The organism is Escherichia sp. WS3227_2 (genome assembly GCF_046486495.1).
GTDB classification, from domain to species: domain Bacteria; phylum Pseudomonadota; class Gammaproteobacteria; order Enterobacterales; family Enterobacteriaceae; genus Escherichia; species Escherichia coli.
This window is the reverse complement of sequence record NZ_JBJQLG010000001.1, coordinates 460,668-517,151: the sequence shown is the minus strand read 5'-3', so window position 1 is coordinate 517,151 and position 56,484 is coordinate 460,668. Positions and strand designations below refer to the sequence as shown.

The window sequence follows — 56,484 nt, the reverse complement described above, 5'->3', positions numbered from 1 at the left end:
ATATTCGCAAGCTGATTGATGCCAGTGCTGATAAGGTGCAATCCGGTTCGCAGCAGGTACACGCAGCCGGACGGACGATGGAAGATATTGTGGCACAGGTGAAAAACGTCACCCAGTTGATCGCCCAGATTAGCCATTCAACGCTGGAACAGGCCGATGGGCTTTCCAGCCTGACCCGTGCAGTGGATGAGCTTAACCTCATCACCCAGAAAAATGCCGAGCTGGTGGAAGAGAGTGCGCAGGTGTCGGCGATGGTGAAACACCGCGCCAGCCGACTGGAAGACGCGGTGACGGTGCTGCATTAATCGGTATGTCGCATCCGGCAATCGGTGATTAATCCAGTTGCGTAATATCAAAAGCGGCGCGGTCGATCACCGCAATGATCTTTTTTATTTGTGCATCAGTGATATCGCTTTGGTTGACGCGTAAATCCAGCACCGCTTTAAAATTATCCAGTGCCCGCTTCATTTGCGGGTTCTGGCGGAGTGCAGCACCAACGCAACGCGCTTTGATGCGTTCTTCGATCATCTCCACCTGTTCGCGGTTTTCTTCCAGCCACTGCGCGCCCTGTTCGGTCAGCGCAATCTGCTTCTTACCACCTTCCTCTTCGCGGATGGTAATCAGCGACTGCTCCTGCAGAAAATCCAGCGTCGGGTAGATGACACCCGGGCTTGGGGTGTAATTCCCCTGGGTTAGATTCTCAATCGCTTTAATCAATTCGTAACCGTGGCTGTCATCGCGCGAGAGAATATCCAGAATCACCAGACGCAATTCACCGTGACCAAAGAAACGTTGCCGACGACCGCCGCCGCGACCGTGGCGACCACCGCAGCATTGACCGTGTTCATGCTGGTGACCGTGTCCGCAGTGCTCGTGTTCTGACTTCTCACCTTTGCAGCAGCCCTCATGGCGTGGCTGGCCTTCATGTTTACAACACCCTTCGTGATGATGGCTCATATCAGCCTCCTTTTGTTTAATTAGATATATCTAATTTATATCTGATATGAGCATTACTGCAAGTACAAAAATGATTTTTAAACGTGGATTCATCTCACACGTAGGCCGGATAAGGCGTTCACGCCGCATCCACCAGCCTTTCTACGACGTTGAATGTCTTCTCATACCTCAGATATATCAGTTCTACAAATCGCTTGCATTTATCATGATTAACAATCATTATCATTTACGAAATTTATTTAGATATATCTGATTACTATCACGAAGGCGATAACAATGAATAACTCCCCCCGCTACCCGCAGCGCGTTCGCAATGATCTGCGCTTCCGTGAACTGACTGTGCTACGCGTTGAGCGTATTAGCGCCGGTTTTCAGCGCATTGTCCTTGGCGGCGAGGCGCTGGACGGTTTTACATCGCGCGGCTTTGACGATCACAGCAAACTCTTCTTTCCTCAATCTGATGCTCACTTTGTGCCGCCAACGGTAACGGAAGAGGGTATCGTCTGGCCGGAAGGACCACGCCCACCGTCGCGTGACTATACGCCGCTGTATGACGAACTACGCCATGAACTGGCGATTGATTTCTTTATTCACGAAGGTGGCGTCGCCAGCAGCTGGGCAATGCAGGCGCAACCGGGCGATAAACTTACGGTGGCAGGTCCGCGCGGTTCGCTGGTGGTGCCAGAGGATTACGCGTATCAGCTGTATGTCTGCGATGAATCCGGAATGCCCGCACTGCGCCGCCGCCTGGAAACGTTGAGCAAACTTGCCGTTAAACCGCAAGTTAGCGCACTGGTTAGCGTGCGGGATCACGCCTGCCAGGATTATCTCGCGCACCTTGATGGTTTTAATATCGAATGGCTGGCGCATGATGAGCAGGCGGTAGATGCGCGTCTGGCGCAGATGCAAATCCCTGCCGATGATTACTTCATCTGGATAACCGGCGAAGGCAAAGTCGTTAAGAATTTAAGCCGCCGCTTTGAAGCGGAACAGTATGACCCACAGCGGGTACGTGCAGCGGCTTACTGGCACGCAAAGTAACTGATATATAAAAAGAAAAAGGCTGACGATTTCTCGTCAGCCTTTGCTATATCTGGTGGCCCCTGCTGGACTTGAACCAGCGACCAAGCGATTATGAGTCGCCTGCTCTAACCACTGAGCTAAGGGGCCATGGTAGCGGATTATAAAGTAACTCCGTGTCGCAATCCAGCCATTACCGCGCGCCTGCTGTTTTTATAAACAATGTATTTTCAATCCGTTATACTTTTCCTGGTGATGTTAGAAAGGAGTAAATATGGTTGAGGATATTTTGGCTCCAGGGTTACGGGTCGTGTTTTGCGGTATCAACCCTGGGCTTTCATCCGCCGGGACTGGTTTTCCCTTTGCTCATCCGGCAAATCGCTTCTGGAAGGTGATATATCAGGCCGGGTTTACCGACCGTCAGTTGAAGCCGCAGGAGGCACAGCATCTGCTGGATTATCGTTGTGGCGTCACCAAACTGGTAGACCGTCCAACGGTGCAAGCCAATGAAGTTTCAAAGCAGGAGCTACACGCAGGCGGGCGTAAGCTGATTGAAAAAATTGAAGATTATCAGCCGCAGGCGTTGGCGATTCTGGGCAAACAAGCATATGAACAGGCATTCAGCCAGCGCGGTGCACAGTGGGGGCAACAAACGCTCACCATTGGTTCGACGCAGATTTGGGTGCTGCCAAATCCCAGTGGTTTAAGTCGCGTTTCACTGGAGAAACTGGTTGAAGCGTATCGCGAGCTGGACCAGGCACTGGTGGTGCGTGGGCGATAAAAACGCCACCGAAAAGGTGGCGTTTGTGCGGAGGGACTAGTGCCGGGTGCGGCGTAACACCTGATCCGGCCTACCGATTAATCGTCCAGGAAGCTACGCAGCACTTCAGAACGGCTCGGGTGACGCAGTTTGCGCAGCGCCTTCGCTTCGATCTGACGGATACGTTCGCGGGTAACGTCGAATTGTTTACCCACTTCTTCCAGCGTGTGGTCGGTGTTCATGTCGATACCGAAACGCATACGCAGAACTTTCGCTTCACGCGCGGTCAGGCCAGCCAGCACGTCGTGCGTTGCCGCACGCAGGCTTTCGGTGGTCGCAGAATCCAGCGGCAGCTCGAGGGTGGTATCCTCGATGAAATCCCCCAGATGCGAATCTTCATCATCACCGATCGGCGTTTCCATGGAGATTGGCTCTTTGGCGATCTTCAGCACTTTGCGGATCTTGTCTTCCGGCATCAGCATACGTTCAGCCAGTTCTTCCGGCGTTGGTTCACGGCCCATCTCTTGCAGCATCTGGCGAGAAATACGGTTGAGTTTGTTGATAGTCTCAATCATATGCACCGGAATACGGATGGTGCGCGCCTGATCCGCGATAGAACGGGTGATCGCCTGACGGATCCACCAGGTTGCGTAGGTGGAGAACTTGTAACCACGGCGATATTCGAACTTATCTACCGCTTTCATCAGGCCGATGTTACCTTCCTGAATCAGGTCAAGGAACTGCAAGCCACGGTTGGTGTATTTCTTGGCGATAGAAATAACCAGACGTAAGTTCGCTTCAACCATCTCTTTCTTCGCACGGCGGGCTTTTGCTTCACCGATGGACATACGACGGTTGATATCTTTAACCTGCTCGATGGTCAGGCCTGTTTCTTCTTCAATCTGCTGCAGTTTCTGCAGGGCGCGATGCACTTCTTCAGAGACATCGTGCAGTTTTTCCGACCACGGCTTGTTCATTGCAATTGCCGCGTTGAACCAGGTATCGCTGGTTTCGTTGCCGGTAAACAGGGTAATGAAGTTTTTCTTCGGCATTTTGCACTGCTCAACGCAGAGCTTCATGATCAGACGTTCTTGCGTACGAACGCGGTCCATCATGACGCGCATGCTGTTGACCAGGTAGTCAAACTGCTTCGGCACCAGGCGGAACTGTTTGAATACTTCAGACAGTTTCAGGATCTCTTCCTGAGCGGCAGCGTGACTGCGACCTTTCGCTTTGATGGTGTCACGCGTTACAACGTACTGAGCGCGCAGTTCCGCAAATTTTTCACGAGCCAGTTCCGGGTCGATGCTGTTGTCATCATCGGCGCTGTCGTCATCGCCATCTTCTTCGTCTTCATCTTCGTCATCGTCCAGATCTTCCTGGGAAAGCTCAGAACCGACGTGAGTGGCGGTAGGTGCCAGATCTTCTTCTGCGTTCGGGTCAACAAAGCCGGTGATCAGATCGGACAGACGCGCTTCTTCTGCTTCAACACGATCGTACTGTTCCAGCAGATAGGTGATCGCTTCCGGATATTCAGCAACGGAGCATTGAACCTGGTTGATCCCGTCTTCAATACGCTTAGCGATGTCAATTTCGCCTTCGCGGGTCAACAGTTCAACGGTGCCCATTTCACGCATGTACATGCGTACCGGGTCAGTCGTGCGCCCGATTTCAGATTCCACGCTGGAAAGCACCTGCGCGGCGGCTTCGGCAGCATCTTCGTCCGCGGTGTTTTCAGCCAGCATCAGATCATCGGCATCCGGTGCTTCTTCCATCACCTGAATGCCCATGTCGTTGATCATTTGGATGATGTCTTCGATCTGATCTGAATCGACGATATCTTCCGGCAGATGGTCATTGACCTCGGCATAGGTCAGATAGCCTTGCTCCTTACCACGGGTGACAAGAAGTTTCAGCTGTGACTGCGGGTTTTGCTCCATAAGACGGTATCCACACTTATTTCATGAGGTTGGTGTTGGGCGATTGACCCGATGTCCTTCAGCCGTTAACGCTGAAATCCAACGGTTGTTTACCGCCAACGATAATTACGAGGGCGTACTTATATATTTGCCGCTGCCTCTCAGTGCGGCTGTCGGGGGCTTCCCGATCGCTCTTCGGCACTTAAGCCGTTAAATCACTTTTTCGCCAGCTCCTGGTTTAATGTCCAGAGCTCCAGGCGTTCTTCGTTGCTTAAACCATGCGTGCGCTCACGAGCGATTAACTCTTCCTGGCGCAGTTCAAGCAGCGAATCAAACATATGGTTGAGTGAGTCGGTGAAGGTTTGCTCAGCAATATTCTTATCTGCTATATCGTCCCACATCGACAGTTTTTCAAGGGTGGCAGCATTATTTGTACCACGATAGTGCTCTAAAAGTTGCCCGGTGGTCAGACCTGGCTGAGAGAGACAAGTGTTGACCAGTTCTCTGAATAAGCCAAGTCCAGGGAGCTTATTTTCATCCAGATTCTCAAGCGGCGGGACCAACGTCGCTAATTCTGGATTTTGCACCAGCAACCCTATAAGTATACGCATGGTCGTGCGTTTTAGCTGCGGAACAGGGCGAGAAACGCCGCTCTCTGCCGCTTTTGGCATTAATCGTTCAAGCTGGCTGTCATCAAGTATGCCTAATTTGTTGCCTAATTCCTGACGAAGATATATTCGCAGCGTTTCGCCCGGCACTTGCGATATCAGTGGCAGTGCCAGCGTACTCAAACGTGCGCGCCCGTCAGGGGTACTCAGATCAACTTGCGGCATCAGACTGTTAAACAGAAATGCGGAGAGTGGCATCGCCTGCTCCATCCGCGCTTCAAACGCTTCTTTACCTTCTTTTCGTACCAGCGTGTCAGGGTCTTCGCCATCCGGCAAAAACATAAAGCGTAGCTGACGGCCGTCTGTCATGTAAGGCAACGCCGTTTCCAGCGCTCGCCAGGCGGCATCGCGGCCTGCACGGTCGCCGTCATAACAGCAAATGACATTGTTGGTCGCGCGGAACAACAGTTGTATGTGATCGGCGGTGGTTGACGTACCTAACGACGCAACGGCGTAATTAATGCCGTATTGCGCCAGCGCCACCACGTCCATATAGCCTTCGACCACAAGCAGACGATTGGGTTCAGCGTTATCCTGCTGCGCTTCATAAAGACCGTAAAGCTGGCGGCCTTTATGGAAAATGTCCGTTTCCGGCGAGTTCAGGTATTTGGGGGTATCGTTGCCCAGCACGCGTCCGCCAAAACCAACCACCCGACCGCGTTTATCACGAATGGGGAACATCACCCGCTCGCGGAAACGGTCGTAACTGCGCCCCTGATCGTTAGTGACCAACATGCCCGCATCAATCAATGACTGGCGATTTTCTGGATTGCCGCCAAACCGCTTCAGGACGTTGTCCCAGCCAGGGGGGGCAAAACCAATCGCAAAGCGGGCGATAACCTCGTGGCTTAATCCGCGTTTTTCCAGATACTGGCGCGCAGACGTGGCAACAGGTTGCTGTAAAGATTGTTGGTAAAACGTATTCAGACCGTCCATCAACTGATAAAGCGTTTGTCGTTGATGGCGCTCGATCTGGCTGGGGCCGCTACCTGCTTCAAATGGCACTTCAAGATTGTGCATTGCCGCCAGCTCTTCGACCGTTTCGACGAACTCAAGCTTGTCGTAGTTCATCAGGAAGTCGATCGCGTTGCCGTGCGCGCCACATCCAAAGCAGTGGTAAAACTGTTTCTCACCGTTAACGGTGAATGATGGGGTTTTCTCGTTGTGGAATGGACAACACGCGTGGAAATTCTTGCCCTGCTTTTTCAGCTTTACACGGGCATCGATCAGATCGACGATGTCAGTGCGTGCCAGCAGATCATTAATGAATACGCGTGGGATTCGTCCAGCCATAGGCCCCGATTTTTAGCAATTCATAAACGAAAATAAGCCGCGCATTCCTTTCGGAAGCACGGCCTTACAACTACAACTCGGTCTGATCGGAGAGCAACGCTCTCGGGGAATTAGTACAGACGAGTGCGGCGTGCGTTTTCGCGAGCCAGTTTCTTCGCGTGACGTTTCACTGCAGAAGCTTTAGCGCGCTTACGTTCGGTAGTCGGTTTTTCATAGAACTCACGACGACGAACTTCCGCCAGAACACCTGCTTTTTCGCAGGAACGCTTGAAGCGACGCAGAGCTACGTCGAACGGCTCGTTTTCACGTACTTTAATTACCGGCATGTGCCTCTCACCTTTGATTAATTCGGTTTGCCGCTGGCATCAACGCCAGCTTATTTCAAAATGGTGCGGAATTTTACTGCAATTGCTGCTGCTTTGTAAAGCACCGCGGCCTTTTTTGAAAGGGACTTTTATAAGGGTGAGGAGTATACACGAGGCTTTCTCCAGGGGCGAACAAAGTTTTACATCAACCCGCATTGGTCCTACACTGCGCGGTAATAAAGCGAGGTAAAACAAGTCATGCGTGTACTGGGTATTGAAACTTCCTGCGATGAAACCGGCATCGCCATTTACGACGATGAAAAAGGTTTGTTAGCCAACCAATTGTATAGTCAGGTGAAATTGCACGCTGACTACGGCGGCGTCGTGCCTGAACTGGCCTCCCGCGATCACGTGCGTAAAACCGTACCGTTGATCCAGGCGGCGCTAAAGGAGTCTGGTTTAACGGCAAAAAACATTGATGCTGTGGCCTATACCGCAGGCCCTGGATTAGTCGGCGCACTGCTGGTTGGCGCGACCGTGGGGCGTTCTCTGGCGTTTGCCTGGGACGTTCCGGCGATCCCGGTACACCATATGGAAGGGCATCTGTTAGCGCCGATGCTGGAAGATAACCCACCGGAATTTCCGTTTGTGGCGCTGCTGGTTTCCGGCGGTCATACGCAGTTAATCAGCGTGACTGGCATTGGTCAGTACGAGCTGCTCGGCGAGTCTATCGATGATGCGGCTGGTGAAGCGTTTGATAAAACCGCGAAGCTGCTGGGGCTGGATTATCCTGGCGGACCATTACTGTCGAAAATGGCGGCTCAGGGTACAGCCGGGCGCTTTGTCTTCCCGCGCCCGATGACCGACCGTCCAGGGCTGGATTTCAGCTTTTCTGGTCTGAAAACCTTCGCGGCAAATACCATTCGTGATAACGGCACCGACGACCAGACGCGTGCTGATATCGCCCGCGCCTTTGAAGATGCGGTGGTCGATACGTTGATGATTAAGTGTAAGCGAGCGCTGGATCAGACGGGCTTTAAGCGACTGGTCATGGCGGGCGGCGTGAGTGCTAACCGCACGTTACGGGCGAAGCTGGCTGAAATGATGAAAAAACGCCGTGGCGAAGTGTTCTACGCGCGTCCGGAATTTTGTACTGATAACGGCGCGATGATCGCCTATGCCGGAATGGTGCGGTTTAAAGCAGGCGCGACGGCGGATCTCGGCGTTAGCGTGCGTCCGCGCTGGCCGCTGGCGGAGTTACCGGCTGCGTAAAACTATTGGGTGCCGGAGAGTCACTTCCGGCACCGTCCTCACTTAAAGCAACACCATGGGCATCCACAGTAAGCCGGTAATCACCAGCAACACGAGGAATATCAGCCCAAAAATTGCCCCCAGTCGCCAGTAATCCACCGTTGGCAGATAACCACTGCCGTAGTAAATCGGACTGGGTCCGGTGGCGTATGGCGTAAGAATGCTCCCCAGACCAATTGCCGCACCAACCATCAGGCAGAACACCGGCAGCGGGATTTCCGGCATCGCCAGCGCGGCGGCAATCATCATCGGTGCGAGAGCGGAGGTATACGCTGTGGCGCTGGCAAAAAAGTAGCGCAGCAGATAAAAGACCACAATCAACGCCACCATCACTATCGTTGGCGAATAACCGCTTAAGCTGCCTGCTAACAGTTTGCCAAACCAGCTAATAAAACCGGTGTTGTTGAGTCCGGTAGCGAGGGTGATAAGCGAGGCCAGCCAGAAGAAAACGTTCCACGCCGCTTTATTACTGACAATATCGTCCCAGCAGATAATGCGCAGAAGCAGCATCAGCGCCACCACGCTGTAACCGACCATCGCGGCATCGATATAATCACCGCCAAAAATCCACAGCACCAGTGCGCCTACCATCAGCCCCAGCATCCGTTTTTCACGCGAACAGAGCGGGCCCATTGCCTGCAGTTCCGTCTCTGCCCAGCGCGGCACCTGATCGCCAGACTTCAGTACCGGCGGGTACAGCACGTAAGCCAGCCAGGGAACCAGCAGAACCAGTAAAATGCTGAGCGGCAACATCCCGAGGAACCAGTCGCCCCAGCTCAGCGTGGCGTGAGATGCGCTTTTCATCAGTCCAATTAACAGCAAATTTGGAGCCATCGCCGTCAGGAAAATGGCGCTGGTCACGCAGTCGGCAATAATCCCCATCCACATGATGTACGAGCCAATGCTGCGCGAACTGCTGTCGTTTGGTTGTGATTGATAGAGCGGTGGCAGGTTACGGATGATGGGATAGATAATCCCCGCACCGCGCGCCGAGTTGGACGGTGTTACAGGTGCCAGGATCAGCTCGGAGAACATCACCGCATAGCCGAGAAACAGCGTACGATGCCCCATCTTTTTCACCAGAATCAGCGCGATACGTCGCCCCAGCCCGGTTTTTCATAGCCTGTGCCAAACATAAAGGCGGCGAAAATCAGCCAGATAACCGAATTAGAAAAACCAGAAACCGCCCAGGAGAGGGATTTGGCGGTGAACTTAAAACCTGGCTGGGCAAGCTGCTCCGGGCTAAACAGTAGCCACGGTGAGAGAATGGCGATAATGGAGATACCCACCATCGCCACCACGGCACCCGGCACGGGTTCGAGGATCAGTCCAACGATCACGCCAGTAAAAACGGCAAAGTAGAGCCAGGTATGACTCTCCAGCCCTGCGGGAACCGGAATTAGAGCAATAATGGCGATGACCGCCAGCGGCGCAAGGTATCGCCACCATTCAGTGGAAGGTTTCATCGTGTTATGCCTGCGAAAAAGGAGAGGGGGTGAGCCTCTCCGGGAGGGTTATTTGATGTAGTGGACGTGCTCGCAAATCTCTTCCACGATGGGATCGCGGCGTTCGGCGAACAGCTTTTTGTTTTCGGCTATCAGGTTGTTGCCGTGGGTATCAATAGAGACAATCAGCGGACCGAACTCTTTGACCCGGCAGACCCACAGCGACTCCGGCATCCCGAGTTCTGTCCAATGCACTTCTTCAATCTCTTCCACCTGGGTTGCCGCCAGTACTGCGCAGCCTGCCGGGAAAATCACATGCAGCGCCTTGAATTTCTGGCAGCCTTCTTCGGTCAGCGGCCCCATTCCGCCTTTGCCGACCACCAGTTTCACGCCGGTCTGTTCGATAAATTCACGTTCAAAACTTTCCATACGCATACTGGTTGTCGGGCCGACGGATACCATCTCCCATTTGTCGCCGTTTTTGCGCACGATGGGGCCAGCGTGGAAAATCGCTTTGCCGTTGAGATCGTAAGGGATCGGACGTTTCAGTTCGATCAAGCGGCGGTGACAAACGTCACGGCAGGTCACCAGCGTACCGGTCAGGTAGATCACATCGCCGACGCGAATATCTTGCAGATCTTCAGCTTTGATCGGGGTTGTCAGGATCTTTTTCATAACGCGCTCCGGGTGTGAGACAGATTTTCAAAGGAGAGATCGGCATGAACCAGCAGTGTGCCGCGACGATGCGCCCAGCAGCCTGTAGAAACAGCAACGCCGATGGTTGACGGATGGCGGGCGGCAGATTCGATATGCACGCCCATCACTGAACTGTTGCCAGTCAGCCCTTGTGGACCAATCCCCAGACGGTTGAGTCCTTCTTCCAGGCGTACTTCCAGCTCTGCCGCTTTTGGATTTGGATGGCGGCTGCCAATCGGGCGCAAAATGGCTTTTCGCGAGAGCACGGCGGCGGTTTCCACCGAGGTGGCGATGCCCACGCCCACCAGTACCGGTGGACAGGCGTTTACGGCGAGGGTGGAGATATTTTCGAAGACGAATTTCACTACGCCTTCGTAGCCTTCTGACGGCATTAACACTTTCGAGCGGCCTGGTAGCGTGCAGCCGCCGCCTGCCATGTAAACTTCGATTTCCGCATCGTCATTGTCGGGGATGATGTCCCAGGTGACCCACGGTACGCCGCTACCGGTATTTTTGCCGGTATTTACTTCGTCAAAAATTTCTACCGCATTGTGACGCAGTGGCGCTTTGACGGTTGCCTCTTCCACGGCTTGTTTGAGTATGCTTTGCAGCTCGCCAAGCAGTGGGAAGCGGGAACCGACTTTAACGAAGAACATAATCTCCCCGGTGTCCTGACAGGCAGGACGATTCAGGTCAATCGCTTTTTGCATGTTGTCGAACATCGTATGGTAGATAATTTTCCCCATCGACGACGTTTCGGCATCCTTTAGCTGTTTTAGTTTATCCACCACGTCATCAGGCATTCGGGTAGAAATCATGGCGGTAAAGTTAGCGACAATCTCCGTCAACTTATTCACTGCCTGTTGCTTATTACTTTCGCTCATCATGGCAACTCCAGTTTCTTTATTTGTCTGGAAAAATTCACTGCAACAAACTACCACTAAAAATGTGGTTTTATATTTTTTGCCACCGTGAATATGTAATTAACAGTTCGTGAATCAACGCGAAAATAAGAATGAATATTGCGCCAGAGCAGGGAATGGCAATGTTTTGCGAAATACACTGCGCTTATCACAACTGCGGATAATTAACGATGCTGAATAGCTGGCCTTTAGCCAAAGATTTGCAGGTACTGGTAGAAATCGTCCACAGCGGGAGTTTTAGCGCTGCAGCGGCGACGCTTGGGCAGACGCCTGCATTTGTCACCAAGCGGATCCAAATCCTTGAAAATACGCTGGCAACAACGCTGCTGAACCGCTCCGCTCGCGGCGTGGCGCTGACTGAAAGTGGCCAACGTTGTTACGAGCATGCGCTGGAAATCCTCACCCAATATCAGCGACTGGTCGATGACGTTACGCAAATCAAAACGCGCCCGGAGGGGATGATTCGTATTGGCTGTAGTTTTGGTTTTGGGCGCAGCCATATTGCGCCAGCTATTACCGAACTGATGCGCAATTATCCTGAGTTACAGGTGCATTTTGAATTGTTCGATCGGCAAATTGATTTAGTGCAGGATAATATTGATCTGGATATTCGTATTAATGACGAAATTCCTGATTATTATATTGCGCATCTTTTGACAAAAAATAAACGAATATTATGTGCTGCACCTGAGTATCTGCAAAAATATCCGCAGCCACAATCCTTGCAGGAATTAAGTCGTCATGACTGTCTGGTGACCAAAGAGCGTGATATGACCCACGGAATATGGGAGTTGGGGAACGGTCAGGAGAAAAAATCGGTGAAGGTAAGCGGGCACCTTTCCTCCAATAGTGGTGAGATTGTGCTGCAATGGGCGCTGGAAGGAAAAGGAATTATGCTGCGTTCTGAGTGGGATGTTTTGCCGTTTCTGGAGAGTGGCAAACTGGTGCGAGTATTGCCGGAGTATGCACAAAGCGCCAATATCTGGGCGGTTTACCGGGAGCCGCTCTATCGCAGCATGAAATTACGTGTCTGCGTGGAATTTCTGGCGGCATGGTGCCAGCAACGGCTGGGCAAGCCCGACGAAGGCTATCAGGTTATGTAGACTCGCGAAAAATCACTCAGGATCCTTTTCGCGCTTTCTTTTGAATTTCGTCCAGATTTTTGTCTCTTGACGACGCCACAGACGCTGGATGTTGTCATGATGACGCAGCAGGATCAGGCAAGAGAGCATCGAAACCGGGAAGGTGAATTGTGGCTTAAACCACCAGACGTAAAACGGAGCAATCAGTGCGCTGACAATCGCTCCCAGCGACGAGTATCCGCTCAATAGCACGGTCAGTAACCAGGTTCCCGCCATTACTCCGGTGAGATCCCAGCCAATTGGTGCGATGGCACCAAAAGCGGTAGCAACGCCTTTTCCTCCTTTAAAACCGAAGAAAACGGGCCAGATGTGTCCAAGACAGGCGGCGATGGCAATTAAGCCTAGCCAGAAGGGGCTGACACCTAATTCATACGCGCCCCAGACGGGCAACATTCCTTTCAGAACGTCGAAAATCAGTACTGCTACGGCTGCTCCCTTGCCACCGATACGTAACACATTGGTTGCGCCTGGATTGCCGGAGCCGCTGGTTCGCGGATCGGGCAGCCCACACAAGCGGCAAACCAGAATGGCACTGGAAATGGAGCCGCAGAGGTACGCGATGAGGATCATTCCAGGCGCGATTGCACTCATAAGCTGTTCCGTTTTGAAAATTCGTGTTCAACGATGAATCTGTGGATAATACGCACATTTCGCCGGAAGTGGTATCCGGTTAGCCAAAAAGCAGGCAGGACGTGATGGATATTGTATTTATAGAGCAACTTTCGGTAATCACCACTATTGGTGTTTACGACTGGGAACAGACCATCGAACAGAAGTTAGTGTTCGATATCGAAATGGCATGGGATAACCGTAAAGCGGCGAAAAGTGATGATGTGGCGGATTGCCTCAGTTACGCTGACATTGCAGAAACGGTGGTCAACCACGTCGAGGGGGCGCGTTTTGCGCTGGTGGAACGCGTGGCTGAAGAGGTGGCAGAGCTGCTGTTAGCACGCTTCAACTCGCCGTGGGTGCGTATCAAACTCAGCAAGCCAGGCGCAGTTGCGCGGGCGGCGAATGTTGGCGTCATCATTGAGCGTGGCAATAATCTGAAAGAAAATAATTAATTTTACAGCTGTTAAACCAAACGGTTATAACCTGGTCATACTGCAGTAGTTCGGACAAGCGGTACATTTTAATAATTTAGGGGTTTATTGATGAGCGATATGCACTCGCTGCTGATAGCGGCAATATTGGGTGTGGTCGAAGGATTGACAGAATTTCTGCCGGTATCCAGCACGGGCCATATGATTATTGTCGGTCACTTGTTGGGGTTTGAGGGCGACACGGCGAAAACCTTTGAGGTTGTGATCCAGTTAGGATCAATTCTGGCAGTGGTTGTCATGTTCTGGCAACGTCTGTTTGGCCTTATTGGTATTCACTTTGGCCGCCCGTTGCAGCACGAAGGAGAAAGCAAAGGTCGTTTAACGCTGATCCACATTTTGCTGGGGATGATTCCGGCGGTGGTACTGGGGCTGTTGTTCCACGACACGATTAAGTCATTGTTTAACCCGATAAATGTGATGTATGCGCTGGTCGTTGGCGGTCTGTTGCTGATTGCCGCCGAATGCCTGAAACCAAAAGAACCGCGTGCGCCGGGTCTCGATGATATGACCTATCGTCAGGCGTTTATGATTGGTTGCTTCCAGTGTCTGGCGCTGTGGCCGGGTTTCTCCCGTTCCGGGGCGACCATTTCAGGTGGGATGCTGATGGGGGTGAGCCGTTACGCTGCTTCCGAGTTTTCGTTCCTGCTGGCGGTGCCGATGATGATGGGCGCAACGGCGCTCGATCTCTACAAAAGCTGGGGCTTCCTGACAACCGGCGATATCCCGATGTTTGCCGTTGGGTTTATCACCGCTTTTGTGGTGGCGCTGATAGCGATTAAAACCTTCCTGCAATTGATTAAGCGCATTTCGTTTATCCCTTTCGCCATTTATCGCTTTATTGTGGCGGCTGCGGTGTATGTCGTGTTCTTTTGATTGAGGGATAGTGTCGGATATGACGCATGTGCGTCTTATCCGACCTGGACGGTGTTTGCAATATATTGAAATTCAAGTGCTTAATCAGGCTTTGGGCAACGTTGTTCCTTCCAGCTGGCTACTGCCGCAATCCGCCGTCGGGTCAGCTCCTCGCGAATCTCCACACCTTTAAATCCCGCTTCAACGACGGCTTTTGTCGGCACTGACTGTGCCACTTCCCAGGCTTCGCGCAACCAGCGGCCTTGCGGGTAGTCCGCTGATTCAAAACCGGTTCTGCCGCGCACATCAGCCTCGCTGGTCAGCGCCAGTTGCTCGACACGCTGCGGTTTACGCCAGGCGTCGATGGAATCAAATAATTTGACGATGGTTTTTGGGTTCAGCATTGGGAAGGTGTGGATGAGATCGTGAAACTCAGCCACCAGTCTGGCTAAATCGCGAATTTCATTTGGCACGCGCAGACGCTGGCATAGTTGTTCCACTAACTTAACACCCGCCGGGCCATGACCATGATGACGCGGCCAAAGTTCTGGCGGCGTCAGTCCTTTACCGAGATCGTGGCATAGCGTTGCGAAACGGACATCGACCTGCGGACTCAGCATCGCCGCCATTGAGAGCGTCATTAAGGTGTGAATACCGGTGTCGATTTCCGGATGCCACCTAGCAGGGGCCGGAACGCCAAACAGGGCGTCAATTTCCGGGAATAAAACGCGCAGTGCGCCGCAATCGCGTAGTACCTGGAAGAAGACTTGGGGATTGCGGGTGGTGAGGGCGCTTTCCGTCTCTTTCCATACCCGTTCAGGCGTCAGGTGTTCCAGTTCACCCGCATGGGTCATCTCGCGCATCAGTGCCAGAGTTTCATCGGCAATACGAAAACCGAGGTGGGCATAACGCGCAGCAAAACGCGCCACGCGCAATACGCGTAACGGATCTTCGCCAAAAGCGGGGGAAACATGGCGCAACAGACGATTTTGCAGATCGCCCAGACCGTTGTACGGGTCGATAATCTCGCCGTTATCGTCCTGGGCCAGCGCATTAATGGTCAGATCGCGACGCTTAAGATCATCTTCCAGCGTGACATCCGGTGCGGCATAGCAGGTAAAACCGGTGTAACCGGAACCGGATTTCCGTTCAGTACGTGCCAGCGCATACTCTTCATGCGTTTGCGGATGCAGAAAAACAGGAAAATCGCGGCCTACCTGCTGGTAGCCCGCGTCGAGCATCTCCTGTGGCGTACTGCCGACCACCACCCAATCTCTGTCTTTGACCGGTAGCCCTAACAATGCATCCCGAACAGCACCACCGACCAGATAAATCTTCACGCCATCATCCCTTCGTCAAATACACAATTCCTAATAATAAGACAGTGCAACGAAGAAGGCGATTTAGTTCATCCAGCGATCTTTGCGTTTGCGCGTTGGGATCAGGTGCGGCAGTACCAGACCAAGCAGCAAGCCAAGCCCCAGCACGCCGCCGCCATACATAAACCATTGCATGATGATGGTGCGCTGTTTGTCATCCAGCTGTACGCTGGCGGCATCGACCTTTTTCTGCGCGACAATCAGCTCGTTTTTCAGTTTCTGATTTTCTTCTTTTAACCCGTTGATCACGCTGTCGCTCTGCGCCACTTTTTGCTGCATTTCTGCGGTGCGCTGATTCCAGGTGTTATCGATATTGGTGAGTTTATCAGTCAGGGTTTTGACCTGATTTTCCAGATCTGGCACACGGGAGCGCAGACTTGGCTCAGTGCTAAGTTGTTTCAACGGGATCCAGGCGGTACGGCCAGAGCTGTCTTTCACCTGGGCATAATTGGTGTTGGCGTCAGTTTGTAATAAGGTCACTTCCTCGCCGGCGTTAACCGTGCCCACGAGGCGATAATGATCTCCCGGACCGCTACGGACCCAGGTATTCAGTTCATCAGAAACATAGCGCGTTTCTTCAGCGTGTGAGACGGCAGTGGCGCTAAGTGCGAGTAAAGTTAATCCGATCAGGCGTAATTTTGGCATCAGGCTGTCGTTATTGTCATGGAAAGTGGAACGATAGTAGTGGCATCAGTGTCGCTACGCAAAGCATTCGACATCAATCGGAATCCTCTGTGTCAGGTCTTGCCACTGCTTCAAACTTTTACGCCCGTCAAATTGCCCGTTGCATGGCAATTTGGCGCAAAATACTATCTACTGACAAAAAAGATCGCATTAAGTTCGCCGTTCATCGTCACTTATGTGACATAACCGATAAGTAAAGGCCATGGCTCAGGAAATCGAATTAAAGTTTATTGTTAATCACAGTGTCGTTGAGGCGTTGCGTGACCATCTCAATACGCTGGGCGGCGAGCACCATGACCCCGTGCAGTTGTTGAATATTTACTACGAAACGCCGGATAACTGGCTGCGTGGGCACGACATGGGCTTGCGTATTCGTGGCGAAAACGGTCGCTATGAGATGACCATGAAAGTTGCAGGAAGAGTGACAGGCGGCTTACACCAGCGCCCGGAATATAACGTGGCGTTGAGCGAACCGACGCTCGACCTGGCGCAGTTACCGACGGAAGTCTGGCCGAACGGCGAATTGCCTGCCGATCTCGCTTCCCGCGTACAACCGCTGTTCAGCACCGATTTTTATCGCGAAAAATGGCTGGTGGAGGTCGATGGTAGCCAAATTGAAATCGCCCTCGACCAGGGGGAAGTGAAAGCGGGGGAATTTGCTGAGTCTATCTGCGAGCTGGAACTGGAACTGCTTAGCGGCGACATGCGTGCGGTGCTGAAACTGGCGAACCAACTGGTATCGCAAACCGGATTACGCCAGGGCAGCCTGAGCAAAGCGGCGCGTGGCTATCATCTGGCGCAGGGCAATCCCGCGCGTGAAATCAAACCGACCACCATTTTACATGTTGCGGCAAAAGCTGATGTCGAGCAGGGGCTGGAAGCTGCGCTCGAGCTGGCGTTAGCGCAATGGCAGTATCATGAAGAACTATGGGTACGCGGCAATGATGCGGCGAAAGAGCAGGTGCTGGCAGCCATTGGCCTGGTCCGTCATACGCTGATGCTGTTCGGTGGCATTGTGCCGCGTAAAGCGAGCACTCACTTACGTGATTTATTGACTCAATGCGAAGCGACCATCGCTTCAGCGGTTTCTGCCGTGACGGCGGTCTACTCTACCGAAACGGCAATGGCGAAGCTGGCATTGACCGAATGGCTGGTAAGCAAAGCCTGGCAGCCGTTTTTAGATGCCAAAGCGCAGAGTAAAATGAGCGATTCCTTCAAACGTTTTGCCGATATCCATCTTTCCCGCCATGCCGCTGAACTGAAAAGCGTTTTCTGCCAGCCGTTAGGCGATCGCTACCATGACCAGTTGCCACGCCTGACGCGTGATATTGATTCGATATTGTTGCTGGCGGGTTACTACGATCCTGTCGTCGCGCAAGCCTGGCTGGAGAACTGGCAGGGGCTGCGTCACGCTATTGCGACCGGGCAACGCATCGAAATTGAACATTTCCGTAATGAGGCAAACAATCAGGAACCGTTCTGGTTGCACAGCGGAAAACGTTAATCAGGCAAGGATAAAATCGCTTATGAAGCCGCTCTCTTCACCGTTACAGCAGTACTGGCAGACCGTTGTTGAGCGGCTGCCAGAGCCTTTAGCCGAGGAATCACTTAGCGCACAGGCGAAGTCAGTACTTACTTTCAGTGATTTTGTGCAGGACAGCGTGATTGCGCATCCAGAGTGGCTGACGGAACTGGAAAGCCAACCGCCGCAGGCCGACGAATGGCAGCATTACGCGGCATGGTTGCAGGAGGCGCTCAGTAATGTGAGTGATGAAGCCGGGTTAATGCGCGAACTGCGGCTATTCCGGCGGCGCATTATGGTGCGCATCGCCTGGGCGCAAACGCTGGCACTGGTTACTGAAGAGAGCATTTTGCAGCAGCTGAGTCATCTGGCGGAGACGCTGATTGTTGCGGCGCGTGACTGGCTGTATGACGCCTGCTGCCGCGAGTGGGGAACGCCGTGCAATGCGCAGGGCGAAGCGCAACCGCTGCTGATTTTAGGCATGGGTAAGCTGGGCGGCGGGGAACTGAATTTCTCATCAGATATCGATCTGATTTTTGCCTGGCCGGAACATGGTTGTACGCAGGGCGGACGCCGGGAACTGGATAATGCGCAGTTTTTTACCCGCATGGGCCAGCGGCTGATTAAAGTGCTGGATCAACCAACGCAGGATGGCTTCGTCTATCGCGTGGATATGCGACTGCGTCCGTTTGGCGAAAGTGGCCCGCTGGTGCTGAGCTTTGCGGCGCTGGAAGATTATTACCAGGAGCAGGGGCGCGACTGGGAGCGTTACGCGATGGTCAAGGCGCGGATTATGGGGGATAGCGAAGGCGTCTATGCTAACGAGTTGCGTGCGATGCTGCGCCCGTTTGTTTTCCGCCGTTACATCGATTTCAGCGTCATCCAGTCGCTGCGCAACATGAAAGGGATGATTGCCCGTGAAGTGCGCCGACGCGGTTTGACCGACAACATCAAACTTGGCGCGGGTGGCATTCGTGAAATTGAATTTATCGTCCAGGTATTCCAGCTCATTCGCGGCGGGCGCGAACCGTCGCTGCAATCGCGCTCTTTACTGCCAACGCTCAGCGCCATTGCCGAGCTGCATCTGCTTTCTGAAAACGATGCTGAACAATTGCGAGTGGCGTATCTGTTCCTGCGGCGTCTGGAAAACCTGCTGCAAAGTATTAACGACGAACAAACCCAGACGCTTCCTTCTGATGAGCTTAACCGTGCGCGGCTGGCGTGGGCGATGGACTTTGCTGACTGGCAGCAACTGACTGGGATGCTGACCGGACATATGACCAATGTGCGCCGGGTGTTTAATGAATTGATTGGCGACGACGAAAGTGAAACTCAGGAAGAGTCGCTGTCGGAACAGTGGCGTGAGCTGTGGCAGGACGCGTTGCAGGAAGATGACACTACACCAGTGCTGGCGCATCTTAGCGAGGACGATCGCAAACAGGTGCTGACGCTGATTGCCGATTTCCGCAAAGAGCTGGATAAGCGCACAATCGGGCCACGCGGACGTCAGGTGCTCGACCATCTGATGCCACATCTGCTAAGAGATGTCTGTACACGTGAAGACGCTACTGTAACGCTGTCGCGCATTACGGCCTTGCTGGTGGGGATTGTTACCCGCACCACCTATTTAGAATTGCTCAGTGAATTTCCTGCGGCGCTTAAGCATTTGATTTCTCTGTGTGCCGCATCGCCGATGATTGCCAGCCAGCTGGCGCGCTATCCGTTATTGCTGGATGAACTGCTCGATCCAAACACTCTCTACCAGCCGACGGCGACCGATGCCTACCGTGATGAACTGCGCCAGTATTTGCTGCGCGTGCCGGAAGATGACGAAGAACAACAGCTTGAGGCGCTGCGTCAGTTCAAACAGGCGCAACTGTTACGTATTGCGGCAGCGGATATCGCCGGTACGCTACCGGTAATGAAAGTGAGCGATCACTTAACCTGGCTGGCGGAGGCTATGATAGATGCCGTCGTTCAGCAGGCGTGGGTTCAAATGGTTGCCCGCTACGGTAAGCCAAATCACCTGAACGAACGCGAAGGGCGTGGTTTTGCGGTGGTCGGCTACGGCAAGTTGGGCGGCTGGGAGTTAGGCTACAGTTCCGATCTTGACCTGATCTTCCTCCATGATTGCCCAATGGATGCGATGACTGACGGCGAGCGGGAAATCGACGGGCGACAGTTTTATCTGCGTCTGGCGCAACGCATTATGCATCTGTTCAGTACGCGAACCTCTTCCGGCATTTTGTATGAAGTGGATGCACGACTGCGTCCGTCCGGGGCGGCGGGAATGCTGGTGACATCCGCAGAAGCGTTTGCCGATTATCAGAAAAACGAGGCCTGGACGTGGGAACATCAGGCGCTGGTGCGTGCGCGTGTAGTGTACGGCGATCCGCAGCTCACCGCGCACTTTGACGCAGTACGCCGGGAGATTATGACGCTGCCGCGCGAAGACAAAACCCTGCAAACAGAAGTGCGGGAAATGCGCGAGAAAATGCGTGCCCATCTCGGCAATAAACATCGCGATCGCTTTGATATCAAAGCCGATGAAGGCGGAATTACCGATATCGAATTTATTACTCAATATCTGGTATTGCGCTACGCTCATGAAAAACCGAAGTTAACGCGCTGGTCAGACAACGTGCGCATTCTGGAACTACTGGCGCAAAACGACATTATGGAAGAGCAGGAAGCGATGGCGCTGACCCGTGCTTACACGACGCTGCGCGATGAACTTCATCATCTGGCATTACAGGAATTGCCGGGCCATGTGTCGGAGGATTGCTTCACCGCAGAGCGTGAACTGGTGCGGGCAAGCTGGCAGAAGTGGCTGGTGGAAGAATGAAGTATGGTATTATCGCGCGCAAATTTTGAATCTCTCAGGAGACAGGAATGAAAGTAACGCTGCCAGAGTTTGAACGTGCAGGAGTGATGGTGGTTGGTGATGTGATGCTGGATCGTTACTGGTACGGTCCCACCAGCCGTATCTCGCCGGAAGCGCCGGTGCCCGTGGTTAAAGTGAATACCATCGAAGAACGTCCGGGCGGCGCGGCTAACGTGGCGATGAATATCGCTTCTCTCGGTGCTAATGCACGCCTGGTCGGGTTGACGGGCATTGACGATGCGGCGCGCGCGCTCAGTAAATCTCTGGCCGACGTCAACGTCAAATGCGACTTTGTTTCTGTACCGACGCATCCGACTATCACCAAATTACGGGTACTTTCCCGCAACCAACAGCTGATTCGTCTGGATTTCGAAGAAGGTTTCGAAGGGGTTGATCCGCAGCCGCTGCACGAGCGGATTAATCAGGCACTGAGTTCGATTGGCGCGCTGGTGCTTTCTGACTACGCCAAAGGTGCGCTGGCAAGCGTACAGCAGATGATCCAACTGGCGCGTAAAGCGGGTGTTCCGGTGCTGATTGATCCAAAAGGTACCGATTTTGAGCGCTACCGCGGCGCTACGCTGTTAACGCCGAATCTCTCGGAATTTGAAGCTGTTGTCGGTAAATGTAAGACCGAAGAAGAGATTGTTGAACGCGGCATGAAACTGATTGCCGATTACGAACTCTCGGCTCTGTTGGTGACCCGTTCCGAACAGGGTATGTCGCTGCTGCAACCGGGTAAAGCACCGCTGCATATGCCAACTCAGGCGCAGGAAGTGTATGACGTTACCGGTGCGGGCGACACGGTGATTGGCGTCCTGGCGGCAACGCTGGCAGCGGGTAATTCGCTGGAAGAAGCCTGCTTCTTTGCCAATGCGGCGGCAGGCGTGGTGGTCGGCAAACTGGGGACATCCACGGTTTCGCCGATCGAGCTGGAAAATGCAGTACGTGGACGTGCAGATACCGGCTTTGGTGTGATGACCGAAGAGGAACTGAAGCTTGCTGTAGCGGCGGCGCGTAAACGCGGTGAAAAAGTGGTGATGACCAACGGCGTCTTCGACATCCTGCACGCCGGGCACGTCTCCTATCTGGCAAATGCCCGCAAACTGGGTGACCGCCTGATTGTCGCTGTGAACAGCGATGCCTCCACCAAACGGCTGAAAGGGGATTCCCGCCCCGTTAACCCGCTCGAACAGCGTATGATTGTGCTGGGCGCACTGGAAGCGGTCGACTGGGTGGTGTCGTTTGAAGAAGACACGCCGCAGCGCTTAATTGCCGGGATCCTGCCAGACCTGCTGGTGAAAGGTGGCGACTATAAACCAGAAGAGATTGCCGGGAGTAAAGAAGTCTGGGCCAACGGCGGCGAAGTGCTGGTGCTCAACTTTGAAGACGGTTGCTCGACTACCAACATCATCAAGAAGATCCAACAGGATAAAAAAGGCTAACCGGAAAGCGTTTCACAGATCTCGCTTCGTACCTGGCAGGCCTATTGACGCTGTTGTTTTTTCAACCTAGAGTAAAGGAACAAGGGTAAGGGAGGATTTCTTCCCCCTCTGATGAGTTGTTAGTAAGTCGGGAAACTTAACAGTAACAACACAACCAGTATGATGACGAACTTCATCATAACCCTTTCCTTCTGTAAGGCCCCTTCTTCGGGAGGGGCTTTCCCGTTTCAGCCCCTTGCTGACTCCCCGATTGTTGATGAGCGCCGGACCCCGCGCAACGCTTTCCCTGAGGCAGTTTTGCCTTCCCCGAGTGGTCACGCAAAAGGCTGCAACGACCTGAGCATTTGCAGTTTTTTGCGGAACGCAGATATAAAAAATCCCCGGCCTTTTGGGCCAGGGATGTTCATAGTTGAAAATTTATTCTACGTTTTCTGCGACGGGAGTTGTTGAGGTTAAGGGGGAAGTCAATGCCGCCAGCGAGCCGCCTGAAACGCCAATTTCATTGAGTAAGGAGTCAATCAGCGGTGCCTGTGTGCGGTAAGAGAGTGCGGCTGATAACGCTTGTTCCGCCAGGTTTCCGCCCCCTACATTACCCGTGTTTGCATCACCCGCAGCGCTGCCACGATTCAGACCATCGACCTGAATAATCTTGATACCGTCAATAGATTTCATCGGCTCAACGGATTTTTCTATTACCGCAGGTAGCGCCTGCAACAAGGCCAGTTTGAATTTAAGGCTAGTTTGCTCGTCAGAAAGTACGTTGATAGCGTCGTTCAGCGCACGTTGCGCTTCTGCTTCCGCCAGACCCTTTTTACGCGTAGCTTCGGCTAACTCAACGATTGCCGCCGCCTGCATCTCTGCGGCTTCTTTCTCTGCTTTCGCCCGCACGGTCAGTTCAACCGCTTTGGTTTCTGCATCCTGCGCGGCAGCGATTAGGGCAACTTGTTTAGCACGATCGGCTTCTGCGGTCTGGCGAGTTGTTTCTACGTTTTGCTGGGCGCTTACCGCTTCTGCAAGTGCAAGGTTGGCACGCGCTTCCGCTTGTGACTGTTGTTCCGATTTGGCGGCAATCGCGATCGATTTCGTCTGGTTAGCGATTTCGGTGACCTGCTGCTGTTCGATCTCTTTAATGCGAACTTCACGTTCAGCTTCAACTTTTCTTGAGCGGACGGCCTGTTCGCGGTCGATTTCTGTTTCCTGAATCTGTCGTTCAGCCAGAATTCGCGTCTGCTCTGCTTCCCGACGACGCTCGGCCTCAAAAGCCGCAATTTTCGCATTCTGCTCAGCGGTACGGGTTTTAACCTGCTGCTCCTGCTCAAGCGTCATAAACGCTTCTTGTTGTTCAATCTCCAGCTTCCGCGAAAGTGCATCACGGTTTTTCTCACGCACCGCAACTTCTACATCCTGTTCAACTTCGTTACGTTCGCGACGACGGCGCTCCGTCTCCTGCGTCAGCTTGGTTAAACCTTCGGCGTCAAAGGCGTTGTTAGGATTGAAATGTTCTTTCGACGTCTGGTTAAAGTTGGTAAGTGAAACGCTTTCCAGTTCCAGGCCATTTTTCGACAGATCTTCAGCTACGGTATTTTGTACGCCCTGCACGAAGTTCTCGCGGGTATCCTGTAACTCATGCATGGTCATTTGTGCAGCTGTTGCACGGAGGGCATCGACAAATTTATCTTCAACCAACATACGTAAGTCTTCAGGCGACAGGGTGCGTTGCCCCAGCGTCTGGGCGGCGGTGGCAATACCTTCCACTGACGGTTTTACCCGCACAAAGAAAGCGACAACGACATCGACGCGCATACGATCTTTCGTAATCAGGCTATCAATGGTTGAGCGGCTGACTTCCAGCTTCAGAGTATTCATATTGATGGGGATTATTTCATGAAAGATCGGCATCACGATTGCGCCACCGCTCATTACCACTTTTTGCCCACCTAAACCAGTACGAACAAAAGCTTGCTCTGCCGAAGCGCGACGATAGAGCCTGGCGAAAATAATTCCAATAATAAACAGAATGCATACGGCAATAATTGCGGTAAACATCCAGGAGGGCACAGAATTAACAATATCATCCATTATTAAATTTCCTTTTGATTAATAAATTACAATATTTGGGGCCAGGGATTGTTTTCCGCCAAATATCGCGTTGCAGAAAGTCGGCAAATAATTAACACTTTGTCTCCTTTAGTGAAAATTTTTCCTTCTTCAGGCTCTAGTAGTAAATAATGTATTTGGCCAAATTGATCGGTGAGTTTTCCTTCGCAGGGATTACCTGAAGTGGCTTGATGACCGGTAATTAATGCCATGCTACCAATATATTCTTCTTCTGTAATAGCTGAACTATGGTCGCGTGGAATCCAGGTCGCAACTATTTTACCGGTATAATGCACCGCAATAATCGTAAACAGTAAACTGACAGGAACCACGAACAGGTTCGACAGTGGTGATTGCCAGACCATGATGCAGGCATGCTGCAACAGGATGCCAATAAGACCAAAAAAACCAGCCAGCAAGCAGAGAACGACGAGAGCTGGCAATCTTCCGATATTGAGATAATGAAGTGCCTGGCTAATATGACCTGTGGTTATGGAATCATAATGGTCAAGATGTGCATCAAGAGCACCGGAGAGCATGTGACCGCAGATAAGCGCAAAAATTTCTAAAAGGCCGATCAACAGTACAAAGGAAATAGCGAAAAGATAAGGGGTATTATAGTCGGCGAATAAAATCATATGTCACTCCAATGTCCATTTAGTGACGCAATATTTACTTTGGGATAGTTTCCTTGCTTACATTTGTCTTTGTTAATAATAACACATGTTAGAGAAGTTCTGGAAGAGAAAGTCTTTTAATATGGTTTTTTATTTTTCACTAAAAAGTGTGATCGGGGACAATATATTTACGCACGTTATGTTTAAAGGCACTACACTGATTGGGGAATACTGAAATCAGAAAAAGCATATGGCCTTAAAAGGTATGCGATAACCGGAGGATGTGCTTATGGATCATAGTCTTAATTCTTTAAATAATTTCGATTTCCTGGCGCGTAGTTTTGCCAGAATGCACGCAGAAGGTCGCCCGGTCGATATTCTGGCCGTTACTGGTAACATGGATGAAGAACATAGAACCTGGTTTTGCGCACGTTATGCCTGGTATTGCCAACAGATGATGCAAACCAGAGAACTTGAATTAGAACACTGATATTACGGGCCGTCTGGCCCGTTTTTGTGTTGCTTTATTCTGCTTTATCAATAGGCGGGATAGCCGGAGGAGATTGAAGATCTGCTACCGAATTATTGCGCGCTTCCAGTTCACTGATGCGCTGCTCCAGTAATGCCAGTTTCTCACGAGTCCGTAACAGGACTTGTGTCTGTACGTCGAATTCTTCGCGGCTCACCAGATCGAGACGCGTCAGCTGCGCTTGTAGGGTTTGGCGGATTTTTTTCTCCACATCTTCCCCGAACTCCCTGATTCCTTTAGGCATTGATTCGTGAACCTGGCGAGCGATTTGCTCAATTTTTTTCGGGTCAATCATTGTAGTTTCCCTGTACTGATAGGTGTTGAGTGCCATTGTAGTGCGATAAGGGTAAGTCATAAACCAGAATTATGTGAAGCTATGCGTTGCTGCCGCTAATCATTAGCGTTATAGTGAATCCGCTTATTCTCAGGGCGGGGCGAAATTCCCCACCGGCGGTAAATCAACTCAGTTGAAAGCCCGCGAGCGCTTTGGGTGCGAACTCAAAGGACAGCAGATCCGGTGTAATTCCGGGGCCGACGGTTAGAGTCCGGATGGGAGAGAGTAACGATTCTGTCGGGCATGGACCCGCTCACGTTATTTTGGCTATATGCCGCCACTCCTAAGACTGCCCTGATTCTGGTAACCATAATTTTAGTGAGGTTTTTTTACCATGAATCAGACGCTACTTTCCTCTTTTGGTACGCCTTTCGAACGTGTTGAAAATGCACTGGCTGCGCTGCGTGAAGGACGCGGTGTAATGGTGCTTGATGATGAAGACCGTGAAAACGAAGGCGATATGATCTTCCCGGCAGAAACCATGACCGTTGAGCAGATGGCGCTGACCATTCGCCACGGTAGCGGTATTGTTTGCCTGTGCATTACTGAAGATCGCCGTAAACAACTCGATCTGCCAATGATGGTAGAAAATAACACCAGCGCCTATGGCACCGGTTTTACCGTGACCATTGAAGCGGCTGAAGGTGTGACTACCGGTGTTTCTGCCGCTGACCGTATTACGACCGTTCGCGCAGCGATTGCCGATGGCGCAAAACCTTCTGATCTGAATCGCCCGGGCCACGTTTTCCCACTTCGCGCTCAGGCTGGTGGTGTACTGACGCGTGGCGGCCATACTGAAGCTACTATTGATCTAATGACGCTGGCAGGCTTTAAACCGGCTGGTGTGCTGTGTGAGCTGACTAATGACGATGGCACGATGGCGCGTGCACCAGAGTGCATTGAGTTTGCCAATAAACACAATATGGCGCTCGTGACTATTGAAGACCTGGTGGCATACCGTCAGGCACATGAGCGTAAAGCCAGCTAATGAGGTGAAATACTAAATATGAAAATGCCGGGATGTTCCCGGCATTTTGCTGTTTAGTGGTAGTTGATTTTAACTATCAGGTCTTTCTGAAATGGGCCATAGACGAGTGGTTCACCAGGTTTTTGGGTTAATTCGGCCTGGTAATCGCGGGTTGCCATTGCCGCACTCTGACCGGGAATATAAGTACTAAATAATTTGAACTGGTTAAATTCAATATCTTCTTGCGTTTTTTGATCAGTAATTCGCATGAGCAAGCCGTTACCTATTTCCAGATGCGTATTGTCATATAATGTATCTGAAGTAAAGAAACTGGTTGCAACATCAAACTGTTCGGTACAATCAGACGCAATGTCTTTTATGGTAGAAACGCTGAATGCTGCCTTCGGTGGGAAAGTTGCAATGGAATTCGCAGCGATCTGCCCAAAATTGACTATCTGACTTTCCGGGGAAATGCGGACGTCGACACTACAGTCAAGGAATGAAATATTATCTAACCCCGTAATCGCATAGCGTAAATTTTTCGCGTTGGGGGCCATGTTCGCCCCGCCTTCACCGTCGAATTGCAGCACGTTGACTGTGCCAAAGTTTACCGTCTGATCTCCTGCCGGGCGGCTTTTGAATTTTACATAGACGCGAAAATGGGCGTTAAATGTTACATTTTTTTGAAGAGTGCTGCCATTGCATACAGGGTCATGATAATACCCATTATAGTATTGTTCATATTTATCCAGGCACGCATGAGTATCAATTTTTTCATTTGTCCCTTCATAATCCACACCATTATAAGTCACGCCAAATGTTAAATACTGATTATTCAACATATCGGCACTATTTATTTGGGGCAATTTGATCCAGGCATAGACATTTTCTGATGGGTTATTACTTGACCATCCTGGTGCATTGTCACAATAAACTGTGATATTAATATCTCCGCTCTCCCAAATTTTTTGCCCAGGTTGCGCATTCTCTGGAATTTTGAACGTTGGTAAATCTCCATTTATGAGGGTTGTTCCGCTGTACCCATCCTGATAGCAATCAACAGCAAAAGCTGAAACGTTAAAAAAAAGGCAAAGAATCGCCAGTAGTCGAAAAAGCGTAATCATATTTTCCCCTTCTTCGCAGGAGTACTTTGGCAGAGGGACTGGACGGAATTGCATACCACTTTAAACATCTCCAGCCCGCCGTAGTCCGCCACAAAGCCTAACTGGAAGGTAGAGGGCAGGTTGTTTAAGTGTTGAGTCGCAGAAGCAAATGGTGCCACCATAATACTGTCCGCACCAGGCATCAGTGTCTTGCCATTAGTGCCGATATAGCCGACGGTAATATGATAAGGCGTCGGGTTATTCAGGGTCAGATCGACGGCGGTGCGGGTAATCGTCACTTTTTGCAGAGGAACCATCTCCCCCTCTTTTAACTCAATCGCTTTTGGCCGCCAGAATAGCTTCAGACGGCTTTGCATGGCGATTTGCATGACATTCTGTTCTTTGGCGCGCGGCGGAATTTCCCGCACGTTATAGTAGAACAGCGTTTCTCTGTCCTGTGGCAAGTTATTTAACGAGGCCAGCGCCATCAGGCGAATTTGTACCTGTTCATCAGGCTCAATACGTTCCATCGGCGGCAGTGTTGAAATGTAATCGCGCGTTTTTTTACCGCTGGCATCTTCAATCCACGACTGAGCCAGATAAGGATCGATTTTACTTTGATTGGTCAGGCGAACCGTTGCGCTTTTATTCGAAGCATTAAAAATGATGCGTGTCCTGTCGGGGGAGACAGTAGCCTGGGCAAAGTTGCAGATCCCCAGAAAACAAATCATTCCTGTTGTGATTAATGGTAATTTCATTATATTCATCCTGAATTATTTGACTGTTTTACAAGGTAAAATTATTGCGCTTTCACTAATGTTACTTTGGTTTGGCGGCGTGACTTCACAGGTATTATCACCCCAGGTTAAATGCAGAATACTGTTTTCCTGAATACCGCTGAGATAAACGAAGCCATCTTCCGCTACCAGGCCCACATCTTTACCTGTCGCTTTATCCGTGACATTCACACCTAGTGGAGGGAAGCGGCCATTTTCCTGACGAATAACGCCGACGATTTGGTATCCGGTGGTGGCATTCAGTTTTGCGTAGCCGATGGCACCCTGGGTGAGCGTAGTACGAATAACCGAGTTTTCGACATCGACACCTTCAGGCAGATCGTTATTGTTCACCCGCAACATGGAGGTGGTGTAGTTCGATAACGAAGGTATCACGGCGATGCCCAGCCCGTTGGTAACAGTTCGGTTAGAGTTGATTTCAACGCCGGAGATGCCATCGGTATCGACCATCATGCGGGCGTTATCGCCATAGCTATAATCGTGAAGAGCGACACCATGACGTGTAGCGGTAAGTGAACCGTACCAGCCTGCGGTAACAGAATTGTACTGATTCGGCTGTACACTGCCATTAATGTTCAGACGTCCCCACGGCGAATAGTGCTGGTAGCTGCCGCGCAGTGTGGGTTCGCCATCACGTATATTGTCGTCAGTTGCCGACGCAGAAATATTCCAGATATTGTTGCGATCTGATGAATCGTACCAGGAAATCATCTGCGAAGTATTACTGCTTCCCGTACGCTGCATACTGTAGGAGATGTTGCGGTTTTGTTGTAAAGGTAGAGAGAAAGAGAAGTAATATTGATTCTCTTCGTCGTCATCCCAGCGGATTCGACTTACTGCCAGCGATGCAGAGATACCTTTGAAATCGCCAATATCAAAGTTTTTGCTTACAGATACGGAGTAGTTGGTATTGCTGGCGCTGTCCCAATAAGTATTGCGTGTAACGTTGAGATAAGAGTTTAATTCCAGCGTTTCAAAGTACTGGTTCAAGGAAATGACATAACTCTCTTTTTCATTATCAATTGACTCATCGCCATTACGCGAGCTTAGGTACTCACTCATCGACACGTAATCTTTATCTGAGAAGCGATAACCCGCGAAGGTAATCTGACTACCTGTCGATTCGAAATGCTTTGCATAGTTGAAGCGATAGCTGTAACCACGCAGATTGTCGCTATTTTGTTGCTGCAGAGAGGCGTCTGCTCCGGTGACATCAAAAGAAAGCGAACCGAATTGGTTAAGGTTAAAGCCAATACCGGTAGTGATAGCCTGATAATCATCAGCGGTGAACATGCCGCCACCATACAGCGACACATTGTTCAGCCAGCCCCAGGAGGCTTCCGCCGTCCAGAAAAAGGGATTATTGATATCGTTATGCCCGACGGATGTTGGTTTTCCCAGCGACGTCTTATAGCGCACTTGCCCTTTACGGGTTAAATAGGGAATGGATGCGGAGCCAACCTGGAAGGTGCTGGTGCGGCCATCTTCTTCTTCCACTGTGACATCCAACTGCCCCTGAAACGATTGCCCCAAATCAGAAATAGTAAAAGGGCCTGGCGCGACAGTGGTTTGATAAAGTACGCGACCATTTTGTGCCACAGTCACTTTAGCGTTGGTCTGCGCGATACCGGTAATTTGTGGCGCATAACCCTGTAAATCTGGCGGCAGCATGCTTTCATCACTTTCCAGCGATGCGCCAGTAAAGTGGAAGGTATCGTAAAGATTGGAGCTCAGGTCGTACTGGCCCATAGTGAATTTTGACGACCAGGAGGGGATAGGGCGAAACAGATAAGTTCGCGCAAATTCGCTGTCGTGGTTTACCGAGCGTCCATCAGCAAAATTCTGATTATATTGGTAATCGCTACGTAAGCGCCATGCGCCGAGGTTAAAGCCTAACGTACCATAGGAGCTGACGTTTTGGGTGCTGTCTCCGTGATGTGGGGCATACTGGCTGGCGTACACGTTGTAATCAAGGATAAACCCGGCGATACCGGCATCCCAAAACTCTGGTGGCGTCCAGTTTGTTGCCTGGTATTTTAACCATGCCTGGGGAACACTTAGCGATAATATCATCGTAGCTTTATCAAGTCGTGTCGTTAATTCCTGACGTTGGCTTAAATCGAGACATTCGCTGCCAGCTATGTTTTGCAATGATTCAATAAATTCCGTATTAAGACCGAAATTAGTCAAATTTTCTTTGGTTAAGCAGAGTAACGAACCACTTTCATTATCGGCTTTTACCCATTCCAGTATTAACGTTTGTGGCAACATATTTTTATTTATTTGCACACGAACGAGGTATCTACCAGGGGGGATATAGCCTTTTTTCTCAAAACGCGAGATATCAATATTCTCACGGTCTTCTGCGTCAACCATATCGACGTTGAATTCTACGGCGTGGACTGGCAAAACGAAGAGTAGGGAACACACAACGCCAGACAGGGCAATTTTAATTGCATGGGATAACTTATCCCCGGTAAACGTGTTTTTATTGTTCATAAAAATCCATTTCTAAAAAGGCCCAAAGTTGCCGATGAAATTTCATCGGCTTTACCGCCTGACGTTGTGTAGTTACTAATTGCCGCTTACTTGTAGTCGAGTACGTAATTAGCTTGTGCCTGCACGTTACCTGGAGTCGCGGTGCGTCCCAGAGATTCCATACGGGCTTTAAAGTTCAACTCCTGGTAGGAGTTAGTCGTCGGGAAGTTGATAGTGATTGGAGTGCCAAGAGTCACGTTGGTGTTGTCTGATTTCACCAGACGTACGCCTACATCAGTTGCGCCGCCGATGTTACCTTCCAGAGTGTTTTTAAGCAGGTTGGAATCGGTAGCGTCAACACTGGCAGAACTAAAGGTGATTTTGACTTTATCAACAGTGTTCGTGCCGTCAGATAAAATACAATCCTGCAAGTGAATGGTGACATCTACAGGCAGAGATTTCTGACCGCTTTTTAATACGGTATCAGCAACTTCACCGAGGTTTATTGTCTGATCTTCATCACCAGGAGCAATAGAACAAGGTGCATCGATAACTTCACCTTTAAAAGTAATTTTACCGGAACCCTGATTAGCATCGTCAGCAAGAGCGTTAAAAGCAACGCCTGATAACAATGCGGTTGCGAACATAGATAACAATGTTTTTTTTAACATGACTATAATCCTTTATAAATTAGAAAGGCTATGAATGAGGAAAATATAGGTTTGAATCTGATATTAATTCCGCTATGGAGATTACCATAGTTAGAGATGACTTAGCTTGTTATTAATATTAAATACTGATTAAGTAAAACTTAAATCATACACTTTCATTATATATTAAGATGCGTATACCTGGATATTTGTTGTATATCGTTGTGAATAATAATTTTTTTGTATGAGTTGTGATGAAAAAATGAACATCCATTGACAAAAATTTACGTATGATATTGTAAGGTGGTAAAGTATATTTATTAAAACGAGTAGGGACGCAAGAATCGTGAAGATATAATATATATCTAGTGGTGCTTATTAAGTTTTATTATTAATTAGTAATGTTTTATCGGGGGATAATATATATTAATAGTCTTGGTTGTTCTTTTTTTAACCAGATATGGTATATAATACAACACTTACTATGATCGAAATCATATACTTGATCCAGAATTATGCGAGTATATGAATGTATTCAACGATGGATATGTGAAATTTTAACGCTAAATGTTTAGTAATGTTAAATTTTGAAGGTGAAAAGGATGTTTATTGCCTGGTACTGGATTGTATTAATTGTTCTACTGGCTGGTGGCTATTTTCTTCATCTTAAACGTTACTGTAAAGCTTTTCGCCATGACAGAGATGCGCTGTTAGCTGCCCGAAGTAAATTAGATAAACGCTCCGATAAAGAAGTGTTTGAAAAGCATCAATAATACCTTTAATAACGATACAGATGTTGCCTTTAGCAATGGGCAACATCTGTTATTATCGTCTTTAACCAATTCCCGCCGTTTGTAGCAGCACTAAACTAAATCCCATTACTGACATCCCACACAGCACGCCATAGCTGGGGTTATTATTAGGGTCAATCTCTTTGGCTAACGGCATTAATTCGTCCACGGAGAGCGCCACCATGATTCCTGCAACCGCCGCCATGATTGCCGCCATGACCACCGGGGAAATCATGCTACCGAGGATTAACCACGCCAGCACACCACCAAGAATTTCTGCTAGTCCAGAAATCCCCGCCCACAGAATCGCGGTGCGTTTAGACCCCGTTGCCGCATAAACCGGGCCTGCCACTGCCAGACCTTCAGGGATATTGTGCAACGCTACGGCCAGGGCGATACCAAATCCCAGCTCCAGGTTGCTGCTCGCCGTGACAAAGGTGGCAATCCCTTCCGGGAAGTTATGCAGACTGATGCCGAGAGTGAGCAGAATGGCTGTGCGCTTGATCGATTTTGGCAACGGCTGCACCGATTTTTGCATTAAATCCTGCGGATGTGCATGTGGCAACATGCGGTCCAGGCCAAAATAGCCAAGCAGACCGAAGATAAACATTCCATAACCCAACACAGGCGACATTCCTTCGGCGGCCAGTGCGGCAGGAAGCATTTCCATTAATGAGATGAGCAACATGATCCCCGCCGCAAATCCTAGCGAAAACGCCAGTAAGCGGTTCGAGGGTTTTTGCCCGAGAACGCCGAGAAACGCGCCAATAAACGTGGCTGCCCCCGCCAGTATGGTCAGAATGAGAGGTACTGACATCGACAACTCCTTATAAATCTTCACCTTCAGGCAGATCGTCAAAATAACTGATGATCATCATCATTGTTATCCGGGTTCTTACTCCGCCGAACAAGCGTATTGTGAGGATATCAAAATGACACCTTTAGTTAAGGATATCATCATGTCTTCAACACGTATGCCAGCATTGTTTTTAGGTCACGGTAGTCCGATGAACGTGCTGGAAGATAATTTGTATACCCGCAGCTGGCAGAAGTTGGGGATGACATTGCCACGCCCGCAAGCGATTGTGGTGGTTTCGGCTCACTGGTTTACCCGTGGAACAGGAGTGACCGCGATGGAGACGCCGCCCACGATTCATGACTTTGGTGGCTTCCCGCAGGCGCTGTACGACACGCATTATCCTGCTCCGGGTTCGCCTGCGCTGGCACAGCATCTGGTTGAGCTGTTAGCGCCGGTCCCGGTGACGCTGGATAAAGAAGCCTGGGGCTTTGACCACGGCTCGTGGGGCGTGCTGATTAAGATGTATCCTGACGCCGATATCCCGATGGTGCAGTTGAGTATCGACAGTAGCAAACCTGCCGCCTGGCATTTCGAAATGGGGCGCAAACTCGCAGCGCTGCGAGATGAAGGAATAATGTTGGTCGCCAGCGGTAACGTGGTGCATAACCTGCGCACAGTGAAGTGGCACGGTGATAGTTCACCGTATCCGTGGGCGACGTCGTTTAATGAGTATGTGAAAGCGAATCTGACGTGGCAAGGGCCGGTGGAACAACATCCTCTGGTGAATTATCTCGACCATGAAGGTGGCGCGTTATCGAACCCAACGCCAGAGCACTATCTGCCGTTGTTGTATGTCTTAGGTGCGTGGGATGGGCAGGAGCCAATTACCATTCCGGTCGATGGTATAGAAATGGGCAGTTTAAGTATGTTGTCGGTGCAGATAGGCTAATAATTACCGGATGGCGAGTGCCATCCGGTATCATGGCTATTCAACAAAAATATGTGGATAAAACCGAGACATATCCTGGGTGATCAACGCACGGTCTTCACGAATGCCAATTCCGGCAGGTTGATCGTTCACCAGCCAGCTACCAATCAGCATATAGCTGTCGCCGAATTTCGGTAACGGGTGGAATTGCTGAACAATCATCCCTTCTTCGCCATACGGACCTTCCGCTGCTTCAATGGTTTTGCCGTTCTCAATGATCGACACGTTTGCGCCTTCACGGGAGAAGATCGGTTTAACCACATATTTTTCCATTTGCGGATGATCATCTTCCGCAAAATAAGCGGGCAGCAGGTTCGGGTGATTCGGGAACATCTCCCACAGTAGCGGTAGAAGCGCTTTGTTGGAGATAATGCTCTTCCACGCCGGTTCCAGCCAGCGTACGCCTGCATCCTCCAGCTTGGTGGAGAACATCTCACGCAGCATAAATTCCCACGGATACAGCTTGAACAGGTTAGAAATCACCTGATCTTGTAAATCCGTGAACTGACCTTTTTCGCCTAAACCGATATCGTCGATGTAGAGGAATTCAGTAGCGATTTCAGCTTCTGTCGCGCAGTCCTGCAAATACTGAATGGTTCCGCGATCTTCCACCGTGTCGCGACAGCAGGTGAGATGCAGCAACTGGAAGCCATACTGTTCACGCAACTCGACAAAGCGATCGATTAGCTTTTCTTGCAGACTGTTAAACTGGTCGCTGCCTTCCGGCAGGTTACCGGCGTTAAGCTGATCTTCCAGCCAGATCCACTGAAAGAATGCGGCTTCATACAGTGACGTTGGCGTATCGGCGTTATTTTCCAGAAGTTTAGGTTCGCCAGTACCATCCCACGCCAGATCAAGACGCGAATAAAGCGATGGCTGGTGAGTCAGCCATGACTGGCGCACAAAACTCCAGGTGTGTTTTGGAATGCGGAATTTGGTCATCAGCTCATCGCTGGCGATCACTTTTTCAACCACTTTCAGGCACATCTGGTGCAGTTCGGCGGTGACTTCTTCCAGCTTTTCAACCTGGGCGAGGGTCAACTTGTAGTAAGCATCTTCACACCAGTACGGTTCGCCGTACATGGTGTGAAAATTGAAACCGTATTCGTGGGCTTTTTCGCGCCAGTCTGGGCGCTCGGTAATACTGACTCTTTCCATCGGTATCAGCCACCCATTGAACGAGAAGAGGTGCCGGTTGCGCTACGCTGCATAGTGCTTTGTTTGGCAACAGATTCACCAAAACCGCCACGGGTAACAGTAGTAGTGGTCGCCGGTTTTGGTGCCATTGCCGTCTTCGGTACGGTCATGGTGCGGCCTGGCTGGGCTGCGCCATAGTTTTTACCCGTCGCGTCGGTATATTTACCGTAAGCCGGGCTGGCCGGGTTTTTCGAGGAGAACAGCGGCTGCTGTGCAAATCCCGCGCCGCCGCCCATCAGACGCCCCATCATGTAACCGGCCATCAGCGGCATCCAGAAACTCCCGCTCGATTGCTGGGCCTGCGCCTGGTTTTCTGGTGCCATACCAGCCTGGGCTGGTGCCTGCTGGCACTGACCTTCGCCAAATTCAGCAATACAGTCTTCACGAGTGGCGTATTTCGGCGCAGTACGTTCGGCTTCTTTCAGCGCATTGTTGTACGCAGTGGTACATTCGGCGCTTTTGCCTGGGTTTGCAGCTGAACAGTCGTCAGCATTTTGATAGAGAGACACTGTTTCATCACTCTTTTCACAGCCAGCCAGCATAAAAACAGTGGCAACCGCGAGAGCGACTGGTGTCAGATGGCGTGCGCTCCAGTTTTTGCGGAACGATGCGTGGCGTATGGATTTTGTCCGTTTCATTTTTGTCTTCCGGGACCAGTGGTAAATACCCATCAGAATAGAGGATGGCTGGTCGAAATTGAAGCGAGAAGGGGGAAGAATGCGGCAGATAACCCGTATCTTTACGTTGCCTTACGTTCAGACGGGGCCGAAGCCCCGTCGTCGTCATCAGTTACGGAAAGGGTTATGACCGTTACTGGTGGTAGTGCGTGCGGATGTTTGCTGAACGACGGGTGCCGGGCTATCAGGTGCATAACCATCAGCAATAGCATTCTGTTCCGGCGTTTGCGGGGCAACGTTTTCCGGGTTAGTGGAAACCGGTTTGCTCAGCGTATTGTTCAGTGCCAGCAGATCCTGCTCGTTCAACGTACCCAGGGCTGACTTAATATTCAGCTGATTAATCAGGTAGTTATAACGCGCATTCGCCAGCTCTTGCTTGGCGTTGTACAGCGTGGTGGTCGCATCCAACACATCAACAATGGTACGCGTACCGACCGAGTAGCCCGCTTCCATCGCGTCTAATGAGCTTTGAGCGGAAACTACGGCTTGTTTGTAGGCGTTAATGCTACTGATAGAAGCATTAATGTTGTTGAAGGAGGAACGTACGGTTTGCACGACGCTACGATGGGCGCTTTCCAGTTGCTCACTGGCACCAACAAAGTTGTACTGGGCCTGTTTCACCTGCGAGTTAACCATTCCGCCCTGATAAATCGGCAGCGAGAAGCTCAGACCAACTTTGTTCTGGCCCATATTGCTATCGTCATACTGGGTACCAGCGGCACCACGGGTTTTCGAACCGCTATATGAGGTGTCAGAAATCCCGGTAGAAGCCGTTAAATCCAGAGTCGGTAAGTGACCATCCTGCGCCTGGCGAATTTGCTCGCGCGCCAGGTCCTGGCTCAAGCGTGCCTGTAACAGCGACAGGTTGCGTTTTTCGGCTTCTTTCAGCAGCGCGTTAACCGGCTGCGGTTTGTCGGTTTTAAAGTTTTCGACATTCAGCGCCGCCAGTTCCGGATAATAGTTACCGGTGATCTGGCGCAGCTGCTCTACCGCGTTATCAAGGTTATTACGTGCGGTCACTTCGTTCGCCAGCACGGTATCGTACTGTGCGCGGGCGTTCTGCACGTCGGTGATCGCTACCAGGCCCACGTTAAAACGTTGGGTGGTTTGATCTAATTGACGGTAGATCGCTTCTTTTTGCGCCTGTGTATAGGAAAGAACGTCAATAGCATTCAACACGTTGAAATAAGCGGTCGCGGTGTTGAGGATCAAGGTTTGTTGATCGGTCTGATACGTGACGTCCTGAATCCCAGCTGCTTTTTCCTGCAGCGTTAACGCACGCCATTTCGACATATCAAAAATGGATTGAGTTAACTGCAGGGACGCACTGGTCGCGTTAGAGTTGATGCCGTTCGCGTCGCGGTAGCCGTTGCTATAGGTGTAATCTGCACCTAAACCTAGCTGTGGCAGTAATGGACTGCGCGCTTCATTAATTTTTTCAAAGGCAGCATCACGATCGGCGGCAGACTTACGCAATTCCGGGTTACTAAGGCGTGCTTGCTGATAAACTTGCATCAGGTTCTCGGCCTGGCTCAACGAACTGAACCCAGAGAGGCTCAGGCCGATAAGAATGGGGAGCAATTTCTTCATTTGCATTCCTTGTGGTGAAGCAGTATTTAGCGCGATCAAACTGTAAAATTATTGCGGATTCTAGCAGAAGCCGCTACCGCAAAAGGTTGGCGTTACGTGCCATAGGGCGTTAATGTGCCTCAATTTAACACATGACTGCTCAAACGGCAGTCAAACGTCGCTGAAATTCACATTTAATTCACTATTAGTGCCAGGACATTAACAATGCTTAAGCCAGACAACCTGCCCGTTACATTTGGCAAAAACGATGTAGAAATTATTGCACGAGAAACACTTTATCGCGGCTTTTTTTCATTAGATCTTTATAGATTTCGTCATCGTCTATTCAACGGGCAAATGAGTCATGAGGTACGGCGGGAAATTTTTGAGCGCGGTCACGCCGCAGTCTTGCTACCCTTTGACCCAGTACGTGATGAAGTTGTGCTGATTGAGCAGATTCGGATTGCCGCGTACGACACCAGCAAAACCCCCTGGCTACTGGAGATGGTTGCCGGGATGATTGAAGAGGGTGAAAGTGTGGAAGATGTTGCCCGTCGCGAAGCGATTGAAGAGGCGGGACTGATAGTCAAACGGACCAAACCGGTGTTAAGTTTCCTGGCAAGCCCGGGGGGCACCAGTGAGCGTTCGTCAATTATGGTGGGCGAAGTGGACGCCACGACCGCAAGCGGTATTCACGGTCTGGCTGATGAAAACGAAGATATTCGCGTTCATGTGGTAAGCCGGGAACAGGCATACCAGTGGGTAGAAGAGGGGAAAATCGACAACGCAGCGTCGGTCATCGCTTTGCAATGGCTGCAGTTGCATCATCAAGCGTTAAAAAATGAGTGGGCATAAATGAAGCGTTACACACCTGACTTTCCTGAAATGATGCGCCTGTGCGAGATGAACTTTTCACAATTGCGCCGTTTGTTGCCGCGCAATGACGCACCCGGCGAAACTGTAAGCTATCAGGTGGCAAACGCACAATATCGGCTGACGATTGTGGAATCGACCCGATACACTACCCTGGTGACAATAGAACAGACTGCGCCCGCGATCAGTTACTGGAGCCTTCCGTCAATGACGGTGCGTCTGTATCATGACGCGATGGTGGCTGAAGTGTGTTCAAGCCAGCAGATTTTTCGCTTCAAAGCGCGGTATGATTATCCTAATAAAAAGTTGCATCAACGCGACGAAAAGCATCAAATTAACCAGTTTTTAGCGGACTGGTTGCGATACTGTTTAGCACATGGAGCGATGGCGATTCCGGTTTACTAGCGTCGTGAAACCTAAGGACACCATTTGGAAAGCCTGTTAACCCTTCCTCTGGCTGGTGAGGCCAGAGTCAGGATTTTACAAATTACCGACACTCACCTGTTTGCACAAAAGCACGAAGCCCTGTTAGGGGTAAACACCTGGGAAAGCTACCAGGCGGTGCTGGAGGCGATTCGTCCACACCAGCACGAATTCGACCTGATTGTCGCGACAGGTGATTTAGCGCAGGATCAATCCTCTGCGGCCTATCAGCATTTCGCTGAAGGCATCGCAAGTTTTCGTGCGCCCTGCGTCTGGCTGCCGGGCAACCACGATTTCCAGCCCGCGATGTACAGCGCGTTACAGGATGCGGGTATCTCCCCGGCGAAGCGGGTGTTTATTGGTGAGCAATGGCAAATCCTGTTGCTGGATAGCCAGGTGTTTGGCGTGCCGCACGGTGAGCTGAGCGAATTTCAGCTTGAGTGGCTGGAACGTAAACTGGCCGATGCGCCAGAACGCCATACGTTGCTGCTGCTGCATCATCATCCGTTACCTGCGGGTTGTAGTTGGCTTGATCAACACAGCCTGCGTAACGCGGGCGAACTGGATACCGTGCTGGCGAAGTTTCCGCATGTCAAATACTTGCTGTGCGGTCATATTCATCAGGAGCTGGATCTCGACTGGAACGGTCGCCGCCTGCTGGCAACGCCGTCGACCTGTGTGCAATTTAAGCCGCACTGTTCCAACTTTACGCTGGACACCATCGCACCCGGCTGGCGTACTCTCGAGTTACATGCTGATGGCACGCTGACCACCGAGGTGCATCGCCTGGCGGACACACGTTTCCAACCTGATACCGCTTCAGAAGGCTACTGATGTCTACGCTTCTTTATTTACACGGTTTCAACAGCTCGCCGCGCTCTGCAAAAGCGAGCTTGTTAAAAAGCTGGCTTGCGGAACATCACCCTGGCGTTGAGATGATCATCCCGCAGTTGCCGCCGTATCCTTCCGATGCGGCAGAACTGCTGGAATCCATTGTCCTGGAACATGGCGGCGATTCGCTGGGTATTGTCGGTTCGTCACTGGGGGGATATTACGCCACCTGGTTGTCGCAATGTTTTATGCTGCCCGCAGTGGTGGTAAACCCGGCGGTGCGCCCGTTTGAACTGCTGACGGACTATCTCGGTCAGAACGAGAACCCCTACACCGGGCAGCAATATGTGCTAGAGTCACGCCATATTTACGATCTCAAAGTCATGCAGATTGACCCGCTGGAAGCGCCGGATTTGATCTGGCTGCTGCAACAGACGGGAGATGAAGTGCTGGATTACCGCCAGGCGGTGGCGTACTACGCTTCCTGCCGCCAGACTGTCATAGAAGGCGGCAACCACGCATTCACGGGCTTCGAAGATTATTTCAACCCGATCGTCGATTTTCTTGGTCTGCACCATCTCTGACGATCAACTCGAATTGCTAACTTAAACCATGACGCAAACTTATAACGCTGATGCCATTGAGGTACTCACCGGGCTTGAGCCGGTTCGCCGCCGTCCGGGAATGTATACCGATACCACTCGCCCTAACCATTTGGGGCAAGAAGTTATTGATAACAGTGTCGATGAAGCACTGGCGGGTCACGCAAAACGCGTGGATGTAATCTTACATGCTGACCAGTCGTTAGAAGTTATTGACGATGGGCGTGGGATGCCGGTGGATATTCACCCGGAAGAGGGTGTACCGGCGGTTGAACTGATTCTTTGCCGTCTGCATGCAGGCGGTAAATTCTCTAACAAAAATTACCAGTTCTCTGGCGGCCTGCATGGCGTGGGGATTTCGGTAGTTAACGCCCTGTCGAAGCGCGTAGAAGTTAACGTACGCCGCGATGGTCAGGTTTATAACATCGCCTTTGAAAATGGCGAAAAGGTGCAGGATTTACAGGTTGTCGGCACTTGCGGTAAGCGCAATACCGGTACCAGCGTGCACTTCTGGCCGGATGAAACCTTCTTTGACAGCCCGCGTTTTTCTGTTTCACGCCTGACACATGTGCTGAAAGCCAAAGCGGTACTGTGCCCTGGTGTTGAGATCACCTTTAAAGATGAGATCAACAACACCGAACAGCGCTGGTGCTATCAGGACGGTCTGAATGATTACCTGGCGGAAGCGGTAAACGGTTTACCGACGCTGCCGGAAAAACCGTTTATCGGTAATTTCGCTGGTGATACTGAAGCTGTGGACTGGGCGCTACTGTGGCTGCCGGAAGGCGGTGAACTGCTGACCGAAAGCTACGTCAACCTGATCCCAACGATGCAGGGTGGTACGCACGTTAATGGCTTGCGTCAGGGCCTGCTGGATGCGATGCGCGAGTTCTGTGAATATCGCAACATTCTGCCGCGCGGCGTGAAGCTGTCGGCGGAAGATATCTGGGATCGCTGCGCCTATGTGCTGTCAGTAAAAATGCAGGATCCACAGTTTGCCGGGCAGACCAAAGAGCGTCTCTCTTCGCGTCAGTGTGCGGCATTCGTTTCGGGCGTGGTGAAAGATGCCTTCATCCTGTGGCTGAACCAGAACGTTCAGGCGGCGGAGCTGCTGGCAGAGATGGCGATTTCCAGTGCCCAGCGTCGTATGCGTGCGGCTAAAAAAGTGGTGCGTAAAAAGCTAACCAGCGGCCCGGCGCTGCCTGGTAAATTGGCTGACTGTACCGCGCAGGATCTTAACCGTACCGAACTGTTCCTTGTGGAAGGTGACTCCGCAGGCGGATCTGCCAAGCAGGCGCGCGATCGCGAATATCAGGCGATCATGCCACTGAAAGGTAAGATCCTTAACACCTGGGAAGTCTCCTCCGACGAAGTGCTGGCTTCGCAGGAAGTGCACGATATTTCGGTAGCGATCGGTATCGATCCTGACAGCGACGATTTGAGCCAGCTTCGTTACGGCAAGATCTGTATCCTGGCGGATGCTGACTCCGATGGTCTGCACATTGCCACGCTGCTCTGCGCTTTGTTTGTAAAACACTTCCGCGCATTGGTGAAACACGGTCACGTTTACGTTGCACTGCCACCGCTCTACCGTATTGACCTCGGGAAAGAGGTTTATTACGCGCTGACGGAAGAAGAGAAAGAGGGCGTACTTGAGCAATTAAAACGCAAGAAAGGCAAGCCGAACGTTCAGCGTTTTAAAGGTCTGGGGGAAATGAACCCGATGCAATTGCGCGAAACCACGCTTGATCCGAACACTCGCCGTCTGGTGCAGTTGACTATCGATGATGAAGACGATCAGCGTACTGACGCGATGATGGATATGCTGCTGGCGAAGAAACGCTCGGAAGATCGCCGCAACTGGTTGCAAGAGAAAGGCGACATGGCGGAGATTGAGGTCTGATAATCCTCCCGCCAGAAGAATAAAACATAGCCCGGTATACAAGTGTATACCGGGCTTTTTTGATCAAAATTCCATTTTCACCGTGAATTGCACTTCACGCGGATCGCCAATCTGATTCCCCAGATTATTTGTGGCGATGGAAGAGGTGTAATACGTTTTATCAAACAGGTTTTTGACGTTTAATTGCAGTGTGACCGGATACTGCAATTTCATTTTGTATGCGGCGAAGGCATCGGCAACGAAATAGCCTGGCAGATAATAGTCAGCCCCATTGGTTGCCGAACGACGGCTTACGCCATGTCCACCACCGCCAAACGTCAGTGTGTTATTGCCTGGCATGTTATGAATGTCATAGGTCAGGAATAGCGAACCGGTATGACGAGGAACATTCGGCAATGGTTTCCCTGCATAATCAGGATCTTCCAGAACCTTAGCATCGGTATAGCCGTAGCTGGCAATGATATTAATGTTTTCAGTTAATGCTCCCGCAAGGTCGACTTCTACCCCTCTTGAACGAACGCGGCCTGCCGTTTTGGCGATGGTTTCATCACCAATACTTTCGGTATACAACACGTTACGTTTATGGATATCAAACAGCGCAATATCTGCGGTTATACCATCGAACAGCTCGAATTTTGCCCCGACTTCGTAAGCATTAGATGATTCCGGTGGAAGATCTCCGATGTAGCTGGCAATTGACGATTGCGGCATAAATGTTTGCGAATAATTAGCAAATAAGGATACCGATGGCGTCAGTTTGTAGACTAACCCCAGTTTGGGCGTCCATTGTTCATCGCGGCTGTCAGTATTGACATTAAAAGGACGGCCTTTACCCGCATACTGCGTGTAATACTGATAGCGGATCCCGGCGACGGCAATCCAGTTATCGGTCAGATAGAGCGCGTCCTGTGCATACGCTGAGTAGCTCTCCTGTTTGATCGTCTGATCACTGTCCGACGCCGAAACCGTTGTGCATTTGCTGGTATTGCCATAAACGGGGTTGTAAATATTGAAATCTTTAGCTTTTTTACAGCGAATCATATCTGTGCGCAGAAGATCATAATATTCATATGACACCCCACCCAGAATCTCATTATAGAATCCGGCAATATCAACATTCCCTTGCAGATCCGCACGAGTAGCATGCATACGCTGGGTAGATCCTTGGGTTGCATCAACACGCCGTGTCAGCGTTCCTGTCGTTGCATCATATGCGGTAACACGCGCCTGATTATCGCTGTATTTATCCTGGCTGTAGCTGTAATCAAAGCGCGCTGTCCACTGGCTATTGAGATGATATTCTGCGTTGAGTTGCGCCAGATCGGACTGACCATCTGTAATATTAAACGGTTCGTCAAAACGTATTTTTCGATCAACGTTTACGGGCTGTTTCGTCGTAAGGTCGAAAATCGTTCCACGATCGAACGGAGTTTTATAGTCCCGATGGGAATAGAGCATGGTTACTGTTGCATTATCACCAAACCAGGTGAGTGACGGGGCAATAAATGTACTGCGCTCTTTACCGAAGTTTCGCCAGTAATCTTCATCCTGCACTTCCCCCGTCAGGCGGTATGCCAGCTGAGTGCCTTCAATGGGACCTGTGATATCAAGTTGCCCAGTGCCTCCGCCAAAACTGGAGGACGTGGCTGAGACAGAACCATGGAATGTTTTTTCCGGGCGCTTGGTCACGACGTTAATCAATCCACCAGGATCGAGAATGCCATACAGCGTGGAGGCCGGACCTTTTAGCACTTCCACACGTTCTGTGGCGGCGTTGAAACTGCGAGGAAGTACAGTTCGCAGGCCGTTGGTCATGATGGAGCCATCCCGGTTAGCACCAAACCCACGACGTACAAAGGCGTCCTGAGTTCCGCCTAATGTATTGGTCTGTACCACGTTACTGACGTTATAAAGCGCTTCATCCAGCGTCGTCGCATTCTGATTTTCCAGAACCTGATCGCTAACCGTATTGACCACCTGCGGGATATCCAGCATCGGCATATCGGTTAATGTCGCCGTGGAAGTGCTCAGAGGTTGATAACCATCGGTCGCCTCAGTTGCGGTATTTGCATCCGCTGTAACAGTGATTGTTTCGCCATCTTTGGTCGTTGCAGTGTCGGTTGCATGAATCATTGGTGCTGCAAAGAGCAGTGAAAAGAGCGCCCGACCTTTGATTCCTGAGAATGAAGGTGTGAACTTAGCCATTTAGTCTGTTATCCCAAAAACTCACGGATTGTCGTGAGTGAAAATTGTTTCTTGTTGCTCACTAAGCACTATCCGTTTGTTATTTCACCATCGGATATGTAATTGAGAATCATTCAACCATGCGGTGATGTAGTAGTAAATGAGAAATAACAAAAAATTGCTACATGTGTTTTTATGAGAGATTAATGCAATTCAACTGATGGTAATTTATTAATATTTAATGGTTTTATTTTTATCTTTAAAAATATTTCACCTGTTATTTACCTTGTTTTTGTATGGCTTTTAACTTCTTGACTACTACATTTTGTGGCGTCAAACTCTCAAAGGAGAATGAGTTTTATTTTTGTTTGTCTTTGATTAAGTTGGCGTACACGTGGCACATAACGCAAAAGGGCAGGGGCTGATCCTCGACAATGTTTCTGCCGGGTATCACAAGAAAATCATTGTTGATGGTGTTTCTTTCTCCGTTCCCACAGAAAAAATGACCGTTCTGGTTGGGGCAAACGGCTGTGGAAAGTCGACGTTGCTCAGCACCATTGCACGTATCTTGCAACCTATGGGCGGCTCGATATTGCTGGATGGTAAAGCGATTCACGAGCAACCAACGAAAGCGTTATCCCGTAGACTTGGGATCTTGCCGCAGTCGCCATTATTGCCGGAGGGCTTAACCGTTTATGAACTGGTGTCGCGTGGGCGTTTTCCCTGGCAGAATTTCATTCGTCAATGGAGCGACGCCGACGAGCAGGCGGTAGAAGAGGCCCTGAAATTAACCGGTACGCAGGAGTTTGCACATTTACCTGTTGAAAAACTTTCTGGTGGGCAGCGCCAGCGTTGCTGGATTGCGATGGTGTTGGCGCAAAAGACGCCTTATATCCTGCTGGATGAACCCACAACCTGGCTTGATTTACGTTATCAGGTTGAAATTCTTGAGTTATTACATGATTTAACGCGTCATCACGGGCGTACAGTCGTCGTGGTGTTGCATGATCTGAATTTTGCCGTCAATTATGGTGATACGTTGATATTTTTACGCCAGGGGAAAGTGGTGCGTGTGTTGAATGAGGGGGAACATTGCACGCCTGAGCTGGTAAAAGCTGTCTTTGACGTTGATGTTCACGCATCAATAAATCCTCTGACGGGAAAGCCGTTCTTCATGCCGTTTCGTGGTGTAGAAAAAGTATGATGCGCACAGGGCTGGTTACTGTAATTTTCCTCGCCTTACTGCTGGTGGGATGCGTGGTATATCCAGGGATTGGTGCCCGATTTATTGCACCACAAACGGTGTTGCAGGCATTTCTTCATTTTGAACCGCAAAACTTCGATCACAACGTAATTGTAAGCCTCCGTTTGCCGCGTTTAGCGGCAGCATTGCTTACCGGTGCTTCTCTTGGAGTTGCTGGTGCTTTGTTGCAGGCTGTCATTCGTAACCCATTGGGGGAGCCACATATTTTAGGCTTAAATGCCGGAGCCGCTCTTGCTGTCGTTGCTGCCAGTGCGCTTGGGCTGGCCTTTCCGGTTGGACGCCCACTGCTGGCATCTACGGGCGGCGCGTTATTGTTCCTGTTGATATTGCTGCTTTCCTCCGCAGGGCGTTCAGGGTTAACGCCAATGAAAGTTACTTTATGCGGCGTGGCGCTATCGGCGTTCGTGTCCTCAATAACGGCTGCAATCCTGATTCTTGACGAACAAACACTGCTGGCGATGCGGACATGGCTAGCAGGTGATTTAGCGGGGCAGGATTGGGCGACGCTGGGTACGTCCGCCTGGTTTTCTCTGGGGGGGGTTGTGTTAGCCATTTACCTTGCGCCCTCTCTTAACATGTTGGCACTGGGTGATCGCATGGCGCAGGGGCTGGGCGTCTCGGTACTCCGCACGCGAACATTCACTCTGCTTGCGATCGCGTTGCTCTGTGGCGCAGCCGTATCGATTGCTGGCCCCATTGGTTTTGTCGGTCTGCTAGTACCGCAGATTGTCAGGCGTCTGGTATCAGCGGATCTGCGCGTTCTGCTCCCTCTTTCAGCTTGTGTCGGCGCGCTTTTGTTATTACTGGCAGATATTATTGCCCGGACGCTTTTCACGCCCCATGAGTTAGCGACCGGTGTCATGACGGCGTTAGTTGGTGCGCCTGTTTTTGTCATTATGGCGACGAGGATGTTCAAATGAGTCGGATAATGAACGTCGGGCTACGTCCACTACGTGTTGGTAAGTTTTCGACACTGGTACGCCCTAAAAATCTGGTGTTGCTTGGTGGGCTGTTTCTGTTTGCGGTTGGAATACTGATATTCGGTCTGATGCATGGTTCTTTTTCTGTCCCGGCATCGGAAGTAGGACGAGCGTTGTTTGCTCCAGAAAACGTAAGCACAGACGCACGTTATATTGTGCAGGATATTCGCTTGCCGAGAGTCATCATGGCATTGCTATGCGGAGCCATGTTAGGTATGGCGGGGGCCGCGATGCAATCCATTGCGCGTAACGGCCTTGCCGATCCTGGTTTAATCGGCGTCAAAGAAGGATGTAGCGTGGCGGTGCTGTGGCTGATTTTCCAGTTTCCAATGCTGGGAATGTTCTGGCGTCCAGTGGCTGGTCTTGCTGGTGGCTTGTTGGTGGCTTTAATCGTGATTTTTTGTGCGCGCGATATTTCCCGCCCGCGATTTGTTCTGATTGGTATTGGTGTTTCCTGGTTTTTCGCCGCCGGTATCGGTGTATTTATGACCACTGCAGATGTTCGAGATGTACAAACTGCATTGATGTGGTTATCGGGAAGCCTGCATGCAGCTAACTGGATGTTAGTCGGTATTTCAGCCTGTTGGATGTTGCCAGCCGCTCTTTTATTGCTGTTCACCGCCAGGACGGCAGATATCGCTCTGCTTGGTCATCAGGTTGCAACCGGGTTAGGGGTGAATAGTTCTCGTCTGGCGTTGTTACGTGTCGCCGCACCCATAATCCTGACAGCCGTCTGCGTTTCGTGTGTTGGTAACATCGGTTTTGTCGGATTGATAGCACCCCATATATCACGTTTTATTCTACGTGGCGGGCAGACGACATTACTGCTGGGGAGCGCCGTATCGGGGGCGTTGTTAGTCATCCTGGCGGATAGCATTGGTCGTTTGGCTTTTTTGCCTTTGCAACTCCCTGCGGGAATCGTTATCTCACTGATTGGTGGACCATTCTTTTTGCTACTGCTCTGGCAGCGCAGGAACAGTTTTTAACGGGAGTGATATGCGTTTATTTTTTTCTCTGCTGATATTGTTGTCATTTTTTGCCCGTGCGACAGAACCAGTTCAGGTGTTTACCGATGATTTAGGGCGCAAAGTCACAGTGCCCGCACATCCAAAGAGAATTGTCTCTTTACACGATCTTGATATCACCATTCCTCTGATTGAACTTGGTGTTCCCCCGGTCGCCAGCCACGGGCGAACCCGGCCTGACGGTAGCCATTTCATTCGATCAAGTGCGTTATTGACAGGTGTCGACTTTGATAATTCATCGATCGCTTTTATTGGCACCGCTGATATTGATATTGAAGCGATTGTGGCGGCAAAGCCTGACCTGATCATCACAGAACCGACCCGTAATACGCCCATTGAACAACTGGAAAAAATTGCGCCCACGGTGAGCATTGATCATCTCAAAGGAGGCGCGCCAGAAATCTACCGCAAGCTGGCAGAACTTACAGGAACGCAGTCGCAGCTGGCGATACTTGAACGCCGCTATCAGGCACAAATCAATGCGCTGAAGGCGACGCTGGACAGCCAAAAAATAACGGTATCGGTGATTCAGGCAAATCAGGGAAAAATTAATGTGATGCATAGCTATCATTCGCTGGGGCGGGTATTACGCGATGCTGGTTTTCGCTTTCCGCCGCTGATTGAGAGCATTCCTGAAGGTGGGCGAATGGATGTGAGCGCAGAGCGTTTACCTGAACTGGATGCCGATTTTGTTTTTGCAACCTGGCGCGGTGACACCGGTGGTAAACCTCAGGATGAGCTGGCAGCAATGGAAAAAGTCATGCCGGGATGGTGTCAGTTTCTGACGGCCTGTCGTTCCGGGCGCTATGTGCTGATTTCTCGTGAAGAGGCGATTTCTAACTCCTTTGCATCTCTGGGGCTGATGGCTGCGCAGATACAATCACAAATTGCGGGACGACCTCTACCGGAGGCTAAATGATCCAGAAAGACAAAACGCGGGTTGATATTTATGGTGAGCGTTTTCGCACTCGCGCGAGTCAGTTAACGCCTGGGTTAAGAACTGTCGCAAGCTACATTAATGAGCATCGTGAAGTGGTACTCGAGCAAACGGCGATGGAAATTGCGGCCACGTTGAACACTTCCGATGCCACAGTTATCAGGGCTATACAGGCTCTGGGGTTTGCCGGGCTGCGTGATCTGAAACGCACTCTGGAACAGTGGCTTGGTCCAGCCCTTAGTTCCAGCGAAAAGATGTCTACGACGGTGAGTAACTTGACGAGCGATGTTAACACCGCAATCGACTTTGTTCTTGAAGGGCATTTGTATACTTGTAATGTCCTGTCAGAGCCTGAAAACCGCCACGCGCTTGCGCAAGCTGTAGCGTTGTTGGTGCAGGCACGGCAAGTCGCTATTTTTGGCATTGGCGCTTCGGGTATCCTGGCGGACTATACCGCACGACTATTCAACCGCATAGGTTTGCCTGCCACGGCACTAAACCGTACGGGTATTGGCCTTGCCGAGCAACTGATCGCGCTTCAACGTGGCGATGTTCTGATCATGATGGCGCAAAAATCTGCGCACCGGGAAGGGCTGACAACGCTTCGTGAGGCGAGGCGGCTGGGGATCCCTGTTATTTTGCTGACAAACGCGCTGGATTCACGTTTTAGCAAAGACGCCAGTATCGTGATTCATGTTCCGCGCGGGGATGAAAAGGGGAAAACGCCACTACATGGTACGGTATTGTTGTGCCTGGAAATGATTGTTTGGTCGGTGGCTTCCGCGATGCCGCAGCGTGCGGTTAAAACCATTAAGCGAATTAACGATTTCCATCGGGGTTTGAAAACGGGAAGAAAGAATGGCTAATCTGACCTGAGGCCGGTAGCAACACCGGCCTCTTTTCAGGAATGTTAAATCCCCGGTTGCAGGATGCGGATATTCATCTCCAGCACATCGCCTTTTACGGCCTCGCTGTACGCTTTCATGTGCGGGGTTTGCAAGTGCGCTTCAAGATGCGCGATGCTTTCCCACTGCTCAATCATCACGATAGAATCCGGTGCCATAGACTGGAAACTCACGCCAGCAGCGCAATCCACCATTGGCGCATAGCCGTGGCAACCTTCTTCTTTCAGTACGGTTGGAACGATTTTAGCAAACTGATCCAATACCGCCTGACGGTGATGTTGACCAGGACGAGTACGGATTTCTGCGATTACGGTAAGCATGGTTAACTCCTTCTAAAGCCTAAGCTCTAGTTAACCAAAAATTTCCACAAGATGCTTGCGATATTCTTCAGTATAGCGGGGAACATCAGGCATTTTTATCACGTCATTAGCGATAAATGTCGGCAGCGGTTCCATGCCAAGGAATTGGTTTGCTTTATGGAACGGCAGATACACACCGTCAACGCCAACGCCGTGGAAGAACTGATCTTTTTCGGTGAAGGCTTCCATTGGTGCGTTCCAGGTCAGAGAAAGCATATATTTTTTGCCCTGTACCAGGCCGCCGGAACCGTATTTTTTCGACGGATCTTTGCGGGTACGACCATCGCTGGCATACAGCGTCCCGTGACCTTCGGTGAATACATCATCAATGTATTTTTTCACTGTCCACGGCGCGCCCATCCACCAGCCTGGCATCTGCCAGATCACCACATCAGCCCAGAGAAAGTTTTGTACTTCCGCTTTGACATCGTAGTCGCTGTCGGCGCGAACGATGCGGACATCATGCCCGAGGTCGCGCAGTGTGCCATCCGCGACTTCGGTCAGGGTGTCGTTCAGTTGACCATTGGAGTGGGCGAATTTTTTCGCGCCGTTGATAATCAGGATGTTGCTCATTTTTTAACCTCAAGGTGAGACGTTTGTCGACTATAGTACGTCACAGAGCGGTACGGTGAAATTAGCAAAATGTGCAAAGTCTTTTGCGAATTTAGCAAAAGTCTGATCTTGCTCTGATTCACCGATGCGGGATAAATATTTTCTGAAAATGATAATACTGAAATCAACTTCCTATAAGTTCCCACAGGAGAGATGTATTATGTAAATGATAAAGTAGTTTTTCGGAAAAAATAATCATGGAGAATATATATGTCAAATATCATATACTTATCAATTAAAGGAAAAACACAAGGTTTGATCTCTGAGGGCTGTGGTTCGTATGCATCTATTGGTAATAAATATCAAATAAATCATGTGGATGAAATTTTTGTTTTACAGTTCGACCATTCTTTAAGTCGAAAATATAATGTAGTGCATCATCCCATAAAATTTTACAAGCCAATAGATAAATCCTCTCCTTTATTAAATGCTGCTCTTTCTGAAAATGAAGAGTTATCAGCTGTATTTAATTTTTATAGAATTAATTCTGGCGGTTGTATTGAAAGGTTTTACACAATTGAATTGCAAGGGGCATATTTATCGAATATTCTGACTTGTTATCCACACTCAATTACACATGCGGGTAATCAACCGGAAGAGGTCATTGTTCTTAATTATAAAAATATAACATGGAAGCACCATATCGCGAGTACGGAATCATATAGTTGTTGGGAAGAAAGGATTTTTTAAATATGAAAAGCGATCTCACTATAAAAAATAGATATTGTACAATTCCACAAACGAAGTTCCGTAAATGGGATGAAATGGACGTTTTACTCTGGAAGTTAGGAAAAAATGATTCGCGTCGCCGTTCAGGAGTATATTATTTAAATGCTTATAAAGATGCATATGTACAATATAATAGGGACAAAATAATTAAACATGCATATGCCGCAGGGATTCGTCCAGAGTTACTGGGCGGCGTGGCCTGGATTGAGTCAGGAGGTATGCCTGAAAATTATAAGTTTCAGATATATGAAACAAAAAGAATGATCGGATCGTTAGATATGCCTGAAAATAAAACATCATTTGGCTCAATGGGTATACAAATACGAACCGCAGCGATTACTCTAGGCCTTGACCCTTCAGAATTAACTACCAGAAATCAGTTAGAGTTAGCGACATGCCTGATGGAAGATGATTTTACCTTTAAAATTGCTGCTACTCATTTAAGAGATCTTGCCCTTTTTGATTATCCCTCTTCGGCAACACTGTATATGACGAATGAGCAGTATATTATGGCTGGTATTAGATATAATCGTGGTGTTGAACGAGATTTGGGTTTTTTTATTTATTTAATTAATAATTTGCCTGCGCGTGATACAGATGATTATAAATTCATCTCTTATGGTATGAGGTTGTTAGAGATTAGAGAACATATCAAAAAATTGATTAATGAGTAATCAGAGATGTTAAAAAAACAACTACTATCAATATTTGAAGCACTATTATACATAATGCTTACTTATTGGTTAATAGATACTTTTTTTGCTTTCAATAAGTATGACTGGATGCTTGAGTCGGGAGACAACATTTGCAGTATACCTTCCGTTCCTAGCGAAGATCGTATATTGCAAGAAATAATTGCAGCATTTTTTCTTCTGACGCCACTTATTATTATTATCTTAAGGAAACTCTTTGTGCGGGAAATGTTTGAGTTTTGGTTATATGTATTCTCGCTCGTTATTTGTCTGGTTTGTGGTTGGTGGCTTTTTTGGGGACGGTTTATATTTTGCTATTAGTAAAATCTATGAGAGTCGTTTTAACGGCTCTCATAGACAGAGAAGTTACCAGCTCACCTTCGCCTCAAATCCACCTTGTTCCGCATTCCCAAACTCAACATTCATGCCATGCAATTTGGCGATTCGCTGGACAATCGATAGCCCAAGTCCACTGCCGGTAGCGGTTTGTCCGGGTGGGCGATAGAAGCGTTCGCCAATTCTCGCCAGTGCCTCTGGCGTCACACCGGGGCCGTTATCCCTCACGATGAAATTATCGGCATTCAGCGTGACGTCCACCACGCTGCCCTGTGGACTGTAGCGCACGGAGTTATCCAGAAGGTTTCGTACCAACAAACTTAGCAACAGCGGTTGTCCGGTGCGTTTGATGCCGTGCGCATTGAGTGTCAGTCGCACGTCAATTTTCGCCTGCTGCGCCGTGTGGTAAATATCCATCACCGATGATTGCAGGAGATCTTCAAGCGGGATCTCCGCGACGTCCTGAAGGTTATCCAGTGAGTCCAGCCGCGATAGCGTGAGCAGTTGATCAACCAGACGAGTAGCACGATCGATTCCGGAATGTAATTGAAGCAGCGCTTTTTTCCGCGCCTGCGGATCATCGTCAGATAGCTGCGCAACTTCGGTTTGCACTTTCAGCGCCGTTAACGGGCTACGAAGTTCGTGAGCTGCGTCGGAGGTAAAGCGTCGTTCACGAACCATCATCGCATGTGTGCGGGCGAACAGTTGATTCAACGACTCAACCAGTGGACGCACTTCGCTGGGTACGCCCGTCGCGTTTAGTGGTTTTTCCGAGTCAGGGTCACGCATACGTAGTGCCAGCGCCAGTTTGTTCAGCGGCGCGAGTTCACGACCCAGTAGTACCATCATGATGATTAACATAATCGGCAGTGCGACAAGCCACGGGATCAATTGCCCGGCAACAATCGCCAGCGCCATGTCTTCGCGGTATTCCCATTCCTGACCAACAACGATGCGATATTTGCCATCAGGTGAGGTCATCCAGACAAAACGCCAGGGATCGTCTTCACCGACCAGTTGCCCGTCAGCAAAACCTTCCCGTTGATAGCTATAGGGAATATCTTCTCCGTTATCGCCATCGTTAAGGACCATTCTGCCGTCGTGGGTAAAGATGGCAAAGGTCAGCGCATCGTCATCAACATGACCGTGTTTTAATTTATTTGGCGTCTGTGCCATGCGATCTGCCGCGTTGATTTCGTTGAGATCGAGCGTACTTAACCGCTTGGCAAACAGCATCAGTTGGGTGTCGAACAACTCATCGACGTTATCCGTTGTTTGTTTCCAGGCGACAAAGCTGGAAAGCAGCCAGGTCACTGAGGCCAGAATTAAAAAGATTAGCGTCAGCCTGACTCGCAGACTAAGACGTTGGGTAAATTTCATTTCTCACCTAATGTGTAGCCAATACCATGAACGGTACGAATAAAATCACTGCCGAGTTTGCGTCGCAGATGATGCACATGCACTTCAACGGCATTACTGGTGACCTCTTCGTCCCAGGTATACAGTTTCTCTTCAATCAGTTTGCGCGGCAGTACCCGACCAGCGTTACGCATCAGTAATTCCAGCAGGGCAAATTCTTTTGGTTTCAGCGTTAAGGGTTCACCAGCCAGTGTGGCGATACGTTTGCCGGGGTCGAGCATGACGTTGCCGTGGCGCAGCTCGTTGCTGGCCTGGCCGTTGGTTCGGCGCATCAGAGCTTCCAGCCTGGCGGCGACTTCTATCAACGCAAAAGGTTTACACAGATAATCGTCAGCTCCCAGACGCAGCCCCTCTACACGTTCCGCTAACGCATCGCGCGCGGTCAGGATCAGTACCGGCTCACGCTGACCTTTTTCTCGCCATTCGCGCAAAATATCGCGACCATCCATGCCTGGTAAGGTTAAATCCAGGATCACCGCATCATAAGGCGCACTATATAGCGCCTCTTTTCCCTGACGACCTTGTGTAAACCAGTCGACGCTAAAACCCATTTTACTAAGGCCCGTTTTGATGCCGTCGCCAATCAGCATGTCATCTTCTATCAGTAAAATTCGCATTTTTTCATCCCTGCGATAACCGTATTTGCTGCCAGTAAACCGTGTTGTAACGCGCTCTGTACAGCATTAAATTTTATTTTTTTCCCTTAAGAAGTTGTTAAGGACTATCTTGTTAAATGCTCGGAAACAGACATTAAAGGGAGTAATAAACATGAAAAAATTCGCAGCAGTAATCGCAGTAATGGCCCTGTGCAGCGCACCGGTGATGGCAGCAGAGCAGGGCGGTTTTTCTGGCCCATCGGCAACGCAAAGTCAGGCCGGAGGATTCCAGGGGCCGAACGGCAGCGTAACGACCGTAGAAAGCGCAAAATCCCTGCGTGACGACACCTGGGTAACCCTGCGCGGCAATATCGTTGAACGCATCTCTGACGATCTCTACGTGTTCAAAGATGCCAGCGGTACTATCAATGTTGATATCGACCACAAACGCTGGAACGGCGTGACGGTGACGCCGAAAGATACGGTTGAGATCCAGGGGGAAGTCGATAAAGACTGGAACTCTGTTGAAATTGACGTCAAACAGATCCGCAAAGTAAATCCGTAATTGTTACCGCTCCCGGGACGCGTTCCCGGGAATAATTTCGCAGGGAGGCAAAATGACAAACCTGACACTGGATGTAAACATTATCGATTTCCCATCAATCCCTGTGGCGATGTTGCCGCACCGCTGTAGCCCTGAGTTGCTCAACTACAGCGTGGCGAAATTTATCATGTGGCGTAAAGAGACGGGGCTTTCTCCTGTTAACCAAAGCCAGACTTTTGGCGTCGCCTGGGATGACCCTGCCACCACCGCACCGGAAGCGTTTCGCTTTGATATCTGCGGCAGCGTTAGCGAACCGATCCCCGATAATCGTTATGGTGTGAGTAATGGTGAACTTACCGGTGGACGTTATGCTGTGGCCCGCCATGTTGGCGAGCTGGACGATATTTCACACACGATATGGGGCATCATTCGCCACTGGCTACCTGCAAGCGGCGAGAAAATGCGTAAAGCACCGATTCTGTTTCACTACACCAATCTTGCCGAAGGGATGACAGAGCTGCGACTGGAAACGGATGTTTATGTACCGTTAGCGTGATGGAGAATCTTTACCGGAGTGTGAGCCAAATCACTCGCGATTAGTTTGAGCTAACAATGCCACAGGCGTATTGTTGTCGGGCTTATAATTTCTCCGGTAAGGAATACCATGTATACGCGAAATTTATTATCCGGTGCGCCGTAAGCCGTCTCGAGGGTACCCATGAGCAGGCCGCACTTATGGCAGGAGGCGCGGGGCACAGGTGGAGACACTGCTAAGCTGGGCTGAACCGTATACTTACAGACGACTACTTTGATGCTTTAGGCTTCCCTGGACTCGCATAACCTCAACTTCTCGAATCGCCCGGTGCGGACCCGCATGCCGAGTGGTGTGGCATGGGCGCAACCTTGTGTTGCCCCCTATGCCGATCAAGTCTACAGCAAAGAGTTGTATATCAAGGCACATTGATGCCTTTATCGCCGTCGGAGCACGTCCGGCGGCGCTATTCACGCTGATCTCCTGTGACTCGACGCGGCAGATAATGTAGTATCTCCGGCAATATTGCCCCTTTGAAGGCTGGCGAATAAGTTGAGGAATCAGAATTAATGAGCGATATGGCAGAGCGCCTTGCGCTACATGAATTTACGGAAAACGCCTACTTAAACTACTCCATGTACGTGATCATGGACCGTGCGTTGCCGTTTATTGGTGATGGTCTGAAACCTGTTCAGCGCCGCATTGTGTATGCGATGTCTGAGCTGGGCCTGAATGCCAGCGCCAAATTTAAAAAATCGGCTCGTACCGTCGGTGACGTACTGGGTAAATACCATCCGCACGGCGATAGCGCCTGTTATGAAGCGATGGTCCTGATGGCGC

General features: G+C 50.4%; 56 protein-coding genes, 1 tRNA gene, 1 pseudogene and 1 riboswitch (2 of these 59 running past the window's edge). Of the genes and pseudogenes, 30 read left to right on the top strand and 28 right to left on the bottom strand.

Annotated features, from left to right (window positions below; translation table 11 throughout):
• Positions 1-305: the end of an aerotaxis sensor receptor Aer gene (aer, locus tag ACJHXB_RS02510; RefSeq protein ID WP_000094690.1), read on the top strand. The gene continues 1,216 nt to the left of window position 1, outside the view; only the last 305 of its 1,521 coding nucleotides appear in the window; its start codon lies beyond the left edge, outside the window; its stop codon occupies positions 303-305.
• A 28-nt stretch (positions 306-333) separates the two neighbouring features.
• On the opposite strand, the gene nfeR is transcribed toward aer, so the two are convergent.
• Positions 334-957 (bottom strand): DNA-binding transcriptional regulator NfeR, encoded by a 624-nt coding sequence (gene nfeR, locus ACJHXB_RS02505; RefSeq protein WP_000018005.1) that lies wholly within the window; start codon positions 955-957, stop codon positions 334-336.
• Between the two features lie 276 nt (positions 958-1,233).
• Here nfeR and nfeF point away from each other — a divergent pair, with 276 nt between their 5' ends.
• Positions 1,234-1,998, top strand: a complete 765-nt coding sequence (gene nfeF, locus ACJHXB_RS02500; protein WP_001065912.1) for an NADPH-dependent ferric chelate reductase NfeF — start codon at positions 1,234-1,236, stop codon at positions 1,996-1,998.
• Between the two features lie 53 nt (positions 1,999-2,051).
• Here the strand turns inward: nfeF and ACJHXB_RS02495 are convergent.
• Positions 2,052-2,127 (bottom strand) — tRNA-Ile (locus ACJHXB_RS02495).
• Between the two features lie 124 nt (positions 2,128-2,251).
• Here ACJHXB_RS02495 and mug point away from each other — a divergent pair.
• Positions 2,252-2,758: a G/U mismatch-specific DNA glycosylase gene (gene mug / locus ACJHXB_RS02490; protein WP_000228933.1), complete on the top strand. Its 507-nt coding sequence runs from the start codon at positions 2,252-2,254 to the stop codon at positions 2,756-2,758.
• Positions 2,759-2,835: 77 nt separating this feature from the next.
• Here the strand turns inward: mug and rpoD are convergent, their stop codons facing one another.
• The 3 genes from rpoD to rpsU form a co-directional block, all read right to left on the bottom strand.
• A complete protein-coding gene (gene rpoD, locus ACJHXB_RS02485; protein ID WP_000437371.1) occupies positions 2,836-4,677 on the bottom strand; it encodes an RNA polymerase sigma factor RpoD in 1,842 nt (613 codons plus the stop codon).
• Between the two features lie 194 nt (positions 4,678-4,871).
• Positions 4,872-6,617, bottom strand: a complete 1,746-nt coding sequence (gene dnaG, locus ACJHXB_RS02480; protein ID WP_000918848.1) for a DNA primase — start codon at positions 6,615-6,617, stop codon at positions 4,872-4,874.
• A gap of 110 nt (positions 6,618-6,727) precedes the next feature.
• Positions 6,728-6,943, bottom strand: coding sequence for a 30S ribosomal protein S21 (rpsU, locus tag ACJHXB_RS02475; RefSeq protein ID WP_001144069.1), 216 nt, complete (start codon positions 6,941-6,943; stop codon positions 6,728-6,730).
• A 237-nt stretch (positions 6,944-7,180) separates the two neighbouring features.
• On the opposite strand from rpsU, the gene tsaD reads away from it, so the two are divergent.
• Positions 7,181-8,194, top strand: coding sequence for a tRNA (adenosine(37)-N6)-threonylcarbamoyltransferase complex transferase subunit TsaD (gene tsaD, locus ACJHXB_RS02470; protein WP_001264372.1), 1,014 nt, complete (start codon positions 7,181-7,183; stop codon positions 8,192-8,194).
• A 42-nt stretch (positions 8,195-8,236) separates the two neighbouring features.
• On the opposite strand, the pseudogene ttdT reads toward tsaD, so the two are convergent.
• The 3 genes and pseudogenes from ttdT to ttdA form a co-directional block, all read right to left on the bottom strand.
• A pseudogene (ttdT, locus tag ACJHXB_RS02465) lies at positions 8,237-9,699 on the bottom strand (L-tartrate/succinate antiporter).
• 48 nt (positions 9,700-9,747) lie between these two features.
• A complete protein-coding gene (ttdB, locus tag ACJHXB_RS02460; RefSeq protein WP_000722957.1) occupies positions 9,748-10,353 on the bottom strand; it encodes a L(+)-tartrate dehydratase subunit beta in 606 nt (201 codons plus the stop codon).
• Complete coding sequence (gene ttdA / locus ACJHXB_RS02455) at positions 10,350-11,261, bottom strand: L(+)-tartrate dehydratase subunit alpha (protein WP_000986801.1); 912 nt, start codon at positions 11,259-11,261, stop codon at positions 10,350-10,352. The genes ttdB and ttdA overlap by 4 nt, the downstream gene beginning before the upstream one ends.
• 206 nt (positions 11,262-11,467) lie before the next feature.
• On the opposite strand from ttdA, the gene ttdR reads away from it, so the two are divergent.
• On the top strand, positions 11,468-12,400 hold the full coding sequence (ttdR, locus tag ACJHXB_RS02450) for an L-tartrate utilization transcriptional activator TtdR (RefSeq protein ID WP_000935209.1): 933 nt from the start codon (positions 11,468-11,470) through the stop codon (positions 12,398-12,400).
• 12 nt (positions 12,401-12,412) lie between these two features.
• On the opposite strand, the gene plsY is transcribed toward ttdR, so the two are convergent.
• On the bottom strand, positions 12,413-13,030 hold the full coding sequence (gene plsY / locus ACJHXB_RS02445) for a glycerol-3-phosphate 1-O-acyltransferase PlsY (protein WP_001272796.1): 618 nt from the start codon (positions 13,028-13,030) through the stop codon (positions 12,413-12,415).
• 104 nt (positions 13,031-13,134) lie between these two features.
• Here plsY and folB point away from each other — a divergent pair, with 104 nt between their 5' ends.
• Together folB and bacA are read left to right on the top strand one after the other, a co-directional pair.
• Positions 13,135-13,503 (top strand): bifunctional dihydroneopterin aldolase/7,8-dihydroneopterin epimerase, encoded by a 369-nt coding sequence (gene folB, locus ACJHXB_RS02440; RefSeq protein WP_001469253.1) that lies wholly within the window; start codon positions 13,135-13,137, stop codon positions 13,501-13,503.
• A 90-nt stretch (positions 13,504-13,593) separates the two neighbouring features.
• A complete protein-coding gene (bacA, locus tag ACJHXB_RS02435) occupies positions 13,594-14,415 on the top strand; it encodes an undecaprenyl-diphosphate phosphatase (protein WP_089626920.1) in 822 nt (273 codons plus the stop codon).
• A gap of 80 nt (positions 14,416-14,495) precedes the next feature.
• On the opposite strand, the gene cca is transcribed toward bacA, so the two are convergent.
• Positions 14,496-15,734 (bottom strand): fused tRNA nucleotidyltransferase/2',3'-cyclic phosphodiesterase/2' nucleotidase/phosphatase Cca, encoded by a 1,239-nt coding sequence (gene cca / locus ACJHXB_RS02430; RefSeq protein WP_000708491.1) that lies wholly within the window; start codon positions 15,732-15,734, stop codon positions 14,496-14,498.
• A gap of 63 nt (positions 15,735-15,797) precedes the next feature.
• Complete coding sequence (locus ACJHXB_RS02425) at positions 15,798-16,418, bottom strand: TIGR04211 family SH3 domain-containing protein (RefSeq protein WP_001125332.1); 621 nt, start codon at positions 16,416-16,418, stop codon at positions 15,798-15,800.
• A 241-nt stretch (positions 16,419-16,659) separates the two neighbouring features.
• Here ACJHXB_RS02425 and ygiF point away from each other — a divergent pair, with 241 nt between their 5' ends.
• Genes ygiF through hldE form a run of 3 tightly spaced genes read left to right on the top strand, consistent with a single transcriptional unit; the run spans position 16,660 to position 22,305 of the window.
• Entirely contained in the window at positions 16,660-17,961 is a 1,302-nt protein-coding gene (gene ygiF / locus ACJHXB_RS02420; RefSeq protein WP_410233458.1) for an inorganic triphosphatase, read from the top strand.
• Between the two features lie 22 nt (positions 17,962-17,983).
• The gene (gene glnE / locus ACJHXB_RS02415; protein WP_001469252.1) at positions 17,984-20,824 is read left to right on the top strand and encodes a bifunctional [glutamate--ammonia ligase]-adenylyl-L-tyrosine phosphorylase/[glutamate--ammonia-ligase] adenylyltransferase; all 2,841 of its coding nucleotides are present in this window, start codon (positions 17,984-17,986) and stop codon (positions 20,822-20,824) included.
• 47 nt (positions 20,825-20,871) lie between these two features.
• Entirely contained in the window at positions 20,872-22,305 is a 1,434-nt protein-coding gene (gene hldE, locus ACJHXB_RS02410; RefSeq protein WP_000869178.1) for a bifunctional D-glycero-beta-D-manno-heptose-7-phosphate kinase/D-glycero-beta-D-manno-heptose 1-phosphate adenylyltransferase HldE, read from the top strand.
• A gap of 119 nt (positions 22,306-22,424) precedes the next feature.
• Here the strand turns inward: hldE and ibsE are convergent, their stop codons facing one another.
• The 3 genes from ibsE to ACJHXB_RS02395 all read right to left on the bottom strand — a co-directional run bounded on the left by ibsE (position 22,425) and on the right by ACJHXB_RS02395 (position 25,040).
• The gene (gene ibsE / locus ACJHXB_RS02405) at positions 22,425-22,484 is read right to left on the bottom strand and encodes a type I toxin-antitoxin system Ibs family toxin (RefSeq protein WP_001387082.1); all 60 of its coding nucleotides are present in this window, start codon (positions 22,482-22,484) and stop codon (positions 22,425-22,427) included.
• Between the two features lie 238 nt (positions 22,485-22,722).
• The gene (locus ACJHXB_RS02400; RefSeq protein ID WP_000341036.1) at positions 22,723-24,384 is read right to left on the bottom strand and encodes a flotillin family protein; all 1,662 of its coding nucleotides are present in this window, start codon (positions 24,382-24,384) and stop codon (positions 22,723-22,725) included.
• A 26-nt stretch (positions 24,385-24,410) separates the two neighbouring features.
• Positions 24,411-25,040 carry an OB-fold-containig protein gene (locus ACJHXB_RS02395; protein ID WP_000599927.1) on the bottom strand — a complete coding sequence of 210 codons (630 nt, stop codon included), beginning with the start codon at positions 25,038-25,040 and terminating at the stop codon, positions 24,411-24,413.
• 268 nt (positions 25,041-25,308) lie between these two features.
• Between ACJHXB_RS02395 and glgS the strand changes: the two genes are divergently transcribed.
• A complete protein-coding gene (gene glgS / locus ACJHXB_RS02390) occupies positions 25,309-25,509 on the top strand; it encodes a cell surface composition regulator GlgS (protein WP_001296424.1) in 201 nt (66 codons plus the stop codon).
• A 34-nt stretch (positions 25,510-25,543) separates the two neighbouring features.
• Here the strand turns inward: glgS and ubiK are convergent, their stop codons facing one another.
• Entirely contained in the window at positions 25,544-25,843 is a 300-nt protein-coding gene (ubiK, locus tag ACJHXB_RS02385) for a ubiquinone biosynthesis accessory factor UbiK (RefSeq protein WP_001298379.1), read from the bottom strand.
• A gap of 121 nt (positions 25,844-25,964) precedes the next feature.
• Positions 25,965-26,113, top strand: a riboswitch (FMN riboswitch).
• Between the two features lie 103 nt (positions 26,114-26,216).
• On the opposite strand from ubiK, the gene ribB reads away from it, so the two are divergent.
• Positions 26,217-26,870, top strand: coding sequence for a 3,4-dihydroxy-2-butanone-4-phosphate synthase (gene ribB, locus ACJHXB_RS02380; protein ID WP_001076997.1), 654 nt, complete (start codon positions 26,217-26,219; stop codon positions 26,868-26,870).
• A gap of 53 nt (positions 26,871-26,923) precedes the next feature.
• Here ribB and ACJHXB_RS02375 read toward each other — a convergent pair whose 3' ends face one another.
• The 4 genes from ACJHXB_RS02375 to ACJHXB_RS02360 form a co-directional block, all read right to left on the bottom strand.
• A complete protein-coding gene (locus tag ACJHXB_RS02375; protein WP_000631276.1) occupies positions 26,924-27,973 on the bottom strand; it encodes a hypothetical protein in 1,050 nt (349 codons plus the stop codon).
• Complete coding sequence (locus ACJHXB_RS02370) at positions 27,970-28,710, bottom strand: molecular chaperone (protein ID WP_410233457.1); 741 nt, start codon at positions 28,708-28,710, stop codon at positions 27,970-27,972. The genes ACJHXB_RS02375 and ACJHXB_RS02370 overlap by 4 nt, the downstream gene beginning before the upstream one ends.
• Before the next feature lie 15 nt (positions 28,711-28,725).
• On the bottom strand, positions 28,726-31,248 hold the full coding sequence (locus ACJHXB_RS02365; protein WP_001060686.1) for a fimbria/pilus outer membrane usher protein: 2,523 nt from the start codon (positions 31,246-31,248) through the stop codon (positions 28,726-28,728).
• Between the two features lie 86 nt (positions 31,249-31,334).
• On the bottom strand, positions 31,335-31,898 hold the full coding sequence (locus tag ACJHXB_RS02360) for a fimbrial-like protein (RefSeq protein ID WP_000915007.1): 564 nt from the start codon (positions 31,896-31,898) through the stop codon (positions 31,335-31,337).
• 581 nt (positions 31,899-32,479) lie between these two features.
• Here ACJHXB_RS02360 and ACJHXB_RS02355 point away from each other — a divergent pair.
• On the top strand, positions 32,480-32,650 hold the full coding sequence (locus tag ACJHXB_RS02355) for a hypothetical protein (protein WP_001296421.1): 171 nt from the start codon (positions 32,480-32,482) through the stop codon (positions 32,648-32,650).
• Positions 32,651-32,711: 61 nt separating this feature from the next.
• Here ACJHXB_RS02355 and zupT read toward each other — a convergent pair whose 3' ends face one another.
• The gene (zupT, locus tag ACJHXB_RS02350) at positions 32,712-33,485 is read right to left on the bottom strand and encodes a zinc transporter ZupT (protein ID WP_001295627.1); all 774 of its coding nucleotides are present in this window, start codon (positions 33,483-33,485) and stop codon (positions 32,712-32,714) included.
• A 142-nt stretch (positions 33,486-33,627) separates the two neighbouring features.
• On the opposite strand from zupT, the gene ygiD reads away from it, so the two are divergent.
• Positions 33,628-34,416 carry a 4,5-DOPA dioxygenase extradiol gene (ygiD, locus tag ACJHXB_RS02345; RefSeq protein ID WP_001469251.1) on the top strand — a complete coding sequence of 263 codons (789 nt, stop codon included), beginning with the start codon at positions 33,628-33,630 and terminating at the stop codon, positions 34,414-34,416.
• Positions 34,417-34,452: 36 nt separating this feature from the next.
• Here the strand turns inward: ygiD and ACJHXB_RS02340 are convergent, their stop codons facing one another.
• From ACJHXB_RS02340 to tolC, 3 genes are all read right to left on the bottom strand, one after another.
• A complete protein-coding gene (locus ACJHXB_RS02340; protein ID WP_000442860.1) occupies positions 34,453-35,613 on the bottom strand; it encodes a glutathionylspermidine synthase family protein in 1,161 nt (386 codons plus the stop codon).
• Positions 35,614-35,618: 5 nt separating this feature from the next.
• The gene (locus ACJHXB_RS02335) at positions 35,619-36,290 is read right to left on the bottom strand and encodes a DUF1190 family protein (protein ID WP_000831534.1); all 672 of its coding nucleotides are present in this window, start codon (positions 36,288-36,290) and stop codon (positions 35,619-35,621) included.
• A 147-nt stretch (positions 36,291-36,437) separates the two neighbouring features.
• The gene (gene tolC, locus ACJHXB_RS02330) at positions 36,438-37,919 is read right to left on the bottom strand and encodes an outer membrane channel protein TolC (protein WP_000735280.1); all 1,482 of its coding nucleotides are present in this window, start codon (positions 37,917-37,919) and stop codon (positions 36,438-36,440) included.
• A 204-nt stretch (positions 37,920-38,123) separates the two neighbouring features.
• Here tolC and nudF point away from each other — a divergent pair, with 204 nt between their 5' ends.
• Genes nudF through parE form a run of 5 tightly spaced genes read left to right on the top strand, consistent with a single transcriptional unit; the run spans position 38,124 to position 42,530 of the window.
• A complete protein-coding gene (nudF, locus tag ACJHXB_RS02325) occupies positions 38,124-38,753 on the top strand; it encodes an ADP-ribose diphosphatase (RefSeq protein ID WP_000917124.1) in 630 nt (209 codons plus the stop codon).
• Positions 38,754-39,176: a DUF1249 family protein gene (locus ACJHXB_RS02320; RefSeq protein ID WP_000833393.1), complete on the top strand. Its 423-nt coding sequence runs from the start codon at positions 38,754-38,756 to the stop codon at positions 39,174-39,176.
• Positions 39,177-39,200: 24 nt separating this feature from the next.
• Entirely contained in the window at positions 39,201-40,028 is an 828-nt protein-coding gene (cpdA, locus tag ACJHXB_RS02315; RefSeq protein WP_000444747.1) for a 3',5'-cyclic-AMP phosphodiesterase, read from the top strand.
• Positions 40,028-40,609, top strand: coding sequence for an esterase YqiA (gene yqiA, locus ACJHXB_RS02310; protein WP_000105742.1), 582 nt, complete (start codon positions 40,028-40,030; stop codon positions 40,607-40,609). Before cpdA ends, yqiA begins: the two co-directional genes overlap by 1 nt.
• A 28-nt stretch (positions 40,610-40,637) precedes the next feature.
• Entirely contained in the window at positions 40,638-42,530 is a 1,893-nt protein-coding gene (parE, locus tag ACJHXB_RS02305) for a DNA topoisomerase IV subunit B (protein WP_000195296.1), read from the top strand.
• Between the two features lie 63 nt (positions 42,531-42,593).
• On the opposite strand, the gene ACJHXB_RS02300 is transcribed toward parE, so the two are convergent.
• Entirely contained in the window at positions 42,594-44,735 is a 2,142-nt protein-coding gene (locus ACJHXB_RS02300; RefSeq protein ID WP_001051702.1) for a TonB-dependent siderophore receptor, read from the bottom strand.
• 373 nt (positions 44,736-45,108) lie between these two features.
• Between ACJHXB_RS02300 and ACJHXB_RS02295 the strand changes: the two genes are divergently transcribed.
• The 5 genes from ACJHXB_RS02295 to ACJHXB_RS02275 are packed head-to-tail and all read left to right on the top strand — an operon-like array spanning position 45,109 to position 49,786.
• The gene (locus ACJHXB_RS02295; protein WP_000940874.1) at positions 45,109-45,918 is read left to right on the top strand and encodes an ABC transporter ATP-binding protein; all 810 of its coding nucleotides are present in this window, start codon (positions 45,109-45,111) and stop codon (positions 45,916-45,918) included.
• Positions 45,915-46,898, top strand: coding sequence for a FecCD family ABC transporter permease (locus ACJHXB_RS02290; RefSeq protein WP_097446937.1), 984 nt, complete (start codon positions 45,915-45,917; stop codon positions 46,896-46,898). Before ACJHXB_RS02295 ends, ACJHXB_RS02290 begins: the two co-directional genes overlap by 4 nt.
• A gap of 8 nt (positions 46,899-46,906) precedes the next feature.
• Positions 46,907-47,944: a FecCD family ABC transporter permease gene (locus tag ACJHXB_RS02285; protein WP_122997214.1), complete on the top strand. Its 1,038-nt coding sequence runs from the start codon at positions 46,907-46,909 to the stop codon at positions 47,942-47,944.
• Between the two features lie 10 nt (positions 47,945-47,954).
• Positions 47,955-48,902, top strand: a complete 948-nt coding sequence (locus ACJHXB_RS02280; RefSeq protein WP_001389448.1) for an iron-siderophore ABC transporter substrate-binding protein — start codon at positions 47,955-47,957, stop codon at positions 48,900-48,902.
• Entirely contained in the window at positions 48,899-49,786 is an 888-nt protein-coding gene (locus tag ACJHXB_RS02275; RefSeq protein ID WP_000614956.1) for a MurR/RpiR family transcriptional regulator, read from the top strand. Before ACJHXB_RS02280 ends, ACJHXB_RS02275 begins: the two co-directional genes overlap by 4 nt.
• A 44-nt stretch (positions 49,787-49,830) precedes the next feature.
• Here ACJHXB_RS02275 and ACJHXB_RS02270 read toward each other — a convergent pair whose 3' ends face one another.
• Positions 49,831-50,145, bottom strand: coding sequence for a putative quinol monooxygenase (locus ACJHXB_RS02270; RefSeq protein WP_000958598.1), 315 nt, complete (start codon positions 50,143-50,145; stop codon positions 49,831-49,833).
• Positions 50,146-50,175: 30 nt separating this feature from the next.
• Positions 50,176-50,757: an NADPH:quinone oxidoreductase MdaB gene (gene mdaB, locus ACJHXB_RS02265; RefSeq protein WP_000065430.1), complete on the bottom strand. Its 582-nt coding sequence runs from the start codon at positions 50,755-50,757 to the stop codon at positions 50,176-50,178.
• Positions 50,758-51,006: 249 nt separating this feature from the next.
• Here mdaB and ACJHXB_RS02260 point away from each other — a divergent pair, with 249 nt between their 5' ends.
• From ACJHXB_RS02260 to ACJHXB_RS02250, 3 genes are read left to right on the top strand one after another with little or no spacing between them, the layout of a single operon-like run.
• The gene (locus tag ACJHXB_RS02260; RefSeq protein WP_000065335.1) at positions 51,007-51,486 is read left to right on the top strand and encodes an Hcp family type VI secretion system effector; all 480 of its coding nucleotides are present in this window, start codon (positions 51,007-51,009) and stop codon (positions 51,484-51,486) included.
• Positions 51,487-51,488: 2 nt separating this feature from the next.
• Complete coding sequence (locus tag ACJHXB_RS02255) at positions 51,489-52,199, top strand: hypothetical protein (protein WP_000834027.1); 711 nt, start codon at positions 51,489-51,491, stop codon at positions 52,197-52,199.
• 6 nt (positions 52,200-52,205) lie between these two features.
• Positions 52,206-52,538 carry a DUF2645 family protein gene (locus ACJHXB_RS02250; protein WP_000914697.1) on the top strand — a complete coding sequence of 111 codons (333 nt, stop codon included), beginning with the start codon at positions 52,206-52,208 and terminating at the stop codon, positions 52,536-52,538.
• 45 nt (positions 52,539-52,583) lie between these two features.
• On the opposite strand, the gene qseC is transcribed toward ACJHXB_RS02250, so the two are convergent.
• Entirely contained in the window at positions 52,584-53,933 is a 1,350-nt protein-coding gene (gene qseC / locus ACJHXB_RS02245; protein WP_000673375.1) for a quorum sensing histidine kinase QseC, read from the bottom strand.
• The gene (gene qseB, locus ACJHXB_RS02240) at positions 53,930-54,589 is read right to left on the bottom strand and encodes a quorum sensing response regulator transcription factor QseB (RefSeq protein WP_001221493.1); all 660 of its coding nucleotides are present in this window, start codon (positions 54,587-54,589) and stop codon (positions 53,930-53,932) included. The genes qseC and qseB overlap by 4 nt, the downstream gene beginning before the upstream one ends.
• A gap of 151 nt (positions 54,590-54,740) precedes the next feature.
• Between qseB and ygiW the strand changes: the two genes are divergently transcribed.
• From ygiW to parC, 3 genes are all read left to right on the top strand, one after another.
• On the top strand, positions 54,741-55,133 hold the full coding sequence (gene ygiW, locus ACJHXB_RS02235) for an OB fold stress tolerance protein YgiW (protein ID WP_000712658.1): 393 nt from the start codon (positions 54,741-54,743) through the stop codon (positions 55,131-55,133).
• A 52-nt stretch (positions 55,134-55,185) separates the two neighbouring features.
• Entirely contained in the window at positions 55,186-55,668 is a 483-nt protein-coding gene (locus tag ACJHXB_RS02230) for a GyrI-like domain-containing protein (protein WP_000183490.1), read from the top strand.
• Positions 55,669-56,213: 545 nt separating this feature from the next.
• A protein-coding gene (gene parC / locus ACJHXB_RS02225; RefSeq protein ID WP_410233456.1) for a DNA topoisomerase IV subunit A crosses the window boundary here: on the top strand, positions 56,214-56,484 show its beginning. Its footprint extends 1,988 nt past the window's final position; 271 of the gene's 2,259 nt are visible here — the first part of the coding sequence; its start codon is at positions 56,214-56,216; the stop codon falls past the right edge of the window.

Bases quoted from the DNA above. Each gene is read 5' to 3' on its own strand.
- ACJHXB_RS02425 (WP_001125332.1), bottom strand. From the start codon at position 16,418: ATGCCAAAATTACGCCTGATCGGATTAACTTTACTCGCACTTAGCGCC.
- ACJHXB_RS02260 (WP_000065335.1), top strand. From the start codon at position 51,007: ATGTCAAATATCATATACTTATCAATTAAAGGAAAAACACAAGGTTTG.
- ACJHXB_RS02285 (WP_122997214.1), top strand. From the start codon at position 46,907: ATGAACGTCGGGCTACGTCCACTACGTGTTGGTAAGTTTTCGACACTG.
- ACJHXB_RS02320 (WP_000833393.1), top strand. From the start codon at position 38,754: ATGAAGCGTTACACACCTGACTTTCCTGAAATGATGCGCCTGTGCGAG.
- ACJHXB_RS02300 (WP_001051702.1), bottom strand. From the start codon at position 44,735: ATGGCTAAGTTCACACCTTCATTCTCAGGAATCAAAGGTCGGGCGCTC.
- ACJHXB_RS02365 (WP_001060686.1), bottom strand. From the start codon at position 31,248: ATGAACAATAAAAACACGTTTACCGGGGATAAGTTATCCCATGCAATT.
- rpsU (WP_001144069.1), bottom strand. From the start codon at position 6,943: ATGCCGGTAATTAAAGTACGTGAAAACGAGCCGTTCGACGTAGCTCTG.
- nfeR (WP_000018005.1), bottom strand. From the start codon at position 957: ATGAGCCATCATCACGAAGGGTGTTGTAAACATGAAGGCCAGCCACGC.
- ttdB (WP_000722957.1), bottom strand. From the start codon at position 10,353: ATGAAAAAGATCCTGACAACCCCGATCAAAGCTGAAGATCTGCAAGAT.
- qseC (WP_000673375.1), bottom strand. From the start codon at position 53,933: ATGAAATTTACCCAACGTCTTAGTCTGCGAGTCAGGCTGACGCTAATC.
- nudF (WP_000917124.1), top strand. From the start codon at position 38,124: ATGCTTAAGCCAGACAACCTGCCCGTTACATTTGGCAAAAACGATGTA.
- dnaG (WP_000918848.1), bottom strand. From the start codon at position 6,617: ATGGCTGGACGAATCCCACGCGTATTCATTAATGATCTGCTGGCACGC.
- nfeF (WP_001065912.1), top strand. From the start codon at position 1,234: ATGAATAACTCCCCCCGCTACCCGCAGCGCGTTCGCAATGATCTGCGC.
- bacA (WP_089626920.1), top strand. From the start codon at position 13,594: ATGAGCGATATGCACTCGCTGCTGATAGCGGCAATATTGGGTGTGGTC.
- ACJHXB_RS02355 (WP_001296421.1), top strand. From the start codon at position 32,480: ATGTTTATTGCCTGGTACTGGATTGTATTAATTGTTCTACTGGCTGGT.
- ttdR (WP_000935209.1), top strand. From the start codon at position 11,468: ATGCTGAATAGCTGGCCTTTAGCCAAAGATTTGCAGGTACTGGTAGAA.
- ACJHXB_RS02360 (WP_000915007.1), bottom strand. From the start codon at position 31,898: ATGTTAAAAAAAACATTGTTATCTATGTTCGCAACCGCATTGTTATCA.
- ygiW (WP_000712658.1), top strand. From the start codon at position 54,741: ATGAAAAAATTCGCAGCAGTAATCGCAGTAATGGCCCTGTGCAGCGCA.
- ttdA (WP_000986801.1), bottom strand. From the start codon at position 11,261: ATGATGAGCGAAAGTAATAAGCAACAGGCAGTGAATAAGTTGACGGAG.
- ACJHXB_RS02400 (WP_000341036.1), bottom strand. From the start codon at position 24,384: ATGGATGATATTGTTAATTCTGTGCCCTCCTGGATGTTTACCGCAATT.
- qseB (WP_001221493.1), bottom strand. From the start codon at position 54,589: ATGCGAATTTTACTGATAGAAGATGACATGCTGATTGGCGACGGCATC.
- mdaB (WP_000065430.1), bottom strand. From the start codon at position 50,757: ATGAGCAACATCCTGATTATCAACGGCGCGAAAAAATTCGCCCACTCC.
- zupT (WP_001295627.1), bottom strand. From the start codon at position 33,485: ATGTCAGTACCTCTCATTCTGACCATACTGGCGGGGGCAGCCACGTTT.
- ACJHXB_RS02270 (WP_000958598.1), bottom strand. From the start codon at position 50,145: ATGCTTACCGTAATCGCAGAAATCCGTACTCGTCCTGGTCAACATCAC.
- ACJHXB_RS02230 (WP_000183490.1), top strand. From the start codon at position 55,186: ATGACAAACCTGACACTGGATGTAAACATTATCGATTTCCCATCAATC.
- ACJHXB_RS02280 (WP_001389448.1), top strand. From the start codon at position 47,955: ATGCGTTTATTTTTTTCTCTGCTGATATTGTTGTCATTTTTTGCCCGT.
- rpoD (WP_000437371.1), bottom strand. From the start codon at position 4,677: ATGGAGCAAAACCCGCAGTCACAGCTGAAACTTCTTGTCACCCGTGGT.
- glnE (WP_001469252.1), top strand. From the start codon at position 17,984: ATGAAGCCGCTCTCTTCACCGTTACAGCAGTACTGGCAGACCGTTGTT.
- ygiD (WP_001469251.1), top strand. From the start codon at position 33,628: ATGTCTTCAACACGTATGCCAGCATTGTTTTTAGGTCACGGTAGTCCG.
- ACJHXB_RS02375 (WP_000631276.1), bottom strand. From the start codon at position 27,973: ATGATTACGCTTTTTCGACTACTGGCGATTCTTTGCCTTTTTTTTAAC.
- ACJHXB_RS02255 (WP_000834027.1), top strand. From the start codon at position 51,489: ATGAAAAGCGATCTCACTATAAAAAATAGATATTGTACAATTCCACAA.
- ACJHXB_RS02340 (WP_000442860.1), bottom strand. From the start codon at position 35,613: ATGGAAAGAGTCAGTATTACCGAGCGCCCAGACTGGCGCGAAAAAGCC.
- glgS (WP_001296424.1), top strand. From the start codon at position 25,309: ATGGATCATAGTCTTAATTCTTTAAATAATTTCGATTTCCTGGCGCGT.
- ACJHXB_RS02335 (WP_000831534.1), bottom strand. From the start codon at position 36,290: ATGAAACGGACAAAATCCATACGCCACGCATCGTTCCGCAAAAACTGG.
- ACJHXB_RS02250 (WP_000914697.1), top strand. From the start codon at position 52,206: ATGTTAAAAAAACAACTACTATCAATATTTGAAGCACTATTATACATA.
- ygiF (WP_410233458.1), top strand. From the start codon at position 16,660: ATGGCTCAGGAAATCGAATTAAAGTTTATTGTTAATCACAGTGTCGTT.
- plsY (WP_001272796.1), bottom strand. From the start codon at position 13,030: ATGAGTGCAATCGCGCCTGGAATGATCCTCATCGCGTACCTCTGCGGC.
- mug (WP_000228933.1), top strand. From the start codon at position 2,252: ATGGTTGAGGATATTTTGGCTCCAGGGTTACGGGTCGTGTTTTGCGGT.
- ACJHXB_RS02395 (WP_000599927.1), bottom strand. From the start codon at position 25,040: ATGATTTTATTCGCCGACTATAATACCCCTTATCTTTTCGCTATTTCC.
- ACJHXB_RS02275 (WP_000614956.1), top strand. From the start codon at position 48,899: ATGATCCAGAAAGACAAAACGCGGGTTGATATTTATGGTGAGCGTTTT.
- tsaD (WP_001264372.1), top strand. From the start codon at position 7,181: ATGCGTGTACTGGGTATTGAAACTTCCTGCGATGAAACCGGCATCGCC.
- ubiK (WP_001298379.1), bottom strand. From the start codon at position 25,843: ATGATTGACCCGAAAAAAATTGAGCAAATCGCTCGCCAGGTTCACGAA.
- folB (WP_001469253.1), top strand. From the start codon at position 13,135: ATGGATATTGTATTTATAGAGCAACTTTCGGTAATCACCACTATTGGT.
- ACJHXB_RS02290 (WP_097446937.1), top strand. From the start codon at position 45,915: ATGATGCGCACAGGGCTGGTTACTGTAATTTTCCTCGCCTTACTGCTG.
- yqiA (WP_000105742.1), top strand. From the start codon at position 40,028: ATGTCTACGCTTCTTTATTTACACGGTTTCAACAGCTCGCCGCGCTCT.
- ribB (WP_001076997.1), top strand. From the start codon at position 26,217: ATGAATCAGACGCTACTTTCCTCTTTTGGTACGCCTTTCGAACGTGTT.
- parE (WP_000195296.1), top strand. From the start codon at position 40,638: ATGACGCAAACTTATAACGCTGATGCCATTGAGGTACTCACCGGGCTT.
- hldE (WP_000869178.1), top strand. From the start codon at position 20,872: ATGAAAGTAACGCTGCCAGAGTTTGAACGTGCAGGAGTGATGGTGGTT.
- ACJHXB_RS02370 (WP_410233457.1), bottom strand. From the start codon at position 28,710: ATGAAATTACCATTAATCACAACAGGAATGATTTGTTTTCTGGGGATC.
- tolC (WP_000735280.1), bottom strand. From the start codon at position 37,919: ATGAAGAAATTGCTCCCCATTCTTATCGGCCTGAGCCTCTCTGGGTTC.